Source organism: Streptomyces sp. NPDC058758, from assembly GCF_042746075.1.
Classification (GTDB): Bacteria; Actinomycetota; Actinomycetes; order Streptomycetales; family Streptomycetaceae; genus Streptomyces.
On the sequence record NZ_JBHYPS010000051.1, the window covers coordinates 1 to 43,933 of the forward strand.

40 protein-coding genes and 1 rRNA gene are annotated in these 43,933 nt (G+C 74.0%); 33 read left to right on the top strand and 8 right to left on the bottom strand.

Annotated features, from left to right (window positions below; genetic code table 11):
- From rrf to ACFW6A_RS35135, 3 genes are all read left to right on the top strand, one after another.
- A 5S ribosomal RNA gene (gene rrf, locus ACFW6A_RS35125) occupies positions 1 to 92 on the top strand; the annotation flags it as partial.
- Between the two features lie 230 nt (positions 93 to 322).
- Positions 323 to 1,510, top strand: coding sequence for a hypothetical protein (locus tag ACFW6A_RS35130; protein ID WP_386645690.1), 1,188 nt, complete (start codon positions 323 to 325; stop codon positions 1,508 to 1,510).
- A complete protein-coding gene (locus ACFW6A_RS35135) occupies positions 1,450 to 2,244 on the top strand; it encodes a hypothetical protein (protein WP_351856760.1) in 795 nt (264 codons plus the stop codon). The genes ACFW6A_RS35130 and ACFW6A_RS35135 overlap by 61 nt, the downstream gene beginning before the upstream one ends.
- A 72-nt stretch (positions 2,245 to 2,316) precedes the next feature.
- Here the strand turns inward: ACFW6A_RS35135 and ACFW6A_RS35140 are convergent, their stop codons facing one another.
- Positions 2,317 to 3,609 (bottom strand): DUF1015 domain-containing protein, encoded by a 1,293-nt coding sequence (locus ACFW6A_RS35140; protein ID WP_351856756.1) that lies wholly within the window; start codon positions 3,607 to 3,609, stop codon positions 2,317 to 2,319.
- Positions 3,610 to 3,692: 83 nt separating this feature from the next.
- Between ACFW6A_RS35140 and ACFW6A_RS35145 the strand changes: the two genes are divergently transcribed.
- The 4 genes from ACFW6A_RS35145 to ACFW6A_RS35160 all read left to right on the top strand — a co-directional run bounded on the left by ACFW6A_RS35145 (position 3,693) and on the right by ACFW6A_RS35160 (position 7,916).
- Positions 3,693 to 4,763 (top strand): HAD hydrolase-like protein, encoded by a 1,071-nt coding sequence (locus ACFW6A_RS35145; RefSeq protein WP_351856754.1) that lies wholly within the window; start codon positions 3,693 to 3,695, stop codon positions 4,761 to 4,763.
- Positions 4,764 to 4,912: 149 nt separating this feature from the next.
- Positions 4,913 to 5,968, top strand: a complete 1,056-nt coding sequence (locus tag ACFW6A_RS35150) for an iron chelate uptake ABC transporter family permease subunit (RefSeq protein WP_386645656.1) — start codon at positions 4,913 to 4,915, stop codon at positions 5,966 to 5,968.
- Positions 5,965 to 6,999: an iron chelate uptake ABC transporter family permease subunit gene (locus ACFW6A_RS35155; protein ID WP_351856752.1), complete on the top strand. Its 1,035-nt coding sequence runs from the start codon at positions 5,965 to 5,967 to the stop codon at positions 6,997 to 6,999. The genes ACFW6A_RS35150 and ACFW6A_RS35155 overlap by 4 nt, the downstream gene beginning before the upstream one ends.
- Before the next feature lie 47 nt (positions 7,000 to 7,046).
- Entirely contained in the window at positions 7,047 to 7,916 is an 870-nt protein-coding gene (locus ACFW6A_RS35160) for an ABC transporter ATP-binding protein (protein WP_386645659.1), read from the top strand.
- Here the strand turns inward: ACFW6A_RS35160 and ACFW6A_RS35165 are convergent.
- Positions 7,905 to 8,252, bottom strand: a complete 348-nt coding sequence (locus ACFW6A_RS35165; protein WP_351856748.1) for an SCP2 sterol-binding domain-containing protein — start codon at positions 8,250 to 8,252, stop codon at positions 7,905 to 7,907. The two genes, ACFW6A_RS35160 and ACFW6A_RS35165, sit on opposite strands and share 12 nt — an antisense overlap.
- Positions 8,253 to 8,294: 42 nt before the next feature.
- Here ACFW6A_RS35165 and ACFW6A_RS35170 point away from each other — a divergent pair, with 42 nt between their 5' ends.
- The 5 genes from ACFW6A_RS35170 to ACFW6A_RS35190 all read left to right on the top strand — a co-directional run bounded on the left by ACFW6A_RS35170 (position 8,295) and on the right by ACFW6A_RS35190 (position 13,468).
- Positions 8,295 to 8,603: a hypothetical protein gene (locus tag ACFW6A_RS35170; RefSeq protein ID WP_386645662.1), complete on the top strand. Its 309-nt coding sequence runs from the start codon at positions 8,295 to 8,297 to the stop codon at positions 8,601 to 8,603.
- A gap of 7 nt (positions 8,604 to 8,610) precedes the next feature.
- Positions 8,611 to 9,426 (top strand): TlyA family RNA methyltransferase, encoded by an 816-nt coding sequence (locus ACFW6A_RS35175; RefSeq protein ID WP_351856744.1) that lies wholly within the window; start codon positions 8,611 to 8,613, stop codon positions 9,424 to 9,426.
- Positions 9,423 to 10,340, top strand: coding sequence for an NAD kinase (locus ACFW6A_RS35180; RefSeq protein ID WP_351856741.1), 918 nt, complete (start codon positions 9,423 to 9,425; stop codon positions 10,338 to 10,340). Before ACFW6A_RS35175 ends, ACFW6A_RS35180 begins: the two co-directional genes overlap by 4 nt.
- A 49-nt stretch (positions 10,341 to 10,389) precedes the next feature.
- On the top strand, positions 10,390 to 12,141 hold the full coding sequence (recN, locus tag ACFW6A_RS35185; protein ID WP_386484048.1) for a DNA repair protein RecN: 1,752 nt from the start codon (positions 10,390 to 10,392) through the stop codon (positions 12,139 to 12,141).
- A gap of 238 nt (positions 12,142 to 12,379) precedes the next feature.
- On the top strand, positions 12,380 to 13,468 hold the full coding sequence (locus tag ACFW6A_RS35190; protein ID WP_386645665.1) for a glycosyltransferase family 4 protein: 1,089 nt from the start codon (positions 12,380 to 12,382) through the stop codon (positions 13,466 to 13,468).
- A 15-nt stretch (positions 13,469 to 13,483) separates the two neighbouring features.
- On the opposite strand, the gene ACFW6A_RS35195 is transcribed toward ACFW6A_RS35190, so the two are convergent.
- On the bottom strand, positions 13,484 to 15,106 hold the full coding sequence (locus tag ACFW6A_RS35195) for a PucR family transcriptional regulator (RefSeq protein ID WP_386645668.1): 1,623 nt from the start codon (positions 15,104 to 15,106) through the stop codon (positions 13,484 to 13,486).
- Positions 15,107 to 15,265: 159 nt separating this feature from the next.
- Here ACFW6A_RS35195 and ACFW6A_RS35200 point away from each other — a divergent pair, with 159 nt between their 5' ends.
- Together ACFW6A_RS35200 and ACFW6A_RS35205 are read left to right on the top strand one after the other, a co-directional pair.
- Complete coding sequence (locus ACFW6A_RS35200) at positions 15,266 to 16,789, top strand: APC family permease (protein WP_351853366.1); 1,524 nt, start codon at positions 15,266 to 15,268, stop codon at positions 16,787 to 16,789.
- A gap of 30 nt (positions 16,790 to 16,819) precedes the next feature.
- Entirely contained in the window at positions 16,820 to 18,460 is a 1,641-nt protein-coding gene (locus tag ACFW6A_RS35205) for a flavin monoamine oxidase family protein (RefSeq protein ID WP_386645671.1), read from the top strand.
- A 4-nt stretch (positions 18,461 to 18,464) separates the two neighbouring features.
- Here ACFW6A_RS35205 and ACFW6A_RS35210 read toward each other — a convergent pair whose 3' ends face one another.
- The gene (locus ACFW6A_RS35210; protein WP_386645674.1) at positions 18,465 to 19,859 is read right to left on the bottom strand and encodes an FAD-binding oxidoreductase; all 1,395 of its coding nucleotides are present in this window, start codon (positions 19,857 to 19,859) and stop codon (positions 18,465 to 18,467) included.
- Between the two features lie 107 nt (positions 19,860 to 19,966).
- Positions 19,967 to 21,769: a glycoside hydrolase family 15 protein gene (locus ACFW6A_RS35215; RefSeq protein ID WP_351853358.1), complete on the bottom strand. Its 1,803-nt coding sequence runs from the start codon at positions 21,767 to 21,769 to the stop codon at positions 19,967 to 19,969.
- A gap of 552 nt (positions 21,770 to 22,321) precedes the next feature.
- On the opposite strand from ACFW6A_RS35215, the gene ACFW6A_RS35220 reads away from it, so the two are divergent.
- The 14 genes from ACFW6A_RS35220 to ACFW6A_RS35285 all read left to right on the top strand — a co-directional run bounded on the left by ACFW6A_RS35220 (position 22,322) and on the right by ACFW6A_RS35285 (position 37,495).
- Positions 22,322 to 23,974 (top strand): CTP synthase, encoded by a 1,653-nt coding sequence (locus ACFW6A_RS35220; RefSeq protein WP_351853356.1) that lies wholly within the window; start codon positions 22,322 to 22,324, stop codon positions 23,972 to 23,974.
- 85 nt (positions 23,975 to 24,059) lie between these two features.
- Positions 24,060 to 24,686, top strand: coding sequence for an NUDIX hydrolase (locus tag ACFW6A_RS35225; RefSeq protein WP_351853353.1), 627 nt, complete (start codon positions 24,060 to 24,062; stop codon positions 24,684 to 24,686).
- A 167-nt stretch (positions 24,687 to 24,853) separates the two neighbouring features.
- Positions 24,854 to 26,839, top strand: coding sequence for a tetratricopeptide repeat protein (locus tag ACFW6A_RS35230; RefSeq protein ID WP_351853350.1), 1,986 nt, complete (start codon positions 24,854 to 24,856; stop codon positions 26,837 to 26,839).
- Between the two features lie 147 nt (positions 26,840 to 26,986).
- Positions 26,987 to 28,102 carry an alanine dehydrogenase gene (gene ald, locus ACFW6A_RS35235; protein WP_386645677.1) on the top strand — a complete coding sequence of 372 codons (1,116 nt, stop codon included), beginning with the start codon at positions 26,987 to 26,989 and terminating at the stop codon, positions 28,100 to 28,102.
- Between the two features lie 452 nt (positions 28,103 to 28,554).
- Positions 28,555 to 29,598, top strand: a complete 1,044-nt coding sequence (locus ACFW6A_RS35240; protein ID WP_226651714.1) for a ParA family protein — start codon at positions 28,555 to 28,557, stop codon at positions 29,596 to 29,598.
- Positions 29,595 to 30,101 (top strand): hypothetical protein, encoded by a 507-nt coding sequence (locus ACFW6A_RS35245; protein WP_351853374.1) that lies wholly within the window; start codon positions 29,595 to 29,597, stop codon positions 30,099 to 30,101. Before ACFW6A_RS35240 ends, ACFW6A_RS35245 begins: the two co-directional genes overlap by 4 nt.
- 48 nt (positions 30,102 to 30,149) lie before the next feature.
- Positions 30,150 to 31,376, top strand: a complete 1,227-nt coding sequence (locus ACFW6A_RS35250) for a segregation and condensation protein A (RefSeq protein ID WP_386645680.1) — start codon at positions 30,150 to 30,152, stop codon at positions 31,374 to 31,376.
- A complete protein-coding gene (gene scpB / locus ACFW6A_RS35255; RefSeq protein WP_351853342.1) occupies positions 31,373 to 31,975 on the top strand; it encodes an SMC-Scp complex subunit ScpB in 603 nt (200 codons plus the stop codon). Before ACFW6A_RS35250 ends, scpB begins: the two co-directional genes overlap by 4 nt.
- Entirely contained in the window at positions 31,975 to 33,096 is a 1,122-nt protein-coding gene (locus ACFW6A_RS35260) for a pseudouridine synthase (RefSeq protein ID WP_351853340.1), read from the top strand. The genes scpB and ACFW6A_RS35260 overlap by 1 nt, the downstream gene beginning before the upstream one ends.
- Positions 33,097 to 33,219: 123 nt before the next feature.
- A complete protein-coding gene (gene pnuC / locus ACFW6A_RS35265) occupies positions 33,220 to 33,873 on the top strand; it encodes a nicotinamide riboside transporter PnuC (protein WP_386645683.1) in 654 nt (217 codons plus the stop codon).
- A complete protein-coding gene (locus ACFW6A_RS35270; protein WP_351853335.1) occupies positions 33,870 to 34,952 on the top strand; it encodes an AAA family ATPase in 1,083 nt (360 codons plus the stop codon). The genes pnuC and ACFW6A_RS35270 overlap by 4 nt, the downstream gene beginning before the upstream one ends.
- Positions 34,949 to 35,689, top strand: coding sequence for an NUDIX domain-containing protein (locus ACFW6A_RS35275; RefSeq protein WP_351853331.1), 741 nt, complete (start codon positions 34,949 to 34,951; stop codon positions 35,687 to 35,689). The genes ACFW6A_RS35270 and ACFW6A_RS35275 overlap by 4 nt, the downstream gene beginning before the upstream one ends.
- Positions 35,686 to 36,699 (top strand): ADP-ribosylglycohydrolase family protein, encoded by a 1,014-nt coding sequence (locus tag ACFW6A_RS35280; RefSeq protein ID WP_351853329.1) that lies wholly within the window; start codon positions 35,686 to 35,688, stop codon positions 36,697 to 36,699. The genes ACFW6A_RS35275 and ACFW6A_RS35280 overlap by 4 nt, the downstream gene beginning before the upstream one ends.
- A gap of 25 nt (positions 36,700 to 36,724) precedes the next feature.
- Positions 36,725 to 37,495 carry a DNA polymerase beta superfamily protein gene (locus ACFW6A_RS35285; RefSeq protein ID WP_351853326.1) on the top strand — a complete coding sequence of 257 codons (771 nt, stop codon included), beginning with the start codon at positions 36,725 to 36,727 and terminating at the stop codon, positions 37,493 to 37,495.
- Here the strand turns inward: ACFW6A_RS35285 and ACFW6A_RS35290 are convergent.
- The 3 genes from ACFW6A_RS35290 to ACFW6A_RS35300 are packed head-to-tail and all read right to left on the bottom strand — an operon-like array spanning position 37,475 to position 39,060.
- On the bottom strand, positions 37,475 to 38,170 hold the full coding sequence (locus ACFW6A_RS35290) for a DNA polymerase beta superfamily protein (RefSeq protein WP_351853325.1): 696 nt from the start codon (positions 38,168 to 38,170) through the stop codon (positions 37,475 to 37,477). The two genes, ACFW6A_RS35285 and ACFW6A_RS35290, sit on opposite strands and share 21 nt — an antisense overlap.
- 10 nt (positions 38,171 to 38,180) lie before the next feature.
- Positions 38,181 to 38,669: a Rieske (2Fe-2S) protein gene (locus ACFW6A_RS35295; RefSeq protein ID WP_351853322.1), complete on the bottom strand. Its 489-nt coding sequence runs from the start codon at positions 38,667 to 38,669 to the stop codon at positions 38,181 to 38,183.
- A gap of 55 nt (positions 38,670 to 38,724) precedes the next feature.
- Positions 38,725 to 39,060: a DUF952 domain-containing protein gene (locus ACFW6A_RS35300; protein ID WP_351853319.1), complete on the bottom strand. Its 336-nt coding sequence runs from the start codon at positions 39,058 to 39,060 to the stop codon at positions 38,725 to 38,727.
- 112 nt (positions 39,061 to 39,172) lie between these two features.
- Between ACFW6A_RS35300 and ACFW6A_RS35305 the strand changes: the two genes are divergently transcribed.
- The 5 genes from ACFW6A_RS35305 to der all read left to right on the top strand — a co-directional run bounded on the left by ACFW6A_RS35305 (position 39,173) and on the right by der (position 43,793).
- A complete protein-coding gene (locus ACFW6A_RS35305) occupies positions 39,173 to 39,616 on the top strand; it encodes a YidB family protein (protein ID WP_351853317.1) in 444 nt (147 codons plus the stop codon).
- A gap of 119 nt (positions 39,617 to 39,735) precedes the next feature.
- Positions 39,736 to 40,824 (top strand): prephenate dehydrogenase, encoded by a 1,089-nt coding sequence (locus ACFW6A_RS35310; protein WP_351853315.1) that lies wholly within the window; start codon positions 39,736 to 39,738, stop codon positions 40,822 to 40,824.
- A 129-nt stretch (positions 40,825 to 40,953) separates the two neighbouring features.
- The gene (cmk, locus tag ACFW6A_RS35315; RefSeq protein WP_351853312.1) at positions 40,954 to 41,628 is read left to right on the top strand and encodes a (d)CMP kinase; all 675 of its coding nucleotides are present in this window, start codon (positions 40,954 to 40,956) and stop codon (positions 41,626 to 41,628) included.
- Positions 41,583 to 42,269 carry a lysophospholipid acyltransferase family protein gene (locus tag ACFW6A_RS35320; protein WP_386478866.1) on the top strand — a complete coding sequence of 229 codons (687 nt, stop codon included), beginning with the start codon at positions 41,583 to 41,585 and terminating at the stop codon, positions 42,267 to 42,269. The genes cmk and ACFW6A_RS35320 overlap by 46 nt, the downstream gene beginning before the upstream one ends.
- Positions 42,270 to 42,344: 75 nt before the next feature.
- Positions 42,345 to 43,793 (top strand): ribosome biogenesis GTPase Der, encoded by a 1,449-nt coding sequence (gene der / locus ACFW6A_RS35325; RefSeq protein WP_351853308.1) that lies wholly within the window; start codon positions 42,345 to 42,347, stop codon positions 43,791 to 43,793.
- The last annotated feature ends 140 nt before the right edge of the window (positions 43,794 to 43,933 follow it).

Genomic DNA, 43,933 nt, shown 5'->3' on the forward strand with positions numbered 1-43,933 from the left:
CGCCCGGTTACATTCCGAACCCGGAAGCTAAGCCTTTCAGCGCCGATGGTACTGCAGGGGGGACCCTGTGGGAGAGTAGGACACCGCCGAACAATTCTTCAGGACCCCTGGTCCCAGCGTTCACGCTGGGACCAGGGGTCCTTTTGTTTTTGCTTGACTTTTCCGAGGCGCGGCCGAGTGCCGGCTGCGCGAGAATGACTGCAGTACCCGAAGACAGGAGTCACACCGATGTCCACCAACTCTCCCGACGACCGTCCGGAGCGCGAGCCGCGTCGCAGGGACGGTGCCGGTGGCGACCGGGGCGGCTTCCGTGGGCCCCGCCGTGACGACAACCGCGGTGACAACCGCGGTGACAACCGCGGCGGGGGCGGCTTCCGTCGCGACGACAACCGCGGTGGCGGCGGCTACCGCCGCGACGACCGCGGTGGCGACAACCGTGGCGGTGGCGGTTTCCGCCGCGACGACAACCGCGGCGGTGACCAGCGCGGTGGCGGCGGCTTCCGTCGCGACGACAACCGTGGCGGCGGCGGTGGCTACCGCGGCAGTGACCAGCGTGGTGGCGGCGGCTTCCGCCGTGACGACCGGGGTGGCGACAACCGTGGCGGTGGCGGTTTCCGGCGTGATGACCGTCGGGACGAGCGGCCTTCGTCGTTCCGTCGCGACGACCGGCCTTCCTTCCCGCGTGACGACCGACGTGACGAGCGTCGGGACGACCAGCGCGGTGGCGGGTTCCGCCGTGACGACCGCGGCGGCGACCAGCGCGGTGGCGGCGGCTTCCGTCGCGACGACCGGGGCGGCGACAACCGGGGCGGTGGCTACCGCCGTGACGACCGGGGTGGCGACAACCGTGGCGGTGGCGGTTTCCGGCGTGATGACCGTCGGGACGAGCGGCCTTCGTCGTTCCGTCGCGACGACCGGCCCTCGTACCCGCGTGACGACCGACGTGACGACAACCGTGGCGGCGGCTTCCGCCGCGACGACCGCGGTGGCGACAACCGGGGCGGCGGCTACCGTCGCGACGACCGGCCTTCGTACCCGCGTGACGACCGGCGGGACGACCAGCGCGGTGGCGGCTTCCGCCGTGACGACCGGGGTGGCGACAACCGTGGTGGCGGTTTCCGGCGTGATGACCGTCGGGACGAGCGGCCTTCGTCGTTCCGTCGCGACGACCGGCCCTCGTACCCGCGTGACGACCGCCGGGACGACAACCGTGGCGGCGGTTTCCGCCGTGACGACCGCGGTGGCGACCAGCGCGGTGGTGGGTTCCGTCGGGACGACCGTGGTGGCGACAGCCGTGGTGGCGGCTTCCGCCGCGACGACCGTGGTGGGTTCCGTGGGCGGGACGACCGGGGCGGCGATCGCGGTGGGTACCGGGGCCGGGACGACCGCGGCGACCGGGGCGGGTACCGCGGGGACCGGGAGCGGAGCGACCGCGCGCCCCTCAAGCGTCTGCCGATCCCGCCGGAGGTCACCGGCGAGGAGATCGACCCCGATGTGCGCCAGGAACTGATGAGCCTGCCCAAGGGGCTGGCCGACGACGTCGCCCGCAACCTGGTCATGGTGGCGCAGCTGATCGACGAGGACCCGGAGAAGGCCTACGGCTACTCCCGGGTCGCGCTGCGGCTCGCCTCGCGCGTCGCCGCCGTCCGCGAGGCCGCCGGCTTCGCCGCGTACGCCAACCAGAAGTACTCCGAGGCGCTGGCCGAGTTCCGTGCCGCGCGCCGGATGAGCGGCGGCGTGGACCTGTGGCCCGTCATGGCCGACTGCGAGCGCGGCCTCGGCCGGCCCGAGCGGGCGCTCGCCATGGCCGGCGAGCCCGAGGTACAGAAGCTCGACAAGGCCGGACAGGTCGAGATGCGGCTCGTCGCCGCCGGCGCCCGCCGGGACATGGGGCAGCTGGAGGCCGCCATCGTGACCCTGCAGAGCCCCGAGCTGGCGTCCAACGCCACCCACCCGTGGACCGCGCGACTGCGGTACGCCTACGCCGACGCCCTGCTCGCCGCCGAGCGGGAGCAGGAGGCCAGGGAGTGGTTCGCCAAGGCCCTGGAGGCCGACAAGGACGGGGCGACGGACGCCTCCGACCGCCTCGCCGAGCTCGACGGGGTCGAGTTCGTCGACGCCTTCGACGAGGACGAGGACGAGGACGGGGACGGAGTCCTGGCGGCCGACGAGCGGGACGACGAGCGCGACGTGGCCGACGACGTCACCGACGAGGACATCGTCGACGAGGACGACCGGCGCTGAGGCTCGGTGACATGAGGAAGGGGCGGCACCCGGTGGGTGCCGCCCCTTTCCCGTCTCCTCGTCCTGCGGGCGTCAGTCGAGGGCCAGGCTGCGCAGCACCAGCCCCGTCGCCGGCTTGGGGCCGAAGGACGTCGACTTGCGGGGCATCGTGACGCCCTGGCGGGCCAGGTCGCGGACGACCTCCTCCCGCACCGGATGCATCAGGACCGCCGTGCCGCCCCGGCGCTCGGCCTGGTCGACGGCCGCCGCGGTGTCGTGGATGTAGGCGATGTCCTCGGGGGCGTCCGGGACGTGCCAGACGTGCTCCAGGAGCGTGGCGTGCAGGACCGTCGCGTCCAGGGTGCGCCAGGCCTCCGGACGGTCGGTGCGGACCGTGCGGGCCAGCAGGGCCGGGTCGGGGCGGTCCAGGAGGTGGAAGGCGCCGTCGCCCGCGAGGAGGAAGGCGTTGCCCTCGGCGGCGGCCTCGGCCAGCGCCTCCAGGGCCTCGGGGAGGGGACGTTCGACGCGGCGGACCCGGAAGGAGCCGCCGACCGCTTCGAGGGCGTCCGCGACCGGCAGCCGGCTCAGCAGGCGGTGGATCGCGCGGACCCGCAGGGGATAGCGGACCGTGTCGATGAGGAGCACCAGACCCTGGTTCCAGGGACCGGGGGAGGGGTGCTCGGCGCGGAGCCGCAGATAGGTCGCCCAGCGGTGGTGGCCGTCCGCGATGAGCGCCTGGTGGCGGGCGAGTTCGGCCGTGACCGCAGCCTGCTCGGCCGGGTCGGTGACCGCCCACAGCCGGTGGTGGAAACCGTCCTCGGTGGTCGTGGCCAGCAGCGGCTCGCGCCGCACGGCGGCCTCGATCACCGAGTCCGCGCCGTCGCCGTCGCCCGGGTAGGTGAGGAGCAGCGGCTCCAGGTTGGCCGCGGTGGTGCGCATCAGGGCGGCGCGGTCCTCGACCACGTGCGGCATGACGTCCTCGTGGGGGAGGACGATCCCCTCGTCGGGGGTGCTGAGTTCGAGGGCGCCGATGATGCCGCGCTGGAGGATCCCGTCGCCCCGCTGCTCGTACACGTACAGCGCGGGGCCCGGGTCGGGGGCGAGGACGCCCTCGGCCAGCCAGCGGTCCAGCGTGACCGCCGCCTTGCGGTGGCGGGTGCCCGCCGTGACCGCCTGGGGGAGGATCAGCCGGACGATGTTGTGCGGGTCGGCGGACTCCAGGTGGAGCAGCCCGTCAGGTCGTACGACGACGTCGTAGGGCGGGGACGTGACGGCCGCGAGACTGCCGACCCGCTCGGGGACGTACCGGATGCCGCGGAACGGATGCAGGCGCAGCCCCGCCGTGTCGTCGCGGACGGCGTCGGCCGCGTGACCTGAGGTGTTCATCTCGTCATCGTAGGCGCGCGGCGGGGATGAGCGATGATCGGGGGAGCGGGGATTTACCGGCGGTGAGTGAGGAGCGGGTGGTCATGGCGCGAGACGGCCAGGAGCGGCGGACGGAACGGAGCCGGCCCGGCGGCAGCGCGGTCGCGCTGAGCACGGCGTACGACACGGCGCTGCTCGACCTCGACGGGGTCGTGTACTTCGCGGGCGGGGCGGCGATCCCGTACGCCGTGGAGGCGCTCGGGGCGGCGCGGGACGGCGGGATGCGGCTCGCGTACGTGACGAACAACGCGCTGCGGACACCGGACGCGGTAGCCGCGCACCTCACCGAGCTGGGCGTGCCGGCCGAGCCGGGGGACGTCGTCACCTCGGCGCAGGCCGTGGCCCGGCTCGTCGCCGGGGACGTGCCGGAGGGGGCGAGGGTGCTCCTCGTGGGCGGCGAGGGGCTGCGGGTGGCGCTGCGCGAGCGGGGGCTCGTGCCCGTCGAGTCGGCCGACGACGAGCCGGTGGCCGTGGTGCAGGGCTACGGCGGGCCGGACATGGCCTGGGGCCGGTTCGCGGAGGCGGCGTACGCGATCGGGCGGGGCGTGCCCTGGTACGCCTCCAACACCGACCTGACGATTCCGGGCGCGCGCGGGATCGGGCCCGGGAACGGCGCCGCCGTCGAGGTCGTGCGCATCGCCACCGGCGGCCGGGTCGAGCCCCGGGTGGCGGGGAAGCCGCAGCCGCCGATGCACCGGGAGACCGTGCTGCGGACCGGGGCGGAGCGGCCGCTGGTCGTCGGGGACCGGCTGGACACCGACATCGAGGGCGCCTTCCACGGGGGCGTCGACTCGCTGCTGGTGCTGACGGGGGTGACCGACGCGGCGACGCTCCTGGCGGCGGTGCCGGAGCACCGGCCGACGTACGTGGCGGCGGACCTGCGGGGGCTGCTCGCCGGACAGCCGGAGGTCGTGGCGGACGGCGACGGCGGCTTCCGGTGCGGGGGGTGGCGGGCCTCGGTGAGCGGGGACGCGCTCGTACTGGAGGGTGCGGAGGGCGCGGAGGCCGAGGTGCTCGACGGGTTGCGGGCGCTGTGCGGGGCGGCGTGGACGTGGGCCGGGGCCGGGGCGTGCGGGCTCGACGCGGGGAAGGCGCTGGCGCGGCTCGGGCTGTAGGGGCCCGGGCGTGACGGGGCGTGGGGCGGGCCGGGTTCCGGCGCGGCCAGGGCCCTGGCGCGGCCCGTTCCGGGGTTGTCGGAGGGCCCCGGGGGATTCGGGGCGACCGGCCCCTGCTAGATCAATGTTGGGTAGGCTAACCTAACCGGGTGTTGGTCGAGAGTCCCTCCCGTACGAGCGCGGAGCCGGTGAAGGCCGGGCAGACCCCGAGGCGCCGGAACTCCGTGCGCGCCCTCGGGCTGCTCGCCGCCGCCGGCGTCCTGCTGCTTGTCTGTGTCCTGAGCATCATGATCGGTGCCAAGCCGGTGCCGTTCGACGACGTGTGGCACGGACTGTTCCACAACAGCGGCGTCGGCAACGACGTCGTCATCCACGACGTGCGGGTGCCGCGCACCCTGCTCGGGCTGCTCGTCGGCCTGGCGCTCGGCCTGGCCGGCGCGGTGATGCAGGGGCTCACCCGCAACCCGCTGGCGGAGCCCGGACTGCTCGGGGTGAACGCGGGCGCGGCCGCCGCCGTCGTCTCGGCCATCGCCTTCCTCGGCGTCACCGACGTCCGCGACTACGTGTGGTTCGCCTTCGTCGGCGCCGCCGTCGTCTCCGTCGTCGTGTACGCGCTCGGCGGCAGCCGCAGCGCCACGCCGGTGCGGCTCGCGCTCGCCGGCACGGCCGCCACCGCCGCCCTGTACGGCTTCGTCAACGCCGTCCAGCTGCTCGACTCCGCCGCCCTCGACCGGCTCCGCTTCTGGACCGTCGGCTCGCTGGCCTCCGCCGACACGGCCACCGTCGGCCGGGTCGCGCCGTTCATCCTCGTCGGCGCCGTGCTGGCGCTCGGCATCGCGCGACCGCTCAACGCCATGGAGATGGGCGACGACGCGGCCCGCGCGCTCGGCGTGAGCATCAACCGGACCCGGCTCGTCGCCATGCTCGCCGTCACCCTGATGTGCGGCGCCGCGACGGCCGCCTGCGGGCCGATCATCTTCCTCGGCCTGATGGTGCCGTACATGGTCCGGGCGATCACCGGCCCCGACATGCGGTGGATCCTGCCGTACGCGGCCGTGCTCGCGCCCGTGCTGCTGCTCGGCTCCGACGTCCTCGGCCGGGTCCTCGTCCGGCCCGCCGAACTCCAGGTCGGCATCGTGACGGCCCTCGTCGGCGGTCCCGTCTTCATCCGACTCGTACGCCGCAAGAGGATGGCCCAGCTGTGACCACCAAGACCCTGCGGACCGGCGGCGGACTCTCCCTGCGGTACGAGCCGCGGGCCGCGCTCTGTGGCCTCGGGCTGATCCTGCTCACCCTCGGACTCGGCATCGTCCTCGTCGGCACCGGCGACTTCCCGATGACGCCGGGCGAGGTCGTCGACACCCTCCTCGGCAGGGGGACGGCCGTCCAGGAGTTCGCCGTCATGGAGCTGCGGCTCCCGCGGGTCCTCGTCGCGATCCTCGTCGGCGCCGCGCTCGCCCTCGGCGGGGCCGTCTTCCAGTCGGTCTCCCGCAACCCGCTGGGCAGCCCCGACGTCATCGGCTTCGGCCAGGGCGCCACCGTCGGCGCGCTGACCGTGATCGTCCTCTTCCAGGGCAGCGCCGTCGCCACCGCCCTCGGGGCGGTCGCCGGCGGTGTCGCCACCGGCGTCGTGATCTACCTGCTGGCCTGGAAGCGGGGCGTGCACGGCTACCGGCTGGTGCTCGTCGGCATCGGCGCCGCCGCCATGCTGACCTCCGTCATCCACTACCTCATCACCAAGGCCAGCCTGACGGACGCCACCCGCGCCACCGTGTGGATGACCGGCTCCCTCGACGGGCGCGACTGGGCCCAGTTCTGGCCGCTGCTCGCCGTCTGCTGCGTGCTGGTGCCGCTGGTCCTCGGCCACGGGCGGGCGCTGCGGATGCTGGAGATGGGCGACGACGCCGCGTACGCGCTCGGCGTGAAGGTCGAGCGCACCCGGATCGTCCTGATGGCCTCCGCCGTCCTGCTCGTCGCCGTCGCCACCTCGGCGGCCGGCCCCATCGTCTTCGTCTCCCTCAGCGCCCCGCAGCTGGCCCGCCGGCTGACCCGCGCGCCCGGCCCGAACCTGGCGGTGTCCGCCGTCATGGGCTCCGCCCTGCTGCTGGGCGCCGACTGGATCGCCGGGAACGCCTTCGGCGAGCGGCAGCTGCCCGTCGGCGTCATCACCGGCATCCTCGGCGGCTGCTACCTGCTCTGGCTGCTCGTCAGCGAGCGCAAGGCGGGCCGGATATGACCACCTCACCCCCGCACGCATCCGTACCGGACACCAGGAGCACCCCCATGAGCGATCGGCAGCAGCAGCGGCTCGGGGCCGAGTCGGTCACCCTCGCGTACGAGCAGCGGGTCATCGCCCGCGACCTGTCCGTCGAGATCCCGGACCACTCCTTCACGGTCATCGTCGGCCCCAACGCCTGCGGCAAGTCCACGCTGCTGCGCGCCCTGTCCCGGATGCTCAAGCCGGCGGAGGGCCGGGTGCTGCTCGACGGCCAGTCGATCCACTCGATGCCGGCGAAGAAGGTCGCCCGCACCCTCGGCCTGCTGCCGCAGTCGTCGGTCGCGCCCGACGGCATCACCGTCGCCGACCTCGTCGCCCGGGGCCGCTACCCGCACCAGGGCCTGCTGCGGCAGTGGTCGCCCGAGGACGAGCGGATCGTCCAGGAGTCGATGGAGTCCACCGGGGTCGCCGAGCTGGCCGACCGGTTCGTCGACGAGCTGTCCGGCGGGCAGCGCCAGCGGGTGTGGATCGCCATGGCCCTCGCCCAGCAGACCCCGCTGCTGCTCCTCGACGAGCCCACCACCTACCTCGACATCCAGCACCAGATCGACGTCCTCGACCTCTGTGCCGAGCTGCACGAGACGCAGGGCCGGACGCTCGTCGCCGTCCTGCACGACCTCAACCACGCGGCCCGGTACGCCACCCACCTCATCGCGGTGCGCGGCGGCGAGGTCGTCGCCGAGGGCCCGCCGTCCGAGGTGGTGACCGCCGAGCTGGTCGAGCGGGTCTTCGGGCTGCGCTGCCAGGTCATCGACGACCCGGAGACGGGCACCCCGCTCGTCGTCCCGGCGGGACGGCAGGCGCGGGCCCGGCGGCCCGTGCCCGCCCAGGAGGCCGCGCGGGGCGACGCCCAGGAGCCCGCGCTACAGAAGTGAGCGCAGCCGCAGCAGGTCGCGGAAGCCGGCCTCCAGCCCGACCCGGCCGGAGGCCCACGCCCTGGCGAAGTTCAGCCGGCCGTCCACCAGCGCGACCAGGTCGTCGCCGGTCATCGTGAGGCGGATCTGGGCCTTCTCGCGCGGTGGTCCGGACACCGTCGACCCGACGGTCATCCGGCCGCCCGCGAGCCGGCCGGTGAAGGTCGTGTCGAGGTCCGTGAGGTGGCAGCTCAGGGTGCGGTCGAGCGCCGCCGCGCCCCGGACGTCGCCGTCCGCGCGCGCGAGGCCGTCCGCCAGCTTGTCGAGTGCGTCGCGGCACTCCGTGATCGTCGCCATCGCCGTCGACCGTACCCCAGGGCTTCGCGGTAGCGTCGGGGCATGAGCGAAGCGATGACGTCGGCGGAGGCCGGGCCGGAGACGGCGGAGGACGCCGGTACGGGCTCCGGGGACGGCGCCGGGGGAGCGGTGGACGCGCCGGCCGCGGCCGCGCCGCTGGGGGTGGACCGGGAGGCCACCGGGCTGCCGGCCGTCGACGCGCTCCTGGAGCGGCTGGCCGAGGCCGACCACCTCCCGGCGGAGGGACACCTCGCGGTGTACGAGGATGTACACCGAGGACTGGGCGCCGAGCTGACCACGCTCGACGCGCACCCGGCCTCCGCACCCCGTCCGCACGACCCCAGGAGCTGAACCCAACGTGGCAGGAGTGGCACGCCGCCGACTCGACGCCGAGCTGGTCCGGCGCAAGCTCGCCCGCTCGCGCGAGCACGCCGGCCAGCTGATCGCCGCGGGCCGGGTGACCGTCGGCAAGACCGTCGCCACCAAGTCCGCCACCCAGGTCGAGACCGCCGCGGCGATCGTCGTCTCCCAGGACGACTCCGACCCCGACTACGTCTCGCGCGGCGGGCACAAGCTCGCCGGCGCCTTCGAGGCCTTCGTCCCCCTCGGCCTGGAGGTCGCCGGCCGGCGGGCGCTCGACGCGGGCGCCTCCACCGGCGGCTTCACCGACGTGCTGCTGCGCTCCGGCGCCGGGCACGTCGTCGCCGTCGACGTCGGCTACGGACAGCTCGCCTGGTCGCTCCAGAGCGACGAGCGGGTCACCGTGAAGGACCGCACCAACGTGCGCGAGCTGACCCTGGACGCGATCGACGGCGTCCCCGTCGACCTCGTCGTCGGCGACCTCTCCTTCATCCCGCTCGGGCTCGTGCTGCCCGCGCTGGTCGCCTGCACCGCGCCCGGCGCCGACCTCGTCCTGATGGTCAAGCCGCAGTTCGAGGTGGGCAAGGAGCGGCTCGGCTCCGGAGGCGTCGTCCGCAGCGCCGAGCTGCGCGCCGACGCCGTGAAGAACGTCGCCCGGCAGGCGGCGGAGCTCGGGCTCGGGGTGCTCGGCGTCACCGCCAGCCCGCTGCCCGGGCCGTCGGGGAACGTCGAGTACTTTCTGTGGCTGCGGGCCGGCGCGCCCGCACTCGATCCGGCTGACGTCGACCGCGCCGTGGCGGAGGGACCTCGTTGACAGCATCAGCGGCACCACAGGCACCACGTACCGTCTTCCTGCTCGCGCACACCGGCCGGCCGGCCGCGGTGCGCAGTGCCGAGCTCGTCGTCCTGGGACTGCTGCGCAGCGGCATCGGCGTCCGCGTCCTGGAGGCCGAGGCGGCGGACCTGCCGCTGCCGCCCTCCGTGGAGAAGATCCCGGACCACTGTCCCGAGGCGCTCGACGGCTGCGAGCTGATCATCGTCCTCGGCGGTGACGGGACGCTGCTGCGCGGCGCGGAGTTCTCCCGCGCCTCCGGGGTGCCGATGCTCGGCGTCAACCTGGGCCGCGTCGGCTTCCTCGCCGAGGCCGAGCGGGACGACCTCGACAAGGTCGTCGACCGGGTCGTCACCCGGGCGTACGAGGTCGAGGAGCGGATGACCCTCGACGTGGCCGTCTACCAGAACGGCGACGTGCTGCACAGCGACTGGGCGCTCAACGAGGCCGCCGTGCAGAAGGTGTCCCCGGAGCGGATGCTGGAGGTGGTCCTCGCCATCGACGGGCGGCCGGTCACCGGCTTCGGCTGTGACGGGGTGATCTGCGCGACGCCGACCGGCTCGACCGCGTACGCCTTCTCGGCGGGCGGTCCGGTGATCTGGCCCGAGGTGGAGGCGCTGCTGATGGTGCCGATCGGGGCGCACGCGCTGTTCGCCAAGCCGCTCGTCACCACGCCCGAGTCCGTGCTCGCCGTCGAGGTCGAGCCGCACACCCCGCACGGGGTGCTGTGGTGCGACGGGCGGCGGACCGTCGAACTGCCCGCGGGCGCCCGGGTCGAGGTCCGGCGCGGCGCGGTGCCGGTCCGGCTCGCCCGGCTCCACCACGCCTCCTTCACCGACCGGCTCGTCGCCAAGTTCGCGCTGCCCGTCTCGGGCTGGCGGGGCGCGCCGCACTGACCGGCCCCCTCACGGGGGGCGATGTCGCGTCGCGGCACGGAAACCTCGTATGGTCTGGGGCGTGCTGGAGGAGATGCGGATACGGTCGCTCGGGGTCATCGACGACGCGGTGGTCGAGCTGTCGCCCGGCTTCACCGCGGTGACCGGTGAGACCGGCGCGGGCAAGACCATGGTCGTCACGAGCCTGGGGCTGCTGCTCGGCGGGCGGGCCGACCCGGCCCTGGTGCGGATCGGGGCCGCCTCGGCGGTCGTCGAGGGGCGGATCAGCCTGCCGCCCGGCGCGCCCGCGGCGGCGCGGGCCGCGGAGGCGGGGGCGGAACTCGACGAGGGCGCCCTGCTGGTGACCCGTACGGTCTCCGCCGAGGGGCGCTCGCGGGCGCACCTGGGCGGGCGTTCGGTGCCGGTGGGGCTGCTGGCGGAGCTTGCCGACGAACTCGTCGCCGTGCACGGCCAGACCGATCAGCAGGGCCTGCTGAAGCCCGCCCGGCAGCGCGGCGCGCTCGACCGGTACGCGGGCGAGGCGGTGTCCGGTCCGCTCGCCGCCTACACGGAGGTGTACCGCAGGCTGCGGGCCGTCACCGCCGAGCTGGAGGAGATCACCACCCGGGCACGTGAGCGAGCCCAGGAGGCCGATCTGCTGCGCTTCGGGCTGGCCGAGGTCGAGGCCGTCGCCCCGCGGGCCGGGGAGGACGAGGAGCTGGCCGCCGAGGCCGAGCGGCTCGGGCACGCCGAGGCGCTCGCCTCCGCCGCCGCGCTCGCGCACGCCGCGCTCGCCGGCAATCCGGAGGACCCCGAGTCCGTCGACGCGACCACCCTGGTCGGCGGGGCGGGCCGGGCCCTGGAGGCCGTACGGGCGCACGATCCGGCGCTCGCCGCGCTCGCGGACCGGACGGGGGAGATCTCCATCCTGCTGGCCGACGTGGCGCAGGAGCTGGCCGGGTACGCGGACAACCTGGACGCCGATCCGCTGCGGCTCGCCGCGGTGGAGGAGCGGCGGGCCGCCCTCACCCAGCTGACGCGGAAGTACGGCGAGTCCGTCACGGCCGTCCTGGCCTGGGCGGAGGAGGGCGCGCGGCGGCTCGGGGAGCTGGACGGCGACGACGAGCGGACCGGTGAGCTGACCGCCGAGCGGGACCGGCTGCGCGACGAGCTGTCGGTGCTCGCGCAGCGGCTCACCGACGCCCGCACCGAGGCCGCGGACCGGTTCGCCGGGGCGGTCACCGCCGAGCTGGCCTCGCTCGCCATGCCGCACGCGCGGGTGTCCTTCGACATCCGGCAGACCGAGGTCTCCGACGAGGCCTCCGGCGTCCGGGTCGGCGGGCGGTGGGTGGCCTACGGGCCGGCCGGCGCCGACGAGGTCGAGCTGCTGCTCGCCCCGCACCCCGGCGCCCCGCCGCGGCCCATCGCCAAGGGCGCGTCCGGCGGCGAGCTGTCCCGGGTGATGCTCGCCGTCGAGGTGGTCTTCGCCGGGGTCGACCCGGTGCCGACGTACCTCTTCGACGAGGTCGACGCGGGCGTCGGCGGCAAGGCGGCGGTGGAGATCGGCCGTCGGCTGGCGAAGCTGGCCAGGACCGCGCAGGTCGTCGTGGTCACCCACCTGCCGCAGGTGGCGGCCTTCGCCGACCGGCAGCTGCTGGTGGAGAAGACCAACGACGGCTCCGTCACCCGCTCCGGCGTCACCGTCCTGGAGGGCGAGGAGCGGGTCCGCGAGCTCTCCCGGATGCTCGCCGGGCAGGAGGACTCGGAGACCGCCCGGGCCCACGCGGAGGAGCTGCTGGCCACGGCCAGGGCCGACGCCTGAGGCGGGGCCCGGCCGGGCCCCGGCGCACGCCTCCGAGGGCGCGCGCCCTCGGAAGGGGGCGGATCGGAGGCGTGCGCCCTCGAAGGGGGGCGCGCGCCGAATTCCTCGCGCGCTCGCCCGGGTGGGTGAACTCGGGGCCGGGGCCGGGGCGTCGGCCGCCCGCCGGCGCGGGGAACGATGCGGTGTCGGTGCCGGAACGTGCGTACGGTCGGCCGTCCGGGCTGGCATCCTTGGGCGCGTGACACAGCTCCGTACGGTCCAAGTGCTGGGCGGCGGCAGCGCGGGCAGCAGCGCTCACGTCCGATCACTTGCCTCGGGGCTGGTGGCGAGGGGCGTCCGGGTGACCGTGTGCGCTCCGGCCGAACTCGACCGCCTCTACGACTACTCGGGGGCCGGCGCCCACGTCGTGCCGCTGCCCCGCCGCAACGACCCGGCGACCGTCGGCGTGCTCCGCAACGCCTGCATCGGCGCCGACGTCGTCCACGCGCACGGACTGCACGCCTCCGTGCGGGCCGCGCTCGCCGTCTCCGGCGGCGTCGGCCTCGCCCGCACCCCGCTCGTCACCACCTGGCACGGCCGGCCGCAGGCCGAGGGCGCCCGGGCCGGCCTCGTACGGCTCCTGGAGCGCCGGACGGCGCGGGCGGCGGCCGTCGTCCTCGGCACCTCCTCCGAACTCGTCGACCGGGCCCGGCGGCGCGGGGCCCGCGACGCGCGGCTCGCCCCCGTCACCCTGCCCGCCGCCCGCGGGCCCGTCTGCCTCCACGACGGCAAGGCCCGGGCCGAACTCGGCGCCGTCGACCGGCCGCTGCTCATGGCCGTCGGCGCGCTCGAACCCGGCCGGGGGTACGGGACGCTGCTCGACGCGGCGCGCGAGTGGCGGGAGCTCGACCCGCAGCCGCTGCTCGTCATCGCCGGCGAGGGGCGCGAACGGGCGGCGCTCCAGCGGCGGATCGTCGCCGAGGGACTCGCCGTCCGGATCGTCGGCCGGCGCGACGACGTCGCCGAACTCCTCGCCGCGGCGGACGTCGCGGTGCTGCCCTCCCGCTGGGAGGCGCGGTCCCTGCTGGCCCAGGAGGCCCTGCGGATCGGCGTGCCCCTGGTCGCCACGGCCGTCGGAGGCGTGCCCGAACTCGTCGGCGACGCGGCGGAACTCGTGCCGTACGGGGACGCGGGCGCCCTCGCGGAGGCCGTCCGGGGGCTCCTGGAGGACGCCGAGCGGCGGATGGACCTCGCGGCGGCGGGGCGCGTACAGGCGCGGACCTGGCCGTCGGAGGACGACACGATCGCCCACGTCCTGAGCGTGTACGACGAACTGGCGGCGCGCTAGCCGTTCGACGGGGGGCTACGGCGTGTGGCGGCGGGCCCGCAGCGCCAGCGAGAGCGCCAGGACCGTCTGGGGGTCGTCCAGGTCCGTGCCGAGCAGCTCGGAGATGCGGGCGAGCCGGTTGTAGAGGGTCTGGCGGTTGAGGTGGAGCTCGCGGGCCGTCTCCGCCTTGCGGCCCGCGTGCGCCAGGTACGTCTCCAGGGTGGGGAGCAGCGGGGGGCGGGAGGTCCGGTCGTGGTCGCGCAGGGGGCCGATCGCCCGGTCGACGAAGGCCGCCAGGTCCGGGTGGTCGCGCAGCCGCCACAGCAGCAGGTCGATGTCGAGGCGCCGGGCGTCGTACCAGGGGCGGTCCGTCAGGCCCTGGGCCGCCGTCGCCGTCTCGGCCGCGTGCCGCAGGCCCGCCGAGGCCGCCGCCCAGCCGCCGGCCATGCCGACCACGACGACCGGCGGGTGCGCTCCGGCGCCCTCCAGGCCGGCCCGCTCCACGCCGGCCCGCAGCGCCGCCGCGACCCGGTCGGCGACCGCCGTCCGCTCCGACTCCGAGCGCAGGCCGAGCAGGAGCGGGACCCGGCCCTCGACCGGGCGGACGCCCAGGAGGGCGGGGACGCCGACGGAGGACAGCTCCTCGTGGACGGCGCGGGCGAGCAGCGCCCAGCTGCCGGACGGGGAGAGTTCGGGGGCGAGGCGCATGACGACCGGGAGCAGGGGGCCCTCGCCCGGCCTGAAGCCGAGGACGCGGGCCTGCGCCGGGGCGTCCTCCGCCGAGATCCGGCCCTCCGCGAGATCGGTGAGGAAGTCGCCGCGGCCGCGGGCCGCCAGCTCCTCCTCCTGCCGGGCCTGCATGAGGACGACCGCGAGGAGGCCCGCGGCCCGCTCGGCGGCCATCCGGTGGAGGGGGGAGAGGGCGCCGGAGACGGCGAGGAGGACCAGCCGGGCCCGGACCGAGCCGCTGCCGGGGCCCCCGCCGGGGACGTCGACCAGGACCGTGCCGGTCGGCGGGCCGGACTCGCGGGCCGCGCGCTGGCCGCGCAGCCCGTCCCAGACCTGGAGCGGGTCGGCCGGCCCGGACTCGGTGCCCGCCGCGTACAGCAGCTGTCCGTCGGCGGTCTCCAGGAAGACCGGGTTCGCGGCGAAGTCGGAGAGGATGCGGAGCACCTGGGGCACCCCGCCGCCGCCGAGCAGCGCCTCGGTGCACTGCCGGTGGACCTCCTCGGCCTGCCGCTGGAGGGCGTAGTGGCCGTTGACGATCTCGGTGTGGATCTCCTCGGTGACCGCGACGAACGGCACCTCGCGGTGGAGCTGGACCAGCGGCAGCCCGGCGGCGCGGGCGGTCTCCACTATCGTCGCCGGGAGGCGGGCGAAGCGGGGGCCGAGCTCCACGACGAGGGCCGCGATGCCCCGGTCGGCGAGGCGGCGCACGAAGGCCCGCTGCTCGGCCGGGCGGGTGCCCAGGCCGAGGCCGGTGGTCAGCAGCAGCTCGCCGCCCTTCAGCAGGGAGGCGATGTTCGGCACCTCGCCCGCGTGCACCCAGCGCACGGTCCGCTGGAGCCGGTCGGCGCCGGCGACGACCTCCGGCAGGCCGCTGCGGAGCCCCGGGAGTTCGAGTGCCCTCTGTACGGTGATGCCGCCCTGCGTGTCCATGGGCGGACGCTACCGCCGATGGTGTTTCCTGGACATCTCACCACGGTCACGGGCCGCCGCCGATCGCACACAGGGGCGACAACTCGTCGTGGCGCGGCGGGATTTGTATGACCGATTGTCGCTTGTGGCCTACGTCACGCGGGTGGATGCTCTCCCGCCATGGCAGACACCTCCACCCCGCAGCCGGCCCCGCGCGTCGACCGGCTCAAGGCGAACTCCGTCGGGCTCGTCGGCGTCGTCTTCATGGCCGTGGCCACCGCCGCGCCGATCACCGCCATGACCGGCAACCTCCCCATCGCCGTCGGCTTCGGCAACGGCGTCGGCGCCCCCGCCGGGTACCTCTTCGCCACCCTCGTCCTGACCGTCTTCTCCGTCGGGTACGTGGCCATGGCCAAGCGGATCACCGCCGCCGGCGCCTTCTACGGCTACATCTCGCACGGCCTCGGCCGGATCGCCGGCATGGCCTCCGGCATGCTCGCCGTCCTCGCCTACATCGTCTTCGAGGCGTCCATCGTCGGCGTCTTCGCCTACTTCGCGAAGACCACCGTCGCCGACCAGCTCGGCGTCGACCTGCCGTGGATCCTGTACGCGGCCGCCATGCTGGCCGTCACCGCCGTCCTGTCGTACTTCGACATCAACCTGACCGCCAAGGCGCTCGGCGTCATGCTCATCGCGGAGATCGCCGTCCTCTTCGCGGTCGCCACCGCGGTCCTGATCCACGGCGGCGGCCCCGACGGCATCCCCGTCGAGCCGGTCAACCCGAAGAACGCCTTCACCGGCGCCTCCGCCGGTCTCGGCCTCTTCTTCGCCTTCTGGTCCTGGGTCGGCTTCGAGTCGACCGCCATGTACGGCGAGGAGTCCCGCGACCCCAAGCGCGTCATCCCCCGCGCCACCCTCATCTCCGTCATCGGCGTCGGCCTCTTCTACATCTACGTCTCCTGGATGACGATCGCCGGCAACGGCCTGACCGGCTCGGTGGAGCTGTCCTCCTCCGCCAGTCCGCTCGACCTCTTCTTCGCCCCCACCCGGACCTTCATCGGCGCCTGGGCCGTCGACGCCTTCCAGTGGCTGCTGCTCACCGGCTCCTTCGCCTGCGGCATGGCCTTCCACCAGTGCGCCTCCCGCTACCTCTACGCCATCGGCCGCGAGGGCTTCCTCCACCCGGCGCTCGGCCGCACCCACCCGAAGCACGGCTCCCCGTACATCGCCTCCTACGTGCAGAGCGCCATCGCCGTCCTCCTCGTCGGCGCCTTCTGGCTCACCGGCCAGGACCCCTACATCCACCTCTACACCCTGCTCGCGATCCTCGGCACGATGGCCATCCTCATCGTGCAGACGCTCTGCTCCTTCGCGGTCATCGGCTACTTCCGCAAGAACCACCCCGAGGACCGGCACTGGTTCCGGACCTTCACCGCGCCCCTCCTCGGCGGCGTCGCGATGACCGCCGTCGTCGTCCTCCTCGTCGTCAACATGGAGACCGCGGCCGGACTCGCCGCCGACTCCCTCTTCTTCAAGGCGATCCCGTGGATCGTCGGCGCCGTCTTCTTCGGCGGCCTCGGCCTCGGCCTCCACCTCAAGGCCAGGCAGCCCGCGCGGTACGAGATCATCGGCCGGATCGTCCTGGAGGACGCCGCCGAACGCGACGACGAGCAGGCGGAGCCCGTACCGGCCGCACAGAGCTGACCCTCCCCTTCTTCCCTCCAGGAGCGCCCCATGGCACGCACCAACCCGATGCACCTCCTGAACCGCCTCGCCGCCGACCACGCCGACGCCCGCCGGCTCGGCCTCCCCGTCGACGAGCTGCGCGGCCTGAGGAACGACCCCCTCGGCCGCCGTACCCTCCTCAAGGCCGCCGCCGCGGCCGGGATCGCCGGCACCGCCCTCGCCGCCGGAGCCGTGCCCGCCGCGGCCGCCGTCCCCGACCCGCCGGTGCGGTCCGACGCCCGGATCGCCGTCGTCGGCGCCGGCATCGCCGGACTCACCGCCGCCCTCACCCTCCAGGACGCCGGCCTCGCCCCCGTCCTCTACGAGGCCGACCCGGCCCGCGTCGGCGGCCGCATGTGGACCCAGCGGAACCACTGGGCCTACGGGCAGACCTCCGAGATCGGCGGCGAGCTGATCGACACCAGCCACAAGAAGATGCTGGAACTCTGTCGCCGCTTCGGCCTGCCCACCGAGGACTTCCTCGGCGGCGGCCCCAACGGGGCCGAGGAGGTCCTCTGGTTCGGCGGCGGCTACTACCCGCGCGAGCAGGCCGACGCGGACTTCAACGGCGTCTACCAGGCGCTGCGCCGCGACCTGTCCGAGGCGGGGGAGGTCCTCTGGAACCAATCGACCCCGGCCGGCACCGCCCTCGACGACATGTCCGTGTACGAGTGGATCGAGAGCCGCGTCCCCGGCGGGCACGCCTCGCCGCTCGGGAAGTTCATCGACGTCGCCTACAACGTCGAGTACGGCGCCGACACCACCGAGCAGTCCTCGCTCGCCCTCGTCCTGCTCATGGGCTACCAGACCAATCCCGGCAACTTCAACATCTGGGGCCTGTCCAACGAGCGCTACCACATCACCGGCGGCAACGACCGGCTCCCGAACGCCATCGCCGGGGCCCTCAACCCCGGCACCCTCCGCATGGGCTTCTCCCTCCAGGCCGTACGGGCCAACGCCGACGGCACCCAGACCCTCACCTTCGCCGAGGGCGGCTCCACCCGGACCGTCACCGCCGACCACACCGTCCTGTGCGTCCCGCTGCCGATCCTCCAGCGGCTGGACCTCACCCGCGCCGGCTTCGACCCGCGCATGACCAGCCTGCTGCGCGACGCCCGCATGGGCTACTGCACCAAGCTCAACATGCAGTTCGGCACCCGCCCCTGGCGCGGCACCGGCGCCTGGCCCGGGGTCTCCGCCGGCGACTGCTTCACCGACCTCGACGTGCAGCAGACCTGGGACACCACCAAGGTCCAGGGCGGCACCGGCGGCATCCTCATCCAGTACAACGGCGGCAGCCTCGCCCGGAACCTCAACCCCGCCGGGCCCTTCTCCACCGAGGCCGACCCGTACGTGCGCAACCTGGTGAGCCGCTACCTCACCGGGATCGACGCCTTCTTCCCCGGCACCTCACGGGCCTGGAACGGCCGCGCCCAGCTCTCCGCCTGGCACAAGAACCCGAACGCGCTCGGCGCCTACTCCTGCTGGCCGGTCGGCTACCTCCACCGGTACGCCGGGTACGAGGGCACCGCCCAGGGCAACGTCCACATCGGCGGCGAGCACTGCTCCTACGACTTCCAGGGCTTCATGGAGGGCGGCGCCACCGAGGGCGAGCGCGCCGCGAAGGAGGTGATCGACGCCCTCCGCTAGCGCCTCAGGCCGCGGCGGCCGGCGCGATGTTGTGATTGAGGCGGAAGACGTTGTCGGGGTCGTACGCGGCCTTCACGGCGGCGAGCCGCGGGTAGTTGCCGGCCCCGAAGCCGGCGACGACCCGCTGCTCGCCCTCCGTCCCGATGAAGTTGAGGTACACCGCCTCCGTCGTCCACGGCCGCATGTCGGTCCGCACGTCGTGCACCCACTGGATCGCGCGCCCGTCCGCCGCCGGGTCCTCCCAGGTGGCGAAGGGGTGGACGGCCCAGGGGGCGGTGCGCCACGGCAGCGGCCAGTCGGCGGGGCCGCGGGCCACCGCGCCGCCGAGCGGGAACAGCACGTGCTGGGTGGCCGTGCCCGCCGGGATCCGCTCGCCGCGGGCGCAGAAGACCTCCACGGCCTCGTCCGGGAACGAGCCCAGGTACTCCGCCGACCAGTAGTTCCGCAGCCCCGGCGGGTCGTCCAGCATGCACTGGAGGTCCGCGTAGGGGATCTCCTCGACCAGCTCCACCACCGGCCGCAGCGCGGTCAGCGGACCCGCCAGGTGCCGGACGTCCGCCCGCCGCCCGGCGAGGGTCACCAGGGCGGCCACCACCAGCTCGCCGACCAGGTGCGCGGGGACGAAGGGCTCGGGCGGGGCGGGGAAGTAGAGCACGCCGCCGCCCGCCTCGTCCGGCATGGTCTCCGCCATCGCCCGGTACGCCGTCACCACCGCCGGTCCGGCGGACGGCGGGAAGAGCAGCAGCGCGAAGCTCATCGCGGGCAGCTCGTGCAGCCGCAGGGTCAGCGAGGTCGCCACCCCGAAGTTGCCGCCGCCGCCGTGCAGCGCCCAGAACAGCTCCGGGTTCTCCTCGGCGCTCGCCACCACGTGCTTGCCCTCGGCCGTGACCAGGTCGACGGAGAGCAGGTTGTCGCAGGCGAGCCCGAACTTCCGCTCCAGCCAGCCGGAGCCGCCGCCCAGGGTGAAGCCGGCGACGCCGGTGGTGGAGACCCGGCCGCCGGTGGTGGCCAGGTGGAAGGGCTGGGCGGCCCGGTCCAGGTGGCCCATGGTGGCGCCGCCCTCGACCCGTACCGTCAGGTGCTCGGGGTCCGCGACCACGGCGTGCATCCGCCGCAGGTCGATCACCAGGCCGCCGTCGACGCAGGAGGCGCCGGCGACGCTGTGGCCGCCGCCGCGCACCGCGATCGGCAGCCCCGTCTCCCGCCCGAAGAGGACCGCGTTGGCCACGTCGGCCTGCGTCGCGCACTGGGCGATGACCGCCGGCCGGCGGTCGATCATGCCGTTGTGGACGCGCCGGGCCTCGTCGTAGCCCGGATCGCCGGGTACGAGGACCTCACCGGCCAGATCCTCGCGGAGGCCGGCCAGGGCGGAGTCCGGGACGGTGAACTGGGGAGCCATCGGGTGCCCCCCTTTCGTGCGGGGGCCAGGACACTCTCATGGTAGGTCCGGCCCCCCGGGCACGCCGCTCGGCCGCCGGGCCCCCGCCCGGCCGCCGCACGCCCCGCTCAGCCGCCGTACGCCCCGCTCGCCGTCAGCCGCAGGGCGGTGTCGATCAGCGGGACGTGGCTGAAGGCCTGCGGGAAGTTGCCCACCTGCCGCTGGAGCCGCGGGTCCCACTCCTCGGCGAGCAGCCCCAGGTCGTTGCGGAGCGCCAGCAGCTTCTCGAAGAGGACGCGGGCCTCGTCGACCCGGCCGATCATCGCCAGGTCGTCCGCGAGCCAGAAGGAGCAGGCGAGGAAGGCGCCCTCGTCGCCCTCCAGACCGTCGACGCCCGCCTCCTCGCCGGCCGTCGGATAGCGCAGCACGAAGCCGTCCTCGGTGGACAGCTCCCGCTGGATCGCCTCGATCGTGCCGATCACCCGCTTGTCGTCCGGCGGCAGGAAGCCCATCTGCGGGATGAGCAGCAGCGAGGCGTCCAGCTCCTTGGAGCCGTACGACTGGGTGAAGGTGTTCCGCTCCTTGTCGTAGCCCTTCTCGCAGACGTCCCGGTGGATCTCGTCGCGCAGATCGCGCCAGCGCTCCAGCGGGCCGTCGGCGTCACCGGACTCGATCAGCTTGATCGTGCGGTCGACCGCCACCCAGGCCATCACCTTGGAGTGGGTGAAGTGCCGGCGCGGGCCGCGGACCTCCCAGATGCCCTCGTCGGGCTGGTCCCAGTTCTTCTCCAGGTAGTCGATCAGCTTGAGCTGGAGCAGGGAGGCGTAGTCGTTGCGGGACAGGCCCGTCATGTGGGCCAGGTGCAGGGCCTCGGTGACCTCGCCGTACACGTCGAGCTGGAGCTGGTTCGCGGCGCCGTTGCCGACCCGGACCGGGCCCGAGTTCTCGTACCCCGGCAGCCAGTCCAGCTCCGCCTCGCCGAGCTCCCGCTCGCCCGCGATGCCGTACATGATCTGGAGGTTCTCCGGGTCGCCCGCGACCGCCCGGAGCAGCCAGTCCCGCCACGCGCGGGCCTCCTCGCGGTAGCCGGTGCGCAGCATCGAGGAGAGGGTGATGGCCGCGTCCCGCAGCCAGGTGTAGCGGTAGTCCCAGTTCCGCACGCCGCCGATCTCCTCCGGCAGCGAGGTGGTCGGCGCGGCGACGATGCCGCCGGTCGGGGCGTACGTCAGGGCCTTCAGGGTGATCAGGGAGCGGACCACGGCCTCCCGGTAGGGGCCGTGGTAGGTGCAGTGGTCCACCCACTCGCGCCAGAAGCCGGCGGTGGCCTCCAGGGAGCCCTCGGGGTCCGGGAGCGGCGGCGGCTCCTTGTGCGAGGGCTGCCAGGAGAGGGTGAAGGCGATCCGGTCGCCGGGGGTGACGGTGAACTCGGAGTAGGTGGTGAGGTGCTCGCCGTGGGTCTCGGCGTCGGTGTCGAACCAGACGGAGTCGGGGCCGGCCACCGCGACCGTCCGCTCGCCGACCTTGTGGACCCAGGGCACGATCCGGCCGTAGCTGAACCGCATCCGCAGCGCGGAGCGCATCCGCACCCGGCCGCTGACCCCCTCCACGATCCGGATCAGCTGGGGGGCGCCGTCGCGCGGCGGCATGAAGTCGGTCACCCGGACCGTGCCGCGCGGGGTGTCCCACTCGGACTCCAGGATCAGCGAGTCGCCCCGGTAGCGGCGGCGGTCGGCGGGGGCCGGCTCGGCGTCGTCCGGGCCGGCCGGGCCCACTCTCCAGAAGCCGTGCTCCTCGGTGCCGAGCAGCCCCGCGAAGACCGCGTGCGAGTCGAAGCGGGGGAGGCAGAGCCAGTCGACACTGCCGTCCCGGCAGACCAGTGCCGCGGTCTGCATGTCTCCGATGAGTGCGTAATCCTCGATACGCCCGGCCACGTGCTTCACTCCAGTCGAACGGCCTGTCCGCCCCTCGGGGCGCGTGCAGCGGGATGGTGCGAGTTGCGAGAGGTGCCCGCGGTGCCAGTGTGCGGTATGGCCGGCTCCGGCAGCGGGTCGAGGGGGAAGCGACACGGGCTCCCGGTCCGGTTCCACGGGCGGGGGTGGTGCCGTCGGCCGGCCGCCCGGCGACGGGGCCGGGCGGGATGATCCGCAGAGTAGTGACCGTGGTGATCATCCGCGTCACGCGCTGCTCCATACGGGTGAACGGGATGTTCCCTGGACGTTTGCCCGAACGTTTCCCCTGGGTGGTCTCCCGCTCCCGCCCCGGAAAACGGCCCCTCCGGAGCCCGCCCCACCCGGTCGGCCGGTGTGCCGAGCGTGTGGCCGGAAGCGGTCTCCGGATGTCACTGATACCCTGGTACCCCGTGGACCGGTGGGAAACGGCACCAGCCGAAACCCCCGAAACCGCAGCGACGGCACCCCCGATTCTTCCGGAGGACCTGCCGCTTCGCACCTCCAGAACGCGACCACGGGAGCCCCCTCTTGGCGATGCCGCCCAAATCCACGACGACCAAGCACATCTTCGTCACCGGGGGTGTCGCCTCCTCGCTCGGCAAGGGCCTCACCGCCTCCAGCCTGGGTGCGCTCCTCAAGGCCCGGGGCCTGCGGGTCACGATGCAGAAGCTCGACCCGTACCTCAACGTCGACCCGGGCACGATGAACCCCTTCCAGCACGGTGAGGTGTTCGTCACCAACGACGGCGCCGAGACCGACCTGGACATCGGCCACTACGAGCGCTTCCTCGACGTCGACCTCGACGGCTCGGCCAACGTCACCACCGGCCAGGTCTACTCGCAGGTCATCGCCAAGGAGCGGCGCGGCGAGTACCTCGGCGACACCGTGCAGGTCATCCCGCACATCACCAACGAGATCAAGTCGCGGATCCGCCGCATGGCCACCGACGACGTCGACGTCGTCATCACCGAGGTCGGCGGCACGGTCGGCGACATCGAGTCGCTGCCCTTCCTGGAGACCGTCCGCCAGGTCCGCCACGAGGTCGGTCGCGACAACGTCTTCGTCGTGCACATCTCGCTGCTGCCCTACATCGGCCCCTCCGGCGAGCTGAAGACCAAGCCGACCCAGCACTCCGTCGCCGCCCTGCGCAACATCGGCATCCAGCCCGACGCGATCGTGCTGCGCGCCGACCGCGAGGTCCCGACCGCCATCAAGCGCAAGATCTCGCTGATGTGCGACGTCGACGAGGCCGCCGTGGTCGCCGCCATCGACGCCAAGTCGATCTACGACATCCCGAAGGTGCTGCACACCGAGGGCCTGGACGCCTACGTCGTCCGCAAGCTCGACCTGCCCTTCCGCGACGTGGACTGGACCGTCTGGGAGGACCTCCTGGACCGCGTCCACAACCCGGAGCACGAGGTCACCGTCGCGCTCGTCGGCAAGTACATCGACCTGCCCGACGCCTACCTCTCCATCACCGAGGCCATGCGCGCCGGCGGCTTCGCCAACAAGGCCCGCGTCAAGGTCAAGTGGGTCACCTCCGACGACTGCAAGACCCCGGCGGGCGCGCAGAAGCAGCTCGGCGACGTCGACGCGATCCTCATCCCCGGCGGCTTCGGCGACCGCGGCGTGAACGGCAAGATCGGCGCGATCCAGTACGCCCGCGAGAACAAGGTGCCGCTGCTCGGCATCTGCCTGGGCCTCCAGTGCATCGTCATCGAGGCGGCGCGGAACCTGGCCGACATCCCGGACGCCAACTCCACCGAGTTCGACCCGGCCACCGCGCACCCCGTGGTCTCCACCATGGAGGAGCAGCTCGCCTACGTGGAGGGCGCCGGCGACCTGGGCGGAACGATGCGCCTGGGCCTCTACCCGGCGAAGCTCGCCGAGGGCTCCGTGGTCCGCGAGGCCTACGACGGCGAGCCGTACGTCGAGGAGCGCCACCGCCACCGCTACGAGGTGAACAACGCGTACCGCGCCGAGCTGGAGAAGAAGGCCGGCCTGGTCTTCTCCGGCACCTCCCCGGACAACAAGCTCGTCGAGTTCGTCGAGTACCCGAAGGAGATCCACCCCTACCTGGTCGCCACCCAGGCGCACCCGGAGCTGAAGTCCCGCCCGACCCGCCCCCACCCGCTCTTCGCGGGCCTGGTCAAGGCGGCCGTCGAGCGCAGGACGGGCAAGAAGTAGCAAGGCGTTAACGTTGCCGGGGTACCGGTCCTGACGGACCGGTGCCCCGGTTTTCGCATGTGGTCTCGGGCACGGGAGGACAGAGATGAAGGTGCAGGACACCCCGGAGGAGTGGCGGGTCACCGCCACCGCCACCCCCTTCAAGGGAAACAAGACGAGTGTCCGCACGGACGACGTGGTCATGCCGGACGGCTCGGTCGCCCGCCGCGACTACCAGGTCCACCCCGGCTCCGTCGCCGTGCTCGCCCTGGACGACCGGGACCGGGTGCTCGTGCTGCGGCAGTACCGGCACCCGGTGCGCCAGAAGCTGTGGGAGATCCCGGCGGGCCTGCTCGACGTGCCCGGCGAGAACCCGCTGCACGCCGCGCAGCGCGAGCTGTACGAGGAGGCGCACGCCAAGGCGGCCGACTGGCGGGTGCTCGTGGACACGTACACCTCCCCGGGCGGCTGCGACGAGGCCGTACGGATCTTCCTGGCGCGCGACCTCGCCGAGGCGGAGGGGGAGCGGTACGCGGTCGCCGAGGAGGAGGCCGACATGGAGGTGGCGCGGGTCCCGCTGGACGAGCTGGTCCGGGGCGTGCTCGCCGGCGAGCTGCACAACGCCTGTCTGGTGGTGGGCGTGCTGTCGCTGGTCGCCGCCCGGGCGGGCGACGGGGTCGACGCCCTGCGCCCGGCGGAGGCCCCCTGGCCTGCCCGGCCGTTCGAGGCGTAGCGTTCCCCGCCCCCGTCGAGGGCCGGTGTGACTGTCTGCTGATCCGATCGGGGGACGTGCCCGCCGCGCTCCGCCGGGGGCGCCCCGGGGGCTGAACTACGCTCGTACACGCCCGTGCGGAGTCCCCCGCGGGATGGCTCGTGCGCAGGTGGACGGGAGTGTGGCCCGTGACGGATCAGGCGGTGGCGGCGGCCGGCAGCCGGCAGTTCTACGGCCGGCAGCGGGAGTTGAAGGCCCTCCGCGCCGACATCGAGCGGACCGGCCTGGACACCCTCACCGGACGCAAGGAGCCCCGCGCCCGCGTCCTGCTCGTCGCGGGGCGGCCCGGCTCCGGCCGGACCGCGCTCGCCGAGGAGCTGATCGCCTCCGTCGCCGACCGCTACCCCGACGGCGTCTACCGCGCCCGGCTCACCGAGCCCGGCGGGGAGCCCGTGCCCACCGCCCGTGCCGCCCGCGAGCTGCTGCGCGACCTCGGCGTCGCGGAGCCGCCCGGCGCCGCCGAGGACGAGCTGACCGAGCTGGTCCGCGAGGCGCTCGGCGGGCGCCGGGCGGTGCTGCTGCTCGACGACGCCGTCGACGCCGAGCAGGCCGACCCGCTGCTCCCGGACAACCCCGACGCCCTCGTCGTCGCGGTGGCCGAGGGGCCGCTCACCGGCATCCCGGACGTCCGGCCCTGCACCCTGGGCGGGCTCGACCCGAAGTCCGCCATCGAGCTGCTGACCTCCGCCACCGGCTCGGTCCGCATCACCGTCGACCCGCAGGCCGCCGAGGCCCTGGTCGAGGAGTGCGGCGGGCTGCCCGGCGCGGTGGTCCTCGCCGGCGGCTGGCTGGCGGGCCGGCCCGAGACCTCCGTCGCCGACCTGGCCAAGCGGCTGCGCGGCCTGAACGGCGACCCCCTCACCCGCACCTTCCTCCTCGCCCACCAGGCGCTGCCCCAGCCGGCCGCCCGGATACTGCGCTACCTGGTGCTCGCCCCGCTCGGCCGGGCCGACGCCCACACCGCCTCCGCCCTGGCCGGCTGCTCGGTCCAGGCCGCGGCGACCACGCTCGCGGACTTCGCCCGCCTGGGCCTGGTCACCGAGGCCGGGGACGGGGAGTACGAGGCCCCCGGCCACCTCGTCCCCCTCCTCCGCGCCCAGCTGGAGGAGCGCGACCGGCCCGCCGAGGTGCAGCTCGCCCGGGCCCGGATGCTGGAGCGGACCGTGCGGCTCCTCCAGTCCTGCCGTGCGGTCACCGAACCCGAGGGCTCCCCGGCCCGGCGCAAGCTCGCCGGCCTGCCGCGCGCCCTGCGCTTCCCCACCCGCGAGGAGGCCGCGCGCTGGCTGGTCTCCCGCCGGCCCGCGCTGCTGGCCTGTGCCCGGATGGCCGTCGCCGACGGGGAGCTGGACACCCTCGCCCGCCGGCTCATCGCCTCCCTGGTGCGGGCGCTCACGGCGCACCACGGCGCCGAGGCCGCGGCGCCCGACCTGTACGGGCTGCACCGGCTGGTCCTGGACGTGGCCGAGCGGCGCGGACTGCACCGCGAGCGGGCGGCGGCCCTGCTCAACCTCGGCGACCTCGACGCCCGGACCGGCCGCACGAAGGACGCTCTGCTGCGATATCGGTTGGCATGGGAGGCCGGAAGGCAAGCAAATGATCCGTACGCGACCGGTCGCGCAATGGAATCCGTAGGCGGCAGCTATCAGGAACTCGGCGACTGGCAGCGGGCCGGCGACTGGTACGGCCGGGCCCTCGCCCAGCGCCTCGCCCACGACGAGCGGGCCGACCAGGCGCGCCTGTACGCCCGCCTCGGCGCCGTGCAGACCTACGCGGGGCGGTACGGCGAGGCGCTGCGGCACTGGCGGGCGGCGGCGGCCGGCTACCGCAGGCTCGGCGATCTCCCGGGCCACGCACGGGCGTTGAGCGAGGCGGCCCGGGTGCAGGAGTACGCGGGCCGCCCCGAGGAGTCGCTGCGGACCTGCGAGGAGGCCGTCGAGTGGGCCCGTCGCGCCCAGGACACCCGGCTCCAGGCGGCCCTCCGGCTGCGGCTCGCCGACACCCTGGACCGGCTCGGGGACCCGGCCGCGGCGCGGCTGCACCGGGCCGCGGCGGACCGTCTTCTGGAAACCGACCGCCACGCCTACGAAATCCGCAGTGGCTCCGCAGAAGATTAGTACTTTGAAAGGCTAGACAGCGGGAACTCCTTCATTAGACTGGTTCTGCCGCGTTCGAACGTGGTCTGCCCCGGTGCGCCGCAGTGCATCCGGGTATGTATCGCAGTGCACCAGTTATCCCCCCTGATTCAAGGACCGTGATCGACGATGAAGGTCGGCATCCCCCGCGAGGTCAAGAACAACGAGTTCCGCGTGGCCATCACCCCCGCCGGTGTCCACGAGCTCGTCCGCAACGGCCACCAGGTCTTCATCGAGCAGAACGCCGGCGTCGGCTCCTCGATCACGGACGAGGAGTACGTGGCCGCCGGTGCCGAGATTCTCGCCACCGCCGACGAGGTCTGGGCCACCGCCGACCTGCTCCTCAAGGTCAAGGAGCCGATCGCGGAGGAGTACCACCGCCTCCGCAAGGACCAGACGCTCTTCACCTACCTGCACCTCGCCGCCTCCAAGGAGTGCACGGACGCCCTCCTGGAGTCCGGCACCACCGCCATCGCCTACGAGACGGTCGAGACCGCGAACCGCGCCCTCCCGCTGCTCGCCCCGATGTCCGAGGTCGCGGGCCGCCTGGCCCCGCAGGTCGGCGCCTACCACCTGATGCGCTCGGCCGGCGGCCGTGGCGTGCTCCCCGGCGGCGTCCCCGGCACCCACGCCGGCAAGGCCGTCGTCATCGGCGGCGGCGTCTCCGGCTGGAACGCCGTGCAGATCGCCGTCGGCATGGGCTTCCACGTGACCCTGCTCGACAAGGACATCAACAAGCTCCGCGAGGCCGACAAGATCTTCGGCACCAAGGTGCAGACCGTCGTCTCCAACGCCTTCGAGCTGGAGAAGGCCGTCGTCGAGGCCGACCTCGTCATCGGCGCCGTCCTCATTCCGGGCGCCAAGGCCCCGAAGCTGGTCACCAACGAGCTCGTCGCCAAGATGAAGCCCGGAAGTGTCCTTGTCGACATTGCGATCGACCAGGGCGGCTGCTTCGAGGACTCGCACCCGACCACCCACGCCGAGCCGACCTTCCAGGTCCACAACTCGGTCTTCTACTGCGTCGCCAACATGCCCGGCGCGGTCCCGAACACCTCCACCTACGCGCTCACCAACGCCACGCTGCCCTACATCGTGTCGCTGGCGAACAACGGCTGGGTCGAGGCGCTCCGCCGCGACGCCGCCCTCGCCCTGGGCCTCAACACCCATGACAGCAAGGTGGTTTACAAGGAGGTCGCCGAGGCGCACGGCTACGAGCACGTCGAGCTGAGCACCCTCGTCGGCTGACCCGAGCCGCCCCGACGACGGCTCCGCGGACGGGCCCGTCAACGCCCGCCGTCAATGTCACGCACCCGGCCGGACCTTGTTCGACAAGGTCCGGCCGGCTGTGTCTCCGGCCACGCCAAAACGTTCGGTCAACTCGCCTCGAACGTAACCCTTTAACCGTTTCGCACACCCCTGAAACGTGTGGATGCATGGCTGCGCGCCCTTGACAGAGCCGTGTTCGGTTGCCGACACATCGGGCCGGGTCCGGGCGATTGTGTTGCTGCGGACCGGTGACACGCCATAGAGTCGCCAACCGTCGGCATGGTGCCACGCTGACCTATCGATAAATGTTCCTGGTCACGTCCAAGGAGGTAAGACGACTTGTGAATGAGTCGACATTTACTCCCGGGAGCGCTGCGCCAGGTGGCCCGGTCGGCTCCGTCGCGGTGCGGACCTTCGCGACGCGCCGCCCCATGACGACAACCCACACGCTGAAGACGATGGACGGCCTACACGTGAACGCCACGGCCGGCAACGAGATGGGCCGAGAGTCCACCCACTTCGCCGCCTACGACGAGCTGCCCGAGGGGCACTTCTACGACCCCGACGCCGAGTACGAGCCCGACCCGGAGTACGCGGCCACCCTCGCGCCCGACGCTGCCCGCCAGCGCCGCGAGCGGATCGGCCCCACCGGACGGCCGCTGCCGTACTTCCCGATCCCGGGCCCGCTGACCGACCACGGTCCCGCCAAGATCATCGCGATGTGCAACCAGAAGGGCGGCGTCGGCAAGACCACGTCGACCATCAACCTGGGTGCCGCGCTCGCCGAGTACGGACGACGGGTGCTGCTCGTCGACTTCGACCCGCAGGGAGCCCTGTCGGTCGGCCTCGGCGTGAACCCGATGGAGCTCGACCTCACCGTCTACAACCTGCTCATGGAGCGGGGCATGTCGGCGGACGAGGTGCTGCTCAAGACGGCGGTTCCCAACATGGACCTGCTGCCGAGCAACATCGACCTCTCCGCCGCCGAGGTCCAGCTGGTCTCCGAGGTCGCGCGCGAGTCGACGCTCCAGCGCGCCCTCAAGCCGCTGATGAACGACTACGACTACATCGTGATCGACTGTCAGCCCTCGCTCGGCCTGCTGACCGTGAACGCCCTGACGGCGGCCCACAAGGTCATCGTGCCGCTGGAGTGCGAGTTCTTCGCGCTGCGCGGCGTCGCCCTGCTGACCGAGACCATCGAGAAGGTGCAGGAGCGGCTCAACCCCGAGCTGGAGCTCGACGGCATCCTCGCCACGATGTACGACTCCCGGACCGTCCACTCCCGCGAGGTGCTCGCGCGGGTCGTCGAGGCCTTCGACGACCACGTCTACCACACGGTGATCGGCCGGACGGTGCGCTTCCCGGAGACCACGGTCGCCGGCGAGCCCATCACCACGTACGCCTCCAACTCCGTGGGCGCCGCCGCCTACCGCCAGCTCGCCAGGGAGGTGCTCGCCCGGTGTCACGCCGAGTGAGTCTGCCCGGAGCCGACGAACTCTTCCGTACGACCGGGGGGATGGCGCTGCAGTCGTCCTCGCCCCGCCGAACCGTTCCCGCTCCGGCGGGTGAGAGCGACACGGCGGCCGGCGCGGACGGCGGTGCCGCCGGCTCCGCCGAGCACGCCGCGGCCTCCTCGGAGGCGGCCGAGCCGCGCGCCCGGGAGACCGAGTCGGTTCCCGCGCAGCAGCCCGCCCCCGTGAAGGCGGCCGCCCCCCAGGCGGGCGCGCCCGCGCGGCGCCGGGGACGGGCCGCCAACCGGCGCCCCAGCGGCCGGGAGCGGCACGACGAGAAGATCACGGTCTACGTCTCCGCCGAGGAGCTGATGGACCTGGAGCACGCGCGGCTGGTGCTGCGCGGCGAGCACGGCCTCGCCGTCGACCGCGGCCGGATCGTCCGCGAGGCGGTCGCCGTGGTCCTGGCGGATCTGGAGTCCCGCGGCGACGCGAGCATCCTCGTCCGCCGTCTGCGCGGCCGCTGACGGTAGCCTGCGGGCGGCCCCGCCCCCGCACCCCTGGAACCGCCCCCGATGCACCGCCCCGCTGACGAAACGTCCCGCCCACCGCGCCGCCGCGCGCTGGGACGGGGCGGCGGCGTCTCCGGGCCCGCGCAGGAGCCCCCGGGGGCCGACGGGCGCCCCGGCCCCGCGCCGGCGGCCGAAGCCGCGCGGACGCGCCCCGAGCCCGCACGGGAAGCCCCGCCGTCCGCTCCCGCGCCCGTGCCCGTGCCGTCGGCCCCCGGCCCGGAGCCCTCGGACGCGCCCGAGCCCCCGACCGCGCCCGAGCCCGCTCCCGGGGAGCCGGGGGGCGCCCCCGGAGGGGTACGGGAGCCGGGCGGCGGCCCCGCGGGCGTACCGGCGCAGGGGGAGCCGGGCGACGGCCCCGGAGGCGTACCGGCGTCCGGGGGGCCGGGCGGCGGCCCCGGTGCCGGGCCCGCGTCCGACGGGGCCGGCGGCGGGGGTGCGGGCGGTGGGCGGTTCACCGTGCGGCTGGCCAACTTCGAGGGGCCCTTCGACCTGCTGCTCCAGCTGATCACCAAGCACAAGCTCGACGTGACCGAGGTCGCGCTCTCGCAGGTCACCGACGAGTTCATGGCCCACCTGCGCGCGCTCGGGCCGGACGGGGACCTCGACCAGACCACCGAGTTCCTGGTCGTCGCCGCCACCCTGCTCGACCTCAAGACCGCCCGGCTGCTGCCCGCCGCCGAGGTGGAGGACGAGGCCGACCTCGCGCTCCTGGAGGCCCGCGACCTGCTCTTCGCCCGGCTCCTGCAGTACCGGGCGTACAAGCGGATCGCCGAGATCTTCGCCGAGCGCTGGGAGGCGGAGGGCCGGCGCCACCCCCGGACCGTCGGCCTGGAGCCGCACCACGCCGAGCTGCTGCCCGAGGTCGTCCTCTCGATCGGTGCCGAGGGCTTCGCGAAGCTCGCCGTGAAGGCGATGCGGCCCAAGGCCGCGCCGCAGGTCTACGTGGACCACATCCACGCCCCGCTGGTCAGCGTCCAGGAGCAGGCGGGGATCGTCGCCGCCCTGCTGCGCGAGCGCGGCACCCTGGACTTCCGGGAGCTGGTCGAGGACGCCGCCGGGGACACCCTGACCGTCGTCGCCCGCTTCCTCGCCCTCCTGGAGCTGTACCGGGAGAAGGCCGTCGCCCTCGACCAGGAGGACGCGCTGGGCCGGCTCACGGTCTCCTGGACCGGCGGCGACGGCGAGACCCGAGTGACCCAGGAATTCGACCAGGAGGACCCGTCCGCATGAGCGACCTCAAGCCCGCCCTCGAAGCCGTCCTCATGGTCGTCGACGAGCCCGCCGCCGAGGCCCACCTCGCCAAGGTCCTCGGCCGCACCCCGCGCGAGGTCGCCGACGCCCTGCACGAGCTGGCCGACGAGTACACGGCCGACGGGCGCGGCTTCGAGCTGCGCCGGGTCGCCGGCGGCTGGCGCTACTACACCCGCCCCGCCCACGCCGCCGCCGTCGAGGCCTTCGTCCTGGACGGCCAGCAGGCCCGGCTGACCCAGGCCGCCCTGGAGACCCTGGCGGTGGTCGCGTACCGCCAGCCGGTCAGCCGTTCCCGGGTCTCCGCCGTCCGCGGGGTCAACTGCGACGGCGTGATGCGGACCCTCCTCCAGCGGGGTCTCGTGGAGGAGGCGGGCGCGGAACCCGAAACAGGTGCGATCCTGTACAGGACGACGAACTACTTCCTGGAGCGGATGGGCCTGCGCGGCCTGGACGAGCTTCCGGAGCTCGCGCCCTTCCTCCCCGAGGCGGACGCGGTCGAGCCGGACTCCCTGGAGGGCGTTCCGTCGTTCGATCCCGACAGGGACGAACCAGTGGACGAAGAGACGACGGAAGTTTGATGCGAAGCAGCAGCGGCAGGAACAGCGGAAGCAACGGCGGGAGCCGTGGTGCCAAGAGCGGCGGCCGCGGCAACAACTACCGGGGCGCGGGCAACAACCGCGACGAGCGCGGCCAGAGCGCCGGCCGCCCCCGCAAGACCCGCCCCGAGGAGCGCAGCTACGACGTGAGCATGCCCTCCGACACCCCCCGCAAGGGACGCGGCGACGCGGCCAGGGGCGGCGCCAAGGGCGGCCCGAAGCAGTCCCCGAAGCAGCCCGCCGGCGGGCAGCGGCGGGGCCCCGGCGGCCGTACGGCCCCGGCGCGCTCGCGCGAGTACGACGCCAGGGCCGAGGAGCGCAACCGCGAGCGGTACGCGAACAAGCCCCAGGTCAAGACCCCCAAGACCTTCCCGGGCGCCGAGCAGGAGGGCGAGCGGCTGCAGAAGGTGCTGGCCCGCGCGGGCTACGGCTCGCGCCGCGCCTGCGAGGAGCTGATCGAGCAGGCCCGCGTCGAGGTCAACGGCGAGATCGTCCTGGAGCAGGGCCTCCGGGTGAAGGACAGCGACGAGATCCGGGTCGACGGCCTGTCCGTCGCCACCCAGTCGTACCAGTTCTTCGCGCTGAACAAGCCGGCCGGCGTCGTCTCCACCATGGAGGACCCCGACGGCCGCCAGTGCCTGGGCGACTACGTCACCAACCGCGAGACCCGGCTCTTCCACGTCGGCCGGCTCGACACCGAGACCGAGGGCATCATCCTGCTCACCAACCACGGCGAGCTGGCCCACCGTCTCACCCACCCCAAGTACGGCGTGAAGAAGACCTACCTGGCCGCCGTCACCGGTCCGCTGCCCCGCGAGGTCGGCAAGCGGCTCAAGGAGGGCATCGAGCTGGAGGACGGCTACGCCCGCGCCGACCACTTCCGCGTGGTCGAGCAGCTCGGCAAGAACTACCTGGTCGAGGTCGTGCTCCACGAGGGCCGCAAGCACATCGTCCGCCGGATGCTCGCCGAGGCGGGCTTCCCGGTGGAGAAGCTGGTCCGCACCGCCTTCGGCCCGATCGGCCTGGGCGACCAGAAGTCGGGCTGGCTGCGCCGCCTGTCCAACACCGAGGTCGGCATGCTGATGAAGGAAGTCGGCCTGTAGGACCCGCCTCCTGACCCGAAGGGCCCCGTATCCGCGCCGCGGACACGGGGCCCTTCGCGTTCTCCGCCTTGTGCGCGACCCCCGCCACCTTTTATAGTCAGGATGACTCTTAAGGAGGCGGGCGTGAGCCTCGCGGACGTACTCGAACCCCTCCAGCGGCCCCTCTTCACGCTGCTGGACACCCCGATCAGCTGGACCGAGGTCCTCGGCTTCGGCAGCGGCGCCCTCTGCGTCTGGCTCGTCGCCCGGCAGCACCTCGCCAACTGGCCGGTCGGCATCGCCAACAACCTCTTCTTCGTGCTCCTCTTCACCCAGGCCGGCCTCTACGCCGACGCCGGCCTCCAGATCCTCTTCATCGCCCTCGCCGCCTACGGCTGGTGGACCTGGACCCACGGGGGTGGACCAGGCTCCGCCGGGGCCCTCCCGGTGCGGCGCACCACCCGCACCGAGTGGACCTGGCTGCTCGCGGCGGGGGCGGTGGGGACCCTCGCCCTCACCCTCCTCCTCGACCGGGCCACCGACTCCACCGTCCCCTTCTGGGACGCCCTCACCACCGGCCTCTCCCTCATGGCCACCTACGGCCAGTGCCGCAAGCGCCTGGAGTCCTGGTGGCTGTGGATCGCCGCCGACGTGGTCTACGTCCCCCTGTACGCGCACAAGGGCCTCTACCTGACCTCGCTGCTGTACGTCGGCTTCATGGCCCTCTGCGTGGCCGGCCTGCGCGGCTGGAGCCGCGACCTCGCCGCCGCCCGCCGCCCGCTGGAGGCGACCGCGTGAACACCCGCCACGGCCACGGCCTCGTCCTCGGCAAGTTCTATCCGCCGCACGCCGGCCACCACCACCTCGTCCGCACCGCCCTCGCCGCCTGCGAGCGCGTCACCGTCCTCGTCTGCGCCTCCTCCGTCGAGTCCGTGCCACTGGAGGACCGGGTCGCCTGGATGCGGGAGGTCCACCCCGACGCCCTCGTCGTCGGGGCCGTCGACGACATCCCCGTCGACCTCACCGACCCCGCCGTCTGGGACGCCCACATGGCGGTCTTCCGGGCCGCCGTCCCCGAACCCGTCGACGCCGTCTTCACCTCGGAACCGTACGGCGACGAGCTCGCCCGCCGCTTCGGCGCCGCGTCCGTCCTCGTCGACCCCGGACGCACCGCCTTCCCCGTCTCCGGCACCGCCGTCCGCGCCGACCCCGCCGGCTGCTGGGACTTCCTCGCCGCGCCCGTCCGGGCCGCCCTCACCCGCAGGGTCGTCGTCCTCGGCGCCGAGTCCACCGGCACCACCACCATGGCGCTCGCCCTCGCCGACCACTACCGGCGGCGCGGCGGGGTCTGGGCGCGCACCCGGTACGTCCCCGAGTACGGCCGCGAGTACAGCGAGCTCAAGCTCGCCGAACTCCGGGCCGTGCGCCCCGGCGCCGACTGGTCCGAGGTCGCCTTCCACACGGCCGACTTCCCCGTCATCGCCCAGCGCCAGGCCGAGCTGGAGGAGGAGGCCGCCCGCGACGGCTCGCCCGTCCTCTTCTGCGACACCGACGCCTTCGCCACCACCATCTGGCACGAGCGGTACCTGGGCACCACCAGCGCCGCCACCGGCGAGATCGCCGCCCGCGGCCGGCAGCACCTGTGGCTCCTCACCGACCACCGGGGCGTCGGCTTCGAGGACGACGGGCTGCGCGACGGCGAGCACCTCCGACCCTGGATGACCGCCCGCTTCCTCGCCCAGCTCGCCCACACCGGCCGCCGCACCGTCGTCCTCACCGGCCCCCACGAGGAGCGCCTCGCCACCGCCGTCGCCGCCGTCGACGCGCTCCTCGCCGAGGGCCCGCACCTCGCCGACCCCCTCCCGGAACGCCGATGAACAGCACCCCGCCCCGCCCCGAGGGGTACGACCCCCGGGCCTTCGAGCCCTTCGCCGTCACCGTCGACCTCGCCGTCCTCACCGTCCGCGCCGGCCGGCTCCACGCCCTCCTCGTCCAGCGGGGCCAGGAGCCGTACGCGGGCGCCTGGGCGCTCCCCGGCGGCTTCGTGCTGCCCCGCGAGTCCGCCGGCACCGCCGCCCGCCGCGAACTCGCCGAGGAGACCGGACTGCCCGAGGCCACCGTCGCGGGGCTCCACCTCGAACAGCTCCGCACCTACACCGAACCGGACCGCGACCCGAGGATGCGGGTCGTCTCCGTCGCGTACACCGCCCTCGTCCCCGACCTGCCCGAACCGCGCGGCGGCGGCGACGCGGCGGAGGCCCGCTGGCTGCCCTACGACGAGGTCCCGCCGCTCGCCTTCGACCACGACCTGATCCTCGCCGACGCCCGCGGGCGCGTCGGCGCCAAGCTGGAGTACACCTGCCTCGCCACCGCCTTCTGCCCGCCCGAGTTCACCCTCGGCGAGCTGCGGGAGGTCTACGAGACGGTCTGGGGCGTCCCGCTGGACCGCCCCAACTTCCGGCGCAAGGTCCTCACCACCCCCGGCTTCGTCGAGCCGGTCGAAGGACCGCCGCGCCTCACCGGCGGACGGGGGAAACCGGCCGCCCTCTACCGGGCGGGGACGGCCACCGCCCTCCACCCGCCGCTGCTCCGACCGGAAGGACGATCCGCATGAACAAGCAGGCCGCCACGGGAACGCTGATGGGGCTGGCGCTGGGGGACGCGCTGGGCTTCCCGACCGAGTTCAACGACGTGCCCGCGATCCTCGCGAAGTGCGGGCCCTGGCGGGAGATGGAGCTGCCGGTGACGCGGGGCACCGCGTACGTCACCGACGACACCCAGATGACCCTCGCCCTCGCCCGGGGCCTCCGGACCGCCGTGGATAGCGGCCCGCTCACCCCGCACCGGCTCACCCGGCCCGTCCGCGACGAGTACGTCGACTGGTACCACTCCCCGGAGAACAACCGCGCCCCCGGCAACACCTGCCTGCTCGCCTGCCGGCTCCTCGACAGCGACCGCCGCTGGCAGGACGCCAGCCAGATCGGCTCCAAGGGCTGCGGCGCCAACATGCGCGTCGCCCCCATCGGACTCGTCCCCGGGCTGAGCGAGGAGCAGCGGGCCGGCGCCGCCCAGCTCCAGGCCGCGCTCACCCACGGGCACCCCACCGGGCTCGCCGCCTCCGACCTGACCGCGCGGGCCGTGTGGCTGCTCGCCCGGGGGGTCGACCCGGCCGGGCTCGTCGGGCAGCTGCGCTCGTACGCGTACGAGAACCGCGACCGGTACCACGAGCGGTGGCTCGGCGACCTGTGGACCCGCTCGCAGGACCCGGACGCCCTCCACTTCGTGCGGCGCGGCTGGGACGAGTGCCTGGCCGTCCTCGAACGGCTCGACTCCGTGCAGCGCACCGCCGACCCGGAGCTCGACCCCTGCACGTACACGGGCGACGGCTGGATCGCGGAGGAGGCGCTCGCCACCGGGCTGCTCTGCTTCCTGCTCTTCCCCGGCGAGCCGCTGACCGCCCTGCGACGGGCCGCCTGCACCCGCGGCGACTCCGACTCGATCGCCGCCCTCGCCGGCGCCTTCGCCGGCGCCCACCTGGGCGCGGACGCCTGGCCGGCCGAGTGGACCGAGCGGATCGAGCACCGCGACGAGCTGCGGGAGCTGGGGGCCCTCTGGGACGCGTGAGCGGATTCTGGGAGGCTCCGGTCCCATGACGCTCACCATCGAGGCCCACGAGGCCGACCTGACCGCCGTCGTCGCCGAGGAACCGGACCCCCTCCTCTTCGCCACGGTCTCCGGCGCCCACCTGTACGGCTTTCCGTCCCGCGACTCCGACGTGGACCTGCGGGGAGTCCACCTGCTCCCCGCCGAGGCCCTGGTCGGGCTCCGGGAGCCCGAGGAGACCCGGGACCGGACGTGGGAGCGGGACGGCGTCGAGATGGACCTCGTCACGCACGACCTGCGGAAGTTCGCCCGGCTGATGCTGCGCCGCAACGGCTACGTCCTGGAGCAGCTCACCTCGCCGCTGGTCGTGCGCACCACCCCGGTCCACGCCGAGCTGCTGGCCCTCGTGCCCGGGGTGCTCACCCCCCACCACGCCCACCACTACCGGGGCTTCGCCGCCACCCAGTGGCGGCTCTTCGAGAAGGGCGGCGAACTCAAGCCGCTGCTCTACACCTACCGGGCGCTGCTCACCGGCATCCACCTGATGCGCTCCGGCGAGGTCCAGGCCCATCTGCCGACCCTCGTGGCGGAGGTGCCGGAGGCCCCGGCCCGGATCCCCGGCCTGGTCGCCGCGAAGACGGAGGCCGAGCATGGCGCCGCCGGGCTCGTGCCGGAGGACGTACGGGCCGAGGTGGAGGCCCTGCACGGCCTCCTCGACGCGGCCCGGCAGGCCTCGCACCTCCCGGACGCGGTCCGTGCCGGGGACGCCCTCCACGACCTGGTCGTACGGGCCCGGCTAGAGCGCCTGGAGGGCTGAGGCGCGGCGCGCGCGGACCAGGAGGTCCTGCACGCGCGCGTGGTCGGGGGCGGCGGGCAGCGGGCTGGTGTCGAGGGCGGTGTCGGCCTCGTCCTGGAGGCGGTTCATCCGGCTCTCGACCTCGGGCCACGGGACCTCGCCGCGCTTGACGGCGAGCAGCCGCTCCCGGTCCCCGCCCACGTCGATCCGCAGCTCGCCGGTGCGCAGCAGGTCCCGGCAGCTGCCCAGCAGGCGCAGCAGGTGCATGGCGTGCTTCCAGCGCGGATGCCCGTACTGGCGGACGTCCGCCTCCAGCTTGCGGCGCTGGCCGGCGGCGTACCGCACGAAGGTGCCGTGGGCCTGCCGGGAGAGGAAGGCGCCGCGCAGGGCGAGGAGTTCGTCGCCCCACACGGTGGTGCGGGTGACCAGGGGGGAGTGGAGGCACTCCAGGACGTTCGGGTTGTTGCGGAGGGCCAGCTCGCAGAAGCGTTCCAGCTCCCAGCTGAACTGTTCCGGGGCCGGGCCCTCCACGTGCGCCGGGGGCTTGTCGAAGCGCCAGAAGAGCGGTGTCGGGGCGAGGTAGACGCCCCGCACGTCGGTGTCGCTGTCCTCGGTGGCCAGGCCGAAGGCGCGCGAGCCCATCACACAGGCGTAGACGGTGTGCTCGCGCACCAGCGCCTCGGGGGACGTGTCCATGACGGCCAGGCTACGCGAGGGTGATCGTCTCCCCGGAGACGGTGATCTCCTCGGCGGGCAGCGGCCGCGGCGCGGGCCCGGCCTTCACCGCCCCGTCGGTGACGCTGAACTTCGAGCCGTGGCAGGGGCAGTCGATCGTGCCGTCCGCGACCTTGTTCACCGTGCACCCCTGGTGGGTGCAGATCGCCGAGAACGCCTTGAACTCGCCCTTCACCGGCTGGGTGACGACCACCTTGCGGTCCGCGAAGACGGTGCCGCCGCCCACCGGGATCTCCGAGGTGCTCGCGAGCGGGGTGCCGCCGGCCGTTCCCGGCGCGGAGGCCGGCGCCGAGGTCGCCGTGCCGGTCGGTTCGGCGGAGGCCGGGGCGCTCGACTCCGTGCCGCCGTCGCCGCCCCCGCCGTCGTCCGAACCGCAGGCGGTGGTCGTCGCGGCGGTCGCCGTGGTCAGGGCCGCCGCGGCGAGCAGGACCGTCCTGCGGGGTGTCGTCCGTGAAGTCATGCGGCCCAGCTTCCCGTCGTCCGCGCCGCCGCCCCCGCAACACGCCGGGCCCGGCCTACACCCGGGGCGCCAACTCCCTCGCACGGCCGTCCGCGTCCCGCCGCACCTCCAGGACGGCGCTCACCGCGGCCCGCTCGACCGGCCCGTACACGTGCGGGAAGAGCCGGTCCCCCGAACCCTCCCAGCGGACCTCCCCGGAGAGCAGCGACTCGTCGAGGACCAGCACGAGCAGCGGGCCCGGCACGTCCCGGTAGTGGGCGTCGGCGACCGCCAGCGCGGACCGCTCGTCCTGCGAGCAGTGCACGAAGCCCTCCGCGGCGAGCGACGGCGGGGCGTAGGGACGGCCGGGGTCCGCGGACCACGCGTCCAGCGGTACGACATGGAGGAGCATCCGCCCTTTCTACCCGCCGGCGCGGACGGCGCCCACACCGGGTGGCGGAATGCCCCGCCATGGGTGAGATTGAGGCGATCGGGGGCTGTTCACCGGACGAAAGGCAGAACCCATGGCGGGCAACGATCTCGGCTCCCTCCTCGGCTCCCTCCTCGGCGGGGGAGGAGCCCAGGGCGGCGGAGGCGCCGGCGGCATCCTCGGCTCCCTGCTCGGCGCGCTCGCGGGCGGAGGCCGGGACGGCGGCGCGGGAGGCGGAGCCGGCGGGCAGAACCCGCTCGGCGGGCTCCTCGACATGCTGACCAGGTCCGGCCTCGCCGACCAGGCCCAGTCCTGGATCGGCACCGGCGACAACAAGCCCGTCGACGGCGCCCAGATCGCCGAGGCCCTCCCCGACGAGACCCTCCGGAAGGTCGCCCAGGACGCCGGCGTCACCCCGCAGCAGGCCGCCGACGAGATCGCGCAGTCGCTGCCGCGGGCCGTCGACAGGCTGACCCCGGACGGAACGCTGCCGCAGGGCGGATCGCTGGAGGACATCATCCGCGCGCAGAAGCTCTGAGCGTCCGCCCGCCGCCGTGCGCCCGCCCCGCGTCTCGCAGGACGGGCGCACGCGCGTGCGCCCCCGGCGGCTGACTAGGCTGGGGCCTTACCGCCCCGCGCCCCCAAGGACGTCCCCCCGTGAGAACAGCGCTCGTCATCGGAACCGGACTGATCGGCACCTCCGCCGCACTCGCCCTCGCCGGCCGGGGCGTCACGGTCCACCTGCGCGACCACGATCCGGCGAGCGCCCGGACCGCCGCGTCGCTCGGCGCGGGCACCGACACGGAGCCCGAGGGCCCGGTGGACCTCGCGATCGTCGCCGTGCCGCCGGCGCACGTCGCCGCCACCCTCGCCGACGCGATGCGCGCGGGAGCCGCCCGCGCCTACCTCGACGTCGCCAGCGTCAAGGGCGGTCCGCGGCGGGAGCTGGAGGCGCGGGGCCTCGACCTCACCCCGTACATCGGCACCCACCCCATGTCCGGCAAGGAGCGCTCGGGCCCGCTCGCGGCCACCGCCGACCTCTTCGAGGGCCGGCCCTGGGTGCTCACCCCGACCCGGGACACCGACACCGAGGTCCTCAACCTCGCGCTGGAGCTCGTCGCCTTCTGCCGGGCCGTGCCCGTCGTCATGGACGCCGACGCCCACGACCGCGCGGTCGCCCTCGTCTCGCACACCCCGCAGCTCGTCTCCTCGCTGGTCGCGGCACGCCTGGAGGAGGCGGAGGAGTCGGCCGTGCGGCTCTGCGGGCAGGGGATACGGGACGTCACGCGGATCGCCGCGTCCGACCCGCGCATGTGGATCGAGATCCTCTCCGCCAACCCCGGGCCCGTCGCCGACGTCCTCGCCGGCGTCGCCGAGGACCTCGACGAGACGGTCCGGGCGCTGCGGTCGCTGCAGTCGCCGGACGAGGAGCGGCGGCGGGACGGTGCGGCCGGGGTCGAGGACGTGCTGCGGCGCGGGAACGCGGGGCGGGCGCGGGTGCCCGGCAAGCACGGGGCGGCACCCGCCGCCTACGAGACCGTCGCCGTCCTCATCAGCGACAAGCCCGGCGAGCTGGCGCGGATCTTCGCGGACGCCGGGCGGGCCGGGGTGAACATCGAGGACGTGCGCATCGAGCACGCGACGGGACAGCAGGCGGGACTCGTCCAGCTCATGGTCGACCCCAAGGCCGCGCCCGCCCTCTCCCACGCCCTCCAGTCCCAGGGCTGGTCCCTCCGCACCCCCTGACCCCCCGCGGGCGGGGCGGGGCCCGGGTGCGGGGGCGGAGGGCGAGGGCCGGGCGGGGGACTCGGTAACCTTGTAGGGGTTCCGGGCTGCCGCCGGAGCCGCCACCCACCCCAGGAAGGCCCCTCCACCGTGGAATCCGTGATCGTCGCCATCGACGGCCCCTCCGGCACGGGCAAGTCGAGCACCTCGAAGGCGGTCGCCGCCAAGCTGGGGCTGAACTACCTGGACACCGGGGCCCAGTACCGCGCGATCACCTGGTGGATGATCGGCAACGGGGTCGACGTGACCGACGCCGACGCGGTGGCGAACGCCGCCGGCAAGCCCGTCATCGTCTCGGGCACCGACCCGTCCCGCCCGACGATCACCGTCGACGGCGTCGACGCCTCCGGTCCGATCCGGACCGAGGAGGTCACCTCCCGGGTCAGCGCGGTCAGCGCCGTCCCCGAGGTCCGCGCGCTGATCACCGACCTCCAGCGCCGCATCGCCCGCGAGGCCGAGCGCGGCATCGTCGTCGAGGGCCGGGACATCGGCACGACCGTCCTCCCCGACGCCGACCTCAAGATCTTCCTCACCGCCTCGCCCGAGGCCCGCGCCGCCCGCCGCTCCGGCGAGCTGAAGGGCGCCGACGTGCGGGCCACCCAGGAGGCCCTGGTCAAGCGGGACGCGGCGGACTCCAGCCGCAAGACCTCCCCGCTCGCCAAGGCCGGGGACGCGGTCGAGGTCGACACGACCGAGCTCACCCTCGACCAGGTCGTCGAGTGCGTCGTCACCCTCGTCGAGGAGAAGCGGGCGGCCGCGAAGTGACCCAGCCCTCCGCGAAGGGCGCCGCCGTCGGCCGCCGCATCGGCATAGGGCTGATGTACGGCTTCTGGAAGCCGCGCGTCCTCGGCGCCTGGCGGGTACCGGCCTCCGGTCCCGTCATCCTCGCCGTCAACCACGCGCACAACATCGACGGCCCCATGCTCATGGGCACCGCCCCGCGCCCCGTGCACTTCCTCATCAAGAAGGAGGCGTTCGTCGGGCCGCTGGGGAACTTCCTGGAGGGCATCGGCCAGCTCAAGGTCGACCGGGACTCCACCGACCGCGGGGCGATCGGCAACGCGCTCGGCGTGCTGGAGCGGGGCGGGGTCCTCGGGATCTTCCCCGAGGGCACCCGGGGCGAGGGCGACTTCGCCTCGCTCCGCGCCGGCCTCGCCTACTTCGCCGTCCGCTCCGGCGCCCCGATCGTGCCGGTCGCGGTGCTGGGCAGCACCGAGCGGCCCGGCCGGCTGGTGAAGGGGCTGCCCGCCCTCCGCAGCCGGGTGGACGTCGTCTTCGGGGACGCCTTCGAGGCCGGGGACGGCAGCGGGCGGCGTACCCGCAAGGCGCTGGACGAGGCCACGCTCCGCATCCAGGAGCACCTCACCGACCACCTGAAAAACGCCAGGCGCCTCACCGGGCGCTGAGCGACACTCTCAGTAGTGGGCCCACGGCTCCGGCCACCGGGACCACCGACCACGAATGATCAAGGAACGGACTTCATGAACGACCAGCACGACCACGGGGCACTTGGCGACGCCGAGTACGCGGAGTTCATGGAGCTCGCCGCGGAAGAGGGCTTCGACATCGAGGACGTCGAGGAGGCGATCGAGGAGGCCGGCCACGGCCCGCTCCCCGTCCTCGCCGTCGTCGGCCGCCCGAACGTCGGCAAGTCGACCCTGGTGAACCGCATCATCGGCCGCCGCGAGGCGGTCGTCGAGGACAAGCCGGGCGTCACCCGCGACCGCGTCACCTACGAGGCCGAGTGGGCGGGCCGCCGCTTCAAGGTCGTCGACACCGGCGGCTGGGAGCAGGACGTCCTCGGCATCGACGCCTCCGTCGCCACCCAGGCGGAGTACGCGATCGAGGCCGCCGACGCGGTCGTCTTCGTCGTGGACGCGGTCGTCGGAGCCACCGACACCGACGAGGCCGTCGTCCGGCTGCTCCGCCGCGCCGGCAAGCCCGTCGTCCTCGCCGCCAACAAGGTCGACGGCCAGTCCGGCGAGGCCGACGCGGCCATGCTGTGGTCCCTCGGCCTCGGCGAGCCGTTCCCGGTCTCCGCCCTGCACGGCCGCGGCACCGGCGACCTCCTCGACGAGGTCCTGAAGGCGCTGCCCGAGGCCCCCGAGCAGACCTTCGGCCAGGCCGTCGGCGGTCCCCGCCGCATCGCCCTCATCGGCCGCCCGAACGTCGGCAAGTCCTCCCTGCTCAACAAGGTGGCCGGCGAGGACCGCGTGGTCGTCAACGAGCTGGCCGGCACCACCCGCGACCCGGTCGACGAGCTGATCCAGCTCGGCGGCCGCACCTGGAAGTTCGTCGACACCGCCGGCATCCGCAAGAAGGTCCACCTCCAGGCCGGCGCCGACTACTACGCCTCCCTCCGCACGGCCGCCGCCGTCGAGAAGGCCGAGGTCGCGGTCATCCTCATCGACACCACCGACCAGATCTCGGTGCAGGACCAGCGGATCATCACGATGGCCGTCGAGTCCGGCCGCGCCATCGTCATCGCGTACAACAAGTGGGACGAGCTCGACGAGGAGCGCCGCTACTACCTGGAGCGCGAGATCGAGACCGAGATGCAGCAGGTCTCCTGGGCGCCCCGGGTCAACGTCTCCGCCAAGACCGGCCGCCACATGGAGAAGCTGGTCCCGGCGATCGAGACCGCCCTCGCCGGCTGGGAGACCCGCGTCCCCACCGGCCGGCTCAACGCCTTCCTCGGCGAGCTGGTCGCGGCCCACCCGCACCCGGTGCGCGGCGGCAAGCAGCCCCGCATCCTCTTCGGCACCCAGGCCGGCACCAAGCCCCCGCGCTTCGTGCTCTTCGCCTCCGGCTTCCTGGAGGCCGGCTACCGCCGCTTCATCGAGCGCCGGCTGCGCGAGGAGTTCGGCTTCGAGGGGACTCCGATCCACATCTCGGTCCGCGTCCGCGAGAAGCGCGGCAAGAAGAAGTGACCCGCGCGGGGCAGGCCCCGCGCCCGGGAACGGCCGAGGGCCGGAGTCGTGTCGACACGACTCCGGCCCCCGGGTGGTATTAAAAAAATAAGGGGGCCGAGGTAAGGTGGGGGTTGTTATAGGTGGGGGGCGGGGGATTT

Bases quoted from the DNA above. Each gene is read 5' to 3' on its own strand.
- ACFW6A_RS35170 (WP_386645662.1), top strand. From the start codon at position 8,295: ATGAGCGAAGCGATGACGTCGGCGGAGGCCGGGCCGGAGACGGCGGAG.
- ACFW6A_RS35250 (WP_386645680.1), top strand. From the start codon at position 30,150: ATGCACCGCCCCGCTGACGAAACGTCCCGCCCACCGCGCCGCCGCGCG.
- ACFW6A_RS35220 (WP_351853356.1), top strand. From the start codon at position 22,322: ATGCCGCCCAAATCCACGACGACCAAGCACATCTTCGTCACCGGGGGT.
- recN (WP_386484048.1), top strand. From the start codon at position 10,390: ATGGTCTGGGGCGTGCTGGAGGAGATGCGGATACGGTCGCTCGGGGTC.
- scpB (WP_351853342.1), top strand. From the start codon at position 31,373: ATGAGCGACCTCAAGCCCGCCCTCGAAGCCGTCCTCATGGTCGTCGAC.
- ACFW6A_RS35305 (WP_351853317.1), top strand. From the start codon at position 39,173: ATGGCGGGCAACGATCTCGGCTCCCTCCTCGGCTCCCTCCTCGGCGGG.
- ACFW6A_RS35275 (WP_351853331.1), top strand. From the start codon at position 34,949: ATGAACAGCACCCCGCCCCGCCCCGAGGGGTACGACCCCCGGGCCTTC.
- ACFW6A_RS35295 (WP_351853322.1), bottom strand. From the start codon at position 38,669: ATGACTTCACGGACGACACCCCGCAGGACGGTCCTGCTCGCCGCGGCG.
- ACFW6A_RS35195 (WP_386645668.1), bottom strand. From the start codon at position 15,106: ATGGACACGCAGGGCGGCATCACCGTACAGAGGGCACTCGAACTCCCG.
- ACFW6A_RS35285 (WP_351853326.1), top strand. From the start codon at position 36,725: ATGACGCTCACCATCGAGGCCCACGAGGCCGACCTGACCGCCGTCGTC.
- ald (WP_386645677.1), top strand. From the start codon at position 26,987: ATGAAGGTCGGCATCCCCCGCGAGGTCAAGAACAACGAGTTCCGCGTG.
- ACFW6A_RS35160 (WP_386645659.1), top strand. From the start codon at position 7,047: ATGAGCGATCGGCAGCAGCAGCGGCTCGGGGCCGAGTCGGTCACCCTC.
- ACFW6A_RS35300 (WP_351853319.1), bottom strand. From the start codon at position 39,060: ATGCTCCTCCATGTCGTACCGCTGGACGCGTGGTCCGCGGACCCCGGC.
- ACFW6A_RS35205 (WP_386645671.1), top strand. From the start codon at position 16,820: ATGGCACGCACCAACCCGATGCACCTCCTGAACCGCCTCGCCGCCGAC.
- ACFW6A_RS35140 (WP_351856756.1), bottom strand. From the start codon at position 3,609: ATGAACACCTCAGGTCACGCGGCCGACGCCGTCCGCGACGACACGGCG.
- ACFW6A_RS35210 (WP_386645674.1), bottom strand. From the start codon at position 19,859: ATGGCTCCCCAGTTCACCGTCCCGGACTCCGCCCTGGCCGGCCTCCGC.
- ACFW6A_RS35260 (WP_351853340.1), top strand. From the start codon at position 31,975: ATGCGAAGCAGCAGCGGCAGGAACAGCGGAAGCAACGGCGGGAGCCGT.
- ACFW6A_RS35200 (WP_351853366.1), top strand. From the start codon at position 15,266: ATGGCAGACACCTCCACCCCGCAGCCGGCCCCGCGCGTCGACCGGCTC.
- ACFW6A_RS35240 (WP_226651714.1), top strand. From the start codon at position 28,555: ATGACGACAACCCACACGCTGAAGACGATGGACGGCCTACACGTGAAC.
- ACFW6A_RS35280 (WP_351853329.1), top strand. From the start codon at position 35,686: ATGAACAAGCAGGCCGCCACGGGAACGCTGATGGGGCTGGCGCTGGGG.
- ACFW6A_RS35145 (WP_351856754.1), top strand. From the start codon at position 3,693: ATGGCGCGAGACGGCCAGGAGCGGCGGACGGAACGGAGCCGGCCCGGC.
- der (WP_351853308.1), top strand. From the start codon at position 42,345: ATGAACGACCAGCACGACCACGGGGCACTTGGCGACGCCGAGTACGCG.
- ACFW6A_RS35165 (WP_351856748.1), bottom strand. From the start codon at position 8,252: ATGGCGACGATCACGGAGTGCCGCGACGCACTCGACAAGCTGGCGGAC.
- ACFW6A_RS35225 (WP_351853353.1), top strand. From the start codon at position 24,060: ATGAAGGTGCAGGACACCCCGGAGGAGTGGCGGGTCACCGCCACCGCC.
- ACFW6A_RS35290 (WP_351853325.1), bottom strand. From the start codon at position 38,170: ATGGACACGTCCCCCGAGGCGCTGGTGCGCGAGCACACCGTCTACGCC.